58 protein-coding genes, 2 pseudogenes and 2 riboswitches are annotated in these 56,467 nt (G+C 48.0%); of the genes and pseudogenes, 47 read left to right on the top strand and 13 right to left on the bottom strand.

The features are described 5' to 3' along the window. Nucleotides 1-147: 147 nt before the first annotated feature. Nucleotides 148-363 carry a hypothetical protein gene (locus ACIFQN_RS14495; RefSeq protein ID WP_429833741.1) on the bottom strand — a complete coding sequence of 72 codons (216 nt, stop codon included), beginning with the start codon at nucleotides 361-363 and terminating at the stop codon, nucleotides 148-150. A gap of 137 nt (nucleotides 364-500) precedes the next feature. Between ACIFQN_RS14495 and ACIFQN_RS14490 the strand changes: the two genes are divergently transcribed. The 3 genes from ACIFQN_RS14490 to ACIFQN_RS14480 all read left to right on the top strand — a co-directional run bounded on the left by ACIFQN_RS14490 (nucleotide 501) and on the right by ACIFQN_RS14480 (nucleotide 2,548). Further along, on the top strand, nucleotides 501-1,085 hold the full coding sequence (locus tag ACIFQN_RS14490; protein ID WP_429833740.1) for a sigma-70 family RNA polymerase sigma factor: 585 nt from the start codon (nucleotides 501-503) through the stop codon (nucleotides 1,083-1,085). Then, nucleotides 1,075-1,923, top strand: coding sequence for a hypothetical protein (locus ACIFQN_RS14485; RefSeq protein ID WP_429833739.1), 849 nt, complete (start codon nucleotides 1,075-1,077; stop codon nucleotides 1,921-1,923). Before ACIFQN_RS14490 ends, ACIFQN_RS14485 begins: the two co-directional genes overlap by 11 nt. Before the next feature lie 139 nt (nucleotides 1,924-2,062). Then, the gene (locus ACIFQN_RS14480) at nucleotides 2,063-2,548 is read left to right on the top strand and encodes a hypothetical protein (RefSeq protein WP_429833738.1); all 486 of its coding nucleotides are present in this window, start codon (nucleotides 2,063-2,065) and stop codon (nucleotides 2,546-2,548) included. Nucleotides 2,549-2,628: 80 nt separating this feature from the next. Here ACIFQN_RS14480 and ACIFQN_RS14475 read toward each other — a convergent pair whose 3' ends face one another. Further along, nucleotides 2,629-3,291 (bottom strand): DUF2642 domain-containing protein, encoded by a 663-nt coding sequence (locus ACIFQN_RS14475; RefSeq protein WP_429833737.1) that lies wholly within the window; start codon nucleotides 3,289-3,291, stop codon nucleotides 2,629-2,631. 21 nt (nucleotides 3,292-3,312) lie between these two features. Beyond that, nucleotides 3,313-4,656, bottom strand: a complete 1,344-nt coding sequence (locus ACIFQN_RS14470) for an ArsB/NhaD family transporter (RefSeq protein WP_429833736.1) — start codon at nucleotides 4,654-4,656, stop codon at nucleotides 3,313-3,315. 420 nt (nucleotides 4,657-5,076) lie between these two features. Here ACIFQN_RS14470 and ACIFQN_RS14465 point away from each other — a divergent pair, with 420 nt between their 5' ends. Both ACIFQN_RS14465 and ACIFQN_RS14460 read left to right on the top strand, forming a co-directional pair. Continuing rightward, the gene (locus ACIFQN_RS14465; protein WP_429833735.1) at nucleotides 5,077-5,553 is read left to right on the top strand and encodes a suppressor of fused domain protein; all 477 of its coding nucleotides are present in this window, start codon (nucleotides 5,077-5,079) and stop codon (nucleotides 5,551-5,553) included. Nucleotides 5,554-5,569: 16 nt separating this feature from the next. Then, on the top strand, nucleotides 5,570-6,034 hold the full coding sequence (locus tag ACIFQN_RS14460; protein ID WP_429833734.1) for an NUDIX domain-containing protein: 465 nt from the start codon (nucleotides 5,570-5,572) through the stop codon (nucleotides 6,032-6,034). 112 nt (nucleotides 6,035-6,146) lie between these two features. Here ACIFQN_RS14460 and ACIFQN_RS14455 read toward each other — a convergent pair whose 3' ends face one another. Continuing rightward, nucleotides 6,147-7,343, bottom strand: coding sequence for a M14 family zinc carboxypeptidase (locus tag ACIFQN_RS14455; protein ID WP_429833733.1), 1,197 nt, complete (start codon nucleotides 7,341-7,343; stop codon nucleotides 6,147-6,149). Nucleotides 7,344-7,540: 197 nt separating this feature from the next. Between ACIFQN_RS14455 and ACIFQN_RS14450 the strand changes: the two genes are divergently transcribed. Together ACIFQN_RS14450 and ACIFQN_RS14445 are read left to right on the top strand one after the other, a co-directional pair. After that, nucleotides 7,541-8,590 (top strand): M14 family zinc carboxypeptidase, encoded by a 1,050-nt coding sequence (locus ACIFQN_RS14450; RefSeq protein WP_429833732.1) that lies wholly within the window; start codon nucleotides 7,541-7,543, stop codon nucleotides 8,588-8,590. Between the two features lie 17 nt (nucleotides 8,591-8,607). Next, nucleotides 8,608-9,771, top strand: coding sequence for a M14 family zinc carboxypeptidase (locus ACIFQN_RS14445; RefSeq protein ID WP_429833731.1), 1,164 nt, complete (start codon nucleotides 8,608-8,610; stop codon nucleotides 9,769-9,771). 93 nt (nucleotides 9,772-9,864) lie between these two features. On the opposite strand, the gene ACIFQN_RS14440 is transcribed toward ACIFQN_RS14445, so the two are convergent. Beyond that, complete coding sequence (locus ACIFQN_RS14440) at nucleotides 9,865-10,725, bottom strand: DMT family transporter (RefSeq protein ID WP_429834137.1); 861 nt, start codon at nucleotides 10,723-10,725, stop codon at nucleotides 9,865-9,867. 232 nt (nucleotides 10,726-10,957) lie between these two features. Here ACIFQN_RS14440 and ACIFQN_RS14435 point away from each other — a divergent pair, with 232 nt between their 5' ends. From ACIFQN_RS14435 to ACIFQN_RS14420, 4 genes are all read left to right on the top strand, one after another. Next, nucleotides 10,958-12,394 carry a PLP-dependent aminotransferase family protein gene (locus ACIFQN_RS14435; RefSeq protein ID WP_429833730.1) on the top strand — a complete coding sequence of 479 codons (1,437 nt, stop codon included), beginning with the start codon at nucleotides 10,958-10,960 and terminating at the stop codon, nucleotides 12,392-12,394. Between the two features lie 166 nt (nucleotides 12,395-12,560). Beyond that, complete coding sequence (locus ACIFQN_RS14430) at nucleotides 12,561-13,913, top strand: Nramp family divalent metal transporter (protein ID WP_429833729.1); 1,353 nt, start codon at nucleotides 12,561-12,563, stop codon at nucleotides 13,911-13,913. A 151-nt stretch (nucleotides 13,914-14,064) separates the two neighbouring features. After that, nucleotides 14,065-14,610 (top strand): NfeD family protein, encoded by a 546-nt coding sequence (locus ACIFQN_RS14425; RefSeq protein WP_429833728.1) that lies wholly within the window; start codon nucleotides 14,065-14,067, stop codon nucleotides 14,608-14,610. Then, a complete protein-coding gene (locus ACIFQN_RS14420; RefSeq protein WP_429833727.1) occupies nucleotides 14,603-16,213 on the top strand; it encodes an SPFH domain-containing protein in 1,611 nt (536 codons plus the stop codon). The genes ACIFQN_RS14425 and ACIFQN_RS14420 overlap by 8 nt, the downstream gene beginning before the upstream one ends. 260 nt (nucleotides 16,214-16,473) lie before the next feature. Here the strand turns inward: ACIFQN_RS14420 and ACIFQN_RS14415 are convergent, their stop codons facing one another. Next, a complete protein-coding gene (locus tag ACIFQN_RS14415) occupies nucleotides 16,474-17,229 on the bottom strand; it encodes a polysaccharide deacetylase family protein (protein WP_429833726.1) in 756 nt (251 codons plus the stop codon). Nucleotides 17,230-17,440: 211 nt separating this feature from the next. Between ACIFQN_RS14415 and ACIFQN_RS14410 the strand changes: the two genes are divergently transcribed. Further along, entirely contained in the window at nucleotides 17,441-18,847 is a 1,407-nt protein-coding gene (locus tag ACIFQN_RS14410; RefSeq protein WP_429833725.1) for an aspartate kinase, read from the top strand. On the opposite strand, the gene ACIFQN_RS14405 is transcribed toward ACIFQN_RS14410, so the two are convergent. Continuing rightward, a complete protein-coding gene (locus tag ACIFQN_RS14405; protein ID WP_429833724.1) occupies nucleotides 18,775-19,269 on the bottom strand; it encodes a Mov34/MPN/PAD-1 family protein in 495 nt (164 codons plus the stop codon). The genes ACIFQN_RS14410 and ACIFQN_RS14405 overlap by 73 nt on opposite strands. Nucleotides 19,270-19,319: 50 nt before the next feature. On the opposite strand from ACIFQN_RS14405, the gene ACIFQN_RS14400 reads away from it, so the two are divergent. From ACIFQN_RS14400 to ACIFQN_RS14375, 6 genes are all read left to right on the top strand, one after another. Next, entirely contained in the window at nucleotides 19,320-20,171 is an 852-nt protein-coding gene (locus tag ACIFQN_RS14400) for a DUF72 domain-containing protein (protein WP_429833723.1), read from the top strand. 44 nt (nucleotides 20,172-20,215) lie between these two features. Further along, nucleotides 20,216-21,040, top strand: a complete 825-nt coding sequence (locus tag ACIFQN_RS14395; protein WP_429833722.1) for a sulfite exporter TauE/SafE family protein — start codon at nucleotides 20,216-20,218, stop codon at nucleotides 21,038-21,040. Between the two features lie 25 nt (nucleotides 21,041-21,065). Next, nucleotides 21,066-22,505 carry a bifunctional metallophosphatase/5'-nucleotidase gene (locus ACIFQN_RS14390; RefSeq protein ID WP_429833720.1) on the top strand — a complete coding sequence of 480 codons (1,440 nt, stop codon included), beginning with the start codon at nucleotides 21,066-21,068 and terminating at the stop codon, nucleotides 22,503-22,505. A gap of 81 nt (nucleotides 22,506-22,586) precedes the next feature. After that, nucleotides 22,587-22,826: a DUF6154 family protein gene (locus ACIFQN_RS14385; RefSeq protein WP_429833719.1), complete on the top strand. Its 240-nt coding sequence runs from the start codon at nucleotides 22,587-22,589 to the stop codon at nucleotides 22,824-22,826. Nucleotides 22,827-22,907: 81 nt separating this feature from the next. Then, complete coding sequence (locus tag ACIFQN_RS14380) at nucleotides 22,908-23,210, top strand: YunC family protein (RefSeq protein ID WP_429833718.1); 303 nt, start codon at nucleotides 22,908-22,910, stop codon at nucleotides 23,208-23,210. A gap of 150 nt (nucleotides 23,211-23,360) precedes the next feature. Then, on the top strand, nucleotides 23,361-24,455 hold the full coding sequence (locus tag ACIFQN_RS14375) for an HD-GYP domain-containing protein (protein WP_429833717.1): 1,095 nt from the start codon (nucleotides 23,361-23,363) through the stop codon (nucleotides 24,453-24,455). Between the two features lie 19 nt (nucleotides 24,456-24,474). Here ACIFQN_RS14375 and corA read toward each other — a convergent pair whose 3' ends face one another. Continuing rightward, complete coding sequence (gene corA, locus ACIFQN_RS14370) at nucleotides 24,475-25,410, bottom strand: magnesium/cobalt transporter CorA (RefSeq protein ID WP_429834136.1); 936 nt, start codon at nucleotides 25,408-25,410, stop codon at nucleotides 24,475-24,477. Nucleotides 25,411-25,749: 339 nt separating this feature from the next. Between corA and ACIFQN_RS14365 the strand changes: the two genes are divergently transcribed. From ACIFQN_RS14365 to ACIFQN_RS14290, 16 genes and pseudogenes are all read left to right on the top strand, one after another. Further along, entirely contained in the window at nucleotides 25,750-26,541 is a 792-nt protein-coding gene (locus ACIFQN_RS14365; protein ID WP_429833716.1) for a hypothetical protein, read from the top strand. 201 nt (nucleotides 26,542-26,742) lie between these two features. Continuing rightward, entirely contained in the window at nucleotides 26,743-28,059 is a 1,317-nt protein-coding gene (locus tag ACIFQN_RS14360) for a globin-coupled sensor protein (protein ID WP_429833715.1), read from the top strand. Nucleotides 28,060-28,243: 184 nt separating this feature from the next. Beyond that, nucleotides 28,244-29,305 (top strand): YeeE/YedE thiosulfate transporter family protein, encoded by a 1,062-nt coding sequence (locus ACIFQN_RS14355; RefSeq protein WP_429834135.1) that lies wholly within the window; start codon nucleotides 28,244-28,246, stop codon nucleotides 29,303-29,305. A 12-nt stretch (nucleotides 29,306-29,317) separates the two neighbouring features. Beyond that, nucleotides 29,318-29,542: a sulfurtransferase TusA family protein gene (locus ACIFQN_RS14350; protein ID WP_429833714.1), complete on the top strand. Its 225-nt coding sequence runs from the start codon at nucleotides 29,318-29,320 to the stop codon at nucleotides 29,540-29,542. A 10-nt stretch (nucleotides 29,543-29,552) separates the two neighbouring features. Further along, a pseudogene (locus ACIFQN_RS14345) lies at nucleotides 29,553-29,708 on the top strand (transposase zinc-binding domain-containing protein); the annotation flags it as partial. Between the two features lie 747 nt (nucleotides 29,709-30,455). Next, nucleotides 30,456-32,114 (top strand): dihydroxy-acid dehydratase, encoded by a 1,659-nt coding sequence (gene ilvD / locus ACIFQN_RS14340; RefSeq protein WP_429833713.1) that lies wholly within the window; start codon nucleotides 30,456-30,458, stop codon nucleotides 32,112-32,114. A 97-nt stretch (nucleotides 32,115-32,211) separates the two neighbouring features. Further along, nucleotides 32,212-32,886: a haloacid dehalogenase type II gene (locus ACIFQN_RS14335; RefSeq protein WP_429833712.1), complete on the top strand. Its 675-nt coding sequence runs from the start codon at nucleotides 32,212-32,214 to the stop codon at nucleotides 32,884-32,886. Nucleotides 32,887-32,949: 63 nt separating this feature from the next. After that, nucleotides 32,950-33,618: a GntR family transcriptional regulator gene (locus ACIFQN_RS14330; protein ID WP_429833711.1), complete on the top strand. Its 669-nt coding sequence runs from the start codon at nucleotides 32,950-32,952 to the stop codon at nucleotides 33,616-33,618. A gap of 87 nt (nucleotides 33,619-33,705) precedes the next feature. Then, on the top strand, nucleotides 33,706-34,893 hold the full coding sequence (locus ACIFQN_RS14325) for an ABC transporter substrate-binding protein (protein WP_429833710.1): 1,188 nt from the start codon (nucleotides 33,706-33,708) through the stop codon (nucleotides 34,891-34,893). Nucleotides 34,894-34,916: 23 nt separating this feature from the next. Further along, nucleotides 34,917-35,801 carry a branched-chain amino acid ABC transporter permease gene (locus ACIFQN_RS14320; RefSeq protein WP_429833709.1) on the top strand — a complete coding sequence of 295 codons (885 nt, stop codon included), beginning with the start codon at nucleotides 34,917-34,919 and terminating at the stop codon, nucleotides 35,799-35,801. 4 nt (nucleotides 35,802-35,805) lie between these two features. Continuing rightward, a complete protein-coding gene (locus tag ACIFQN_RS14315) occupies nucleotides 35,806-36,801 on the top strand; it encodes a branched-chain amino acid ABC transporter permease (RefSeq protein WP_429833708.1) in 996 nt (331 codons plus the stop codon). Beyond that, entirely contained in the window at nucleotides 36,798-37,571 is a 774-nt protein-coding gene (locus ACIFQN_RS14310) for an ABC transporter ATP-binding protein (RefSeq protein ID WP_429833707.1), read from the top strand. The genes ACIFQN_RS14315 and ACIFQN_RS14310 overlap by 4 nt, the downstream gene beginning before the upstream one ends. Next, on the top strand, nucleotides 37,565-38,266 hold the full coding sequence (locus tag ACIFQN_RS14305) for an ABC transporter ATP-binding protein (protein WP_429833706.1): 702 nt from the start codon (nucleotides 37,565-37,567) through the stop codon (nucleotides 38,264-38,266). Before ACIFQN_RS14310 ends, ACIFQN_RS14305 begins: the two co-directional genes overlap by 7 nt. An 11-nt stretch (nucleotides 38,267-38,277) precedes the next feature. Continuing rightward, the gene (locus ACIFQN_RS14300) at nucleotides 38,278-39,303 is read left to right on the top strand and encodes a TRAP transporter substrate-binding protein (protein WP_429833705.1); all 1,026 of its coding nucleotides are present in this window, start codon (nucleotides 38,278-38,280) and stop codon (nucleotides 39,301-39,303) included. A 60-nt stretch (nucleotides 39,304-39,363) separates the two neighbouring features. Beyond that, the gene (locus tag ACIFQN_RS14295) at nucleotides 39,364-39,852 is read left to right on the top strand and encodes a TRAP transporter small permease (RefSeq protein ID WP_429833704.1); all 489 of its coding nucleotides are present in this window, start codon (nucleotides 39,364-39,366) and stop codon (nucleotides 39,850-39,852) included. Then, nucleotides 39,852-41,126: a TRAP transporter large permease gene (locus ACIFQN_RS14290; RefSeq protein ID WP_429833703.1), complete on the top strand. Its 1,275-nt coding sequence runs from the start codon at nucleotides 39,852-39,854 to the stop codon at nucleotides 41,124-41,126. Before ACIFQN_RS14295 ends, ACIFQN_RS14290 begins: the two co-directional genes overlap by 1 nt. A gap of 95 nt (nucleotides 41,127-41,221) precedes the next feature. Here ACIFQN_RS14290 and ACIFQN_RS14285 read toward each other — a convergent pair whose 3' ends face one another. After that, nucleotides 41,222-41,449, bottom strand: a complete 228-nt coding sequence (locus tag ACIFQN_RS14285) for a cupin domain-containing protein (RefSeq protein WP_429834134.1) — start codon at nucleotides 41,447-41,449, stop codon at nucleotides 41,222-41,224. Nucleotides 41,450-41,694: 245 nt separating this feature from the next. On the opposite strand from ACIFQN_RS14285, the gene ACIFQN_RS14280 reads away from it, so the two are divergent. The 6 genes and pseudogenes from ACIFQN_RS14280 (at nucleotide 41,695) to ACIFQN_RS14255 (ending at nucleotide 47,031) form a co-directional block, all read left to right on the top strand. After that, nucleotides 41,695-42,861: an MFS transporter gene (locus ACIFQN_RS14280; RefSeq protein WP_429833702.1), complete on the top strand. Its 1,167-nt coding sequence runs from the start codon at nucleotides 41,695-41,697 to the stop codon at nucleotides 42,859-42,861. Nucleotides 42,862-42,903: 42 nt separating this feature from the next. Beyond that, nucleotides 42,904-43,626 carry a sporulation protein YunB gene (yunB, locus tag ACIFQN_RS14275; RefSeq protein ID WP_429833701.1) on the top strand — a complete coding sequence of 241 codons (723 nt, stop codon included), beginning with the start codon at nucleotides 42,904-42,906 and terminating at the stop codon, nucleotides 43,624-43,626. A 396-nt stretch (nucleotides 43,627-44,022) separates the two neighbouring features. Beyond that, complete coding sequence (locus tag ACIFQN_RS14270) at nucleotides 44,023-45,267, top strand: Fic family protein (protein ID WP_429833700.1); 1,245 nt, start codon at nucleotides 44,023-44,025, stop codon at nucleotides 45,265-45,267. Nucleotides 45,268-45,450: 183 nt separating this feature from the next. Further along, nucleotides 45,451-45,876: pseudogene (locus ACIFQN_RS14265) on the top strand (cache domain-containing protein); the annotation flags it as partial. Between the two features lie 2 nt (nucleotides 45,877-45,878). Next, the gene (locus ACIFQN_RS14260; RefSeq protein ID WP_429833699.1) at nucleotides 45,879-46,442 is read left to right on the top strand and encodes a HAMP domain-containing protein; all 564 of its coding nucleotides are present in this window, start codon (nucleotides 45,879-45,881) and stop codon (nucleotides 46,440-46,442) included. Continuing rightward, complete coding sequence (locus tag ACIFQN_RS14255; RefSeq protein WP_429833698.1) at nucleotides 46,333-47,031, top strand: methyl-accepting chemotaxis protein; 699 nt, start codon at nucleotides 46,333-46,335, stop codon at nucleotides 47,029-47,031. The genes ACIFQN_RS14260 and ACIFQN_RS14255 overlap by 110 nt, the downstream gene beginning before the upstream one ends. A gap of 17 nt (nucleotides 47,032-47,048) precedes the next feature. On the opposite strand, the gene ACIFQN_RS14250 is transcribed toward ACIFQN_RS14255, so the two are convergent. After that, the gene (locus tag ACIFQN_RS14250) at nucleotides 47,049-47,771 is read right to left on the bottom strand and encodes a hypothetical protein (RefSeq protein ID WP_429833697.1); all 723 of its coding nucleotides are present in this window, start codon (nucleotides 47,769-47,771) and stop codon (nucleotides 47,049-47,051) included. Between the two features lie 24 nt (nucleotides 47,772-47,795). After that, nucleotides 47,796-48,479 (bottom strand): hypothetical protein, encoded by a 684-nt coding sequence (locus ACIFQN_RS14245; RefSeq protein ID WP_429833696.1) that lies wholly within the window; start codon nucleotides 48,477-48,479, stop codon nucleotides 47,796-47,798. Nucleotides 48,480-48,659: 180 nt separating this feature from the next. Here ACIFQN_RS14245 and ACIFQN_RS14240 point away from each other — a divergent pair, with 180 nt between their 5' ends. From ACIFQN_RS14240 to ACIFQN_RS14210, 7 genes are all read left to right on the top strand, one after another. Continuing rightward, nucleotides 48,660-49,319: an HAD family hydrolase gene (locus ACIFQN_RS14240; protein ID WP_429833695.1), complete on the top strand. Its 660-nt coding sequence runs from the start codon at nucleotides 48,660-48,662 to the stop codon at nucleotides 49,317-49,319. An 85-nt stretch (nucleotides 49,320-49,404) separates the two neighbouring features. Further along, nucleotides 49,405-49,552, top strand: a riboswitch (FMN riboswitch). A 172-nt stretch (nucleotides 49,553-49,724) separates the two neighbouring features. Further along, nucleotides 49,725-49,873, top strand: a riboswitch (FMN riboswitch). A 126-nt stretch (nucleotides 49,874-49,999) separates the two neighbouring features. Beyond that, nucleotides 50,000-51,100, top strand: a complete 1,101-nt coding sequence (gene ribD, locus ACIFQN_RS14235; RefSeq protein WP_429833694.1) for a bifunctional diaminohydroxyphosphoribosylaminopyrimidine deaminase/5-amino-6-(5-phosphoribosylamino)uracil reductase RibD — start codon at nucleotides 50,000-50,002, stop codon at nucleotides 51,098-51,100. Nucleotides 51,101-51,128: 28 nt separating this feature from the next. Next, the gene (locus ACIFQN_RS14230) at nucleotides 51,129-51,794 is read left to right on the top strand and encodes a riboflavin synthase (RefSeq protein WP_429833693.1); all 666 of its coding nucleotides are present in this window, start codon (nucleotides 51,129-51,131) and stop codon (nucleotides 51,792-51,794) included. Between the two features lie 17 nt (nucleotides 51,795-51,811). Beyond that, the gene (locus ACIFQN_RS14225; RefSeq protein WP_429833692.1) at nucleotides 51,812-53,011 is read left to right on the top strand and encodes a bifunctional 3,4-dihydroxy-2-butanone-4-phosphate synthase/GTP cyclohydrolase II; all 1,200 of its coding nucleotides are present in this window, start codon (nucleotides 51,812-51,814) and stop codon (nucleotides 53,009-53,011) included. Between the two features lie 13 nt (nucleotides 53,012-53,024). Next, nucleotides 53,025-53,489, top strand: coding sequence for a 6,7-dimethyl-8-ribityllumazine synthase (gene ribH, locus ACIFQN_RS14220; RefSeq protein WP_429833691.1), 465 nt, complete (start codon nucleotides 53,025-53,027; stop codon nucleotides 53,487-53,489). A gap of 395 nt (nucleotides 53,490-53,884) precedes the next feature. After that, nucleotides 53,885-53,992 carry a hypothetical protein gene (locus ACIFQN_RS14215; RefSeq protein ID WP_429833690.1) on the top strand — a complete coding sequence of 36 codons (108 nt, stop codon included), beginning with the start codon at nucleotides 53,885-53,887 and terminating at the stop codon, nucleotides 53,990-53,992. 15 nt (nucleotides 53,993-54,007) lie between these two features. Further along, nucleotides 54,008-54,172 (top strand): spore germination protein, encoded by a 165-nt coding sequence (locus tag ACIFQN_RS14210; protein WP_429833689.1) that lies wholly within the window; start codon nucleotides 54,008-54,010, stop codon nucleotides 54,170-54,172. Here ACIFQN_RS14210 and ACIFQN_RS14205 read toward each other — a convergent pair. Continuing rightward, nucleotides 54,169-55,698, bottom strand: coding sequence for an aldehyde dehydrogenase family protein (locus tag ACIFQN_RS14205; RefSeq protein WP_429833688.1), 1,530 nt, complete (start codon nucleotides 55,696-55,698; stop codon nucleotides 54,169-54,171). The genes ACIFQN_RS14210 and ACIFQN_RS14205 overlap by 4 nt on opposite strands. Continuing rightward, entirely contained in the window at nucleotides 55,698-56,348 is a 651-nt protein-coding gene (locus ACIFQN_RS14200) for a TetR/AcrR family transcriptional regulator (RefSeq protein ID WP_429833687.1), read from the bottom strand. The genes ACIFQN_RS14205 and ACIFQN_RS14200 overlap by 1 nt, the downstream gene beginning before the upstream one ends. Nucleotides 56,349-56,467: the final 119 nt, after the last annotated feature.

Genomic DNA, 56,467 nt, shown 5'->3' with positions numbered 1-56,467 from the left:
AAAAGCCTACCAGATACCCCAATCCCCCCATGTACCCCCCACAATAAAGCACTTAAAACAGCAAAAGCTGGCCGAGGAAAAAGGAGAAATAAGCGGAAGCTCTTTGGGACACCAACCGAGGTGTAGTGGAAAAAGTGAAACACGCATTTAAGCGTCCACCTCTGAGAAGCCCCCTGAAACGGCTACTTTGGACGCGGTTTCGCTTTTTCCATGGAACTGGGCAGGAATGCCCCCTAAGCCAGTGTCCCAAGAAGCTGGAGCGTTTTCTCCTTTTTCCTCCTCTCCACCACAGCCTGACCGACCACTAACCCAAAAGAAGCGGGTGAATTTCCCGCGTTTTTCATAGTTGAAGTAGTTCCTCAAAAATAAACCCCAACCCATTTGTTAATACAATCCGCCTTTCCCCGTATTAACTATCGTGAGACTCATAGAACCACAACAAATTGCGCAATTTGTTAACTCTTCATAGGTCAATAAATGAATGAAGGGAGGGGAAGTAGTTGGAGGTTGCCCAAGTGAACACAGGAATTTGCCCCAACCAAAAAAGCGATATCCAGGATGGGATCATGTCGACAGAAAGATTTGCCGAGATATACGATGCGTACTATAGGCGCGTCTACAAGTATATTTGCTATCGAATCAACAATCACTATGCAGCAGAAGAAATATGCAGCCATGTATTTGAAGTCGTGATTTCCAAATACAACAGCTTCTCGCCGAAAAAATCCAACTTTGAGGTATGGCTGTTTGCAATTGCGAGAAACGCTGTGACTGATTACTTCCGCTCACAGAAAAAAAGAGTAACCTTTTCTCTGGATTCCATATTAGATATGTTTCTGCCAAAGTCATCTCCCGAAGAAGTCGTGATCCGAGATGATAGTCACGAAGCCTTGTTCAAGGCGCTGGCAAAGCTGAGCGACAAAGAACGCAATATCATCGCGATGAAGTACGCGGCAGGGTTAAAAAACGCGGAAATCGCAGACCTTTTAGGTGTGAGCGGCTCGAATATTGGTGTTGTTCTCTACAGATGCTTGAAAAAATTGCAAAAGGAAATGGAAAAAGGAGGCTTTCAGTATGAAGGATAAGCAAGATGTAAACGAATTTCGTGACCTGACAAACTTGCTTGCAAATGTTGATCTAGATGACAAAGCCTCTAAAGAAAAAATCTATAATCGCTTGAAATTCAAAATAGAAGCAGGAACCATTCAACCCAACTATACGAAAAAGGATGAGATTGATATGAAAAAAAACAAATGGAAATCCATTACAGTTGGTGCCGTTGCTATCGTTTGCTTAACGGGTGCATTCTCGACTACTTCTTTTGCACAAGGGATGCTGGAATCCATCCTGGCACGTTTTCAAGTAGGAAATTTGCAAATTGTTCAATATGACAAGGAGCCGTCCGTTCCCGCAAAGAATGCTGCGTCCGAGCAAGCAAAGGGAGATACTCCCCGTGCGGTCGAATTGAAGGCACGTCCTGATCTGACTCTGCAAGAAGCGCGTTCTGTATTGGGGCTTAACTTCCCAGCTCCATCTTGGCTGGCGGATTATACGTACGTCAACACAGTCATTCATGGCAATAACATGGCAGAAGTACAATTCAAACAAGGCGAAAAAACCGTTAACTTCCTGATTTCCAAGGGCGGAGAAAATGGCATCGGTACCACAGAAGAAGTCAAAACAGAAGTGATTAATGGAACCACGGTTTACTTCGCGAATGGTATTGTCATATGGGAGGATAACGGATTTACCGTAGAACTGTATGCACAGGAGGACTTTGATACCGCTACATTGGGCAAAATTATAGACGGCTTCACAGTTGGTGCGCCGCTCACACAAGCCCAAATTGATAAGGCAAAAGAAAAACGGCAAAGCCCTGCTCCAACAGAAGGTGCCGGCCCTGCTCCAGCCCCAAAGAATTAATAGGGGTTACGCCAAAACGAATAATCGTCGGTGGTGTAGACAATCATTTCAGCTCTTCTAAACTATTGACCGTCCTGACAAAAGCCTCTTTCCTATGGTAGTATGTGGAAAAAATGAAGTGAGAAGAGGATGGAAAAAAATGGATGATCTGATGATCGAACCCGGAATCGGAATTGGTCCGATAAAATTAGGGATGAACAAGCTGCAGGTCGAAGAGTACGTACAAGAATATGCGCAAAAATACGAAATAGCGAATAAGAATCCAAACGATTTTTGGAGCGTGTTTAAAATTGAATTTGACCAAGACGAAAAAGTCCATTTCATCGAAATCTCTTCGTTTGTGAATGATGATTTTCGCTGCTTCTATCGCGGGATTGACATTTTTAATACAAAAGCGGAGCGACTCGTAGAACAAATCGACACGATATCGGAATATGACCGTAGCAAATGGGACCTTGGATTTTCTTATTCTTTTCCGAAGCTGGGCTTGTTTCTATGGAGGCCTACTGTTTTGAAAGAGACCGATTTGCAGCAAGAATGGTTTCAAGAAATGGATCCAGACATTCAAGAAGATGAGATGAGGAATTTATATTTCAGGACAGTAGCAATCGCGTCAATCAACTAAAACAAATCAGCCCGTCATCCATTTTGTGGAGACGGGCTTTGCCTGTTTCTGTCATCATCAGCTCAAGGTGTGCCGACTGTTCACGGTAAATGAAAGGTTTTAAGATGCTGCAGGTTCCATAAGAGAGTTTCCCCGTTTGCGGTTATGAGCTCAATCTTGTTACCATCCACTTTTTCAACTAGCCCCACTTTATCTGATTCCATTCCTAGATCAAAGACAGCAAAATGGCCTTCCAGCTTTTTACATTGCTGTTTAAACGTACGAGACAATGGAATCGTGTTTGGGATAATGGGAAAGTGTTTTTTGTCGAGAGAATAAGGTGTCAAGTTATCGGGATAGGGAATGATCCATTTCACATGATCAATAGAGACGAAAATGGTTTTGAATACAGGTGAATGGAAAACGAAGTAATCATTCATGATACTCGTTAGGTATCCGCTAAACGATTGATTCTCAGTGTAAATCTCGATAAACCGCCCTTTTGCATTATCCAAAATCTTTCGATATGAGATTTTTTCCATTTGTTCATGGGCTGTCTCCGCAATTACGTGCTCCAGATGCGGCTTTGGGATGGTGGCTTGTTTCAAATGCTGGACGTGAACCAACGGAAAATAGATAAATGTTTGTCCGTTATCAATCACGATTAAATCGAGACCGGCGTCAATCAAAACTCCTTGAAAAAAATTCTTTCCCGATATTTCGATATCAATGCTTTTGCCAAGTAACCTCTGAATAAAATCCATTTTCTACCCTCCGCTATTATTCTAAAATATCCATGAAACCCAATAGGCGAGAACGACTAATGTGAATATAACGGTGATAGGGATTACGATTGAGGTTACTTTCAAATAATCCCCCCACGTTATTTGCACTTTTCCTTTTTTCAAAATATGCATCCATAGTAAGGTAGCGAGTGTTCCCATGGGTAATAGCAGCGATCCTATATCACTACCAATCACGCTAGCCAGGTATGATATCTTCAAGGTGAGAGGGTCCAGCCCCATGTTGGTCAACGTAAGTGTTCCTACCATTAACGCAGGGTGATTGTTGAACAAATTGGAGAGGATGGATACGAGTCCTCCCATCGCCACACTGGCTTGAAGCAAGCTTCCCGATACCATTGGTTGGAAGAAGCTGATCAGCCAATTCGTTAATCCAATATTGTGCAAGCCATAAATAATCACATACATGCTAAAGGCGAACACAAAGATATGCCATGGCGTTTTCTTCAACATATCTTTTGGTGATATTTTGAGGTAGTACCAACGCCAAGCTAATAAGACGAGAGAACCGATCACAGCCATTAATGGTACCGGAAAGTGAAAGTAAGAAGCGACGAATAGACTGGCACGTACCCCTAGTACAAATAGCAGGAGATATCCCATGAATTTGGTCCGCTTTTCCCGAGGGATGGGTGATGCGTCTCCCTGTAACGGGTGACTTAGTTTATTGGACAGACTGAGATTAATCGTTCGAAGCTTACGTGGTAGAATGCGATAGAAATAGGCGTACAACAGAAAGGTAAGAAGAATTAACCCTAATGTCGCAGGAACAAACATCATCGCGGTGTGCATATACAAATCCATGTTCACAATCTTTAGGGCAATGAGATTCACGATATTGCTAACCCCAATCGGTGCGCTAGAGGCTGTAGCGATCAAAGCTCCACTTAACAGATAGGGGATTTTTTCATGATTTTTCAATCCCAGTCTGTGGAGCAATAGCAGCAAGATCGGAGTTGTGATCAAAATGCTGCCGTCATTGTTGACAAAGAGAGTCATGAGGAAGCAGAGCAGGTTCGTGTACCAAAAGAGACGGATTCCTGATCCTTTCGATTTTGCTGCCAAATTTTCCGCCGCCCAATGAAAGAAGCCAAAGCTCTCAAGTACAATGGCCATGACGATGGTGGCCATAATGGTGACTGCGGCGCCCCCGATTGTCTCGGTAATTGTTCCTAGATCGCCAAAAGATACACTTCCGCTCAGCAGAACAAAGAGTGCCCCAAAGGTTGCGGGGATCGCTTCGTTCACATGAGGGCGACAAAAAATAAAAACGATGGTGCATATAAAAGAGAGGACGGTCAATGGTATCATTAATTCAGTCATCATAGTCATCTGCTATCCAATGTTGTCTATTATTCATTGTTGTTCATACATCCCTTTCACTTGTCCAAGAATTAGTTGTAATGTATTCATACGTCACTCGGATCTTCTTTGAACTAAACTTGTACCCTATTTTTATATCTTCCACTATCATCCCATGGCACATATCCGTTCATGACAGATGGACACGAAGTGCAAATGACTAGATAACGATATCTCATCCCAAGATTTGATAGCGGCTCCGTCTATGTTAAAATCGGTTTTGAGGAAATGCCCAGTAAACCGATTGTTTAACACGCAAGGTCGCTCCACGGTGGACATGCCTCGATAGAGAGTTTTTTTATCGTGTAGGGCGGGGACGTACATATGATAGTAGTAAAGCAGATAATGGATCACTGCAGCCGCTTTTTTGGAGGCAGGGGGGAGTTGTACCAATGTGAGGCTGCGGATGTGCTGATTGCGGTCTACCCGGCTACACAAAGGCGCGGGTGGTGGACCTACGTCACGCTTGAGCTGCACCAAATGGGGGCAACTGAGTGTGTGCTTTATTCCTATAAGTTTGATAGAGGAATCATCACGCATTTGTCTCAGATAGCTCACCAAGTGATGAATCAGTGGAAGAAAGAGCGCATCCGCTTACAAACTGGAAGCGTTTTCTTATTAGAGGGCACCATTCAAGAAGCCTCTTCGCTCGGCTCTGTACTGGTCACACCTGTCTATCATGAGGAGGCAGGATTTGAATACTATACAAATGGCGAAGACGTAATCCGAATGATGATGCTGCATGCAATTGCCGAATCGGAAGCTGCATTCGTGGCACGCTATGGACTGGATGCTTTAGAGGAATTGTTTGCGCGAAGTGGTGTCGATTCCCTAAATGTAATGCGTACCCCTGCCATTTGAGAAGGGAGCGAACGGGATGAAAGCGATTAGCATCAGGGTAACCGTGGTGGTCGAGCATCAGGGTAAAATCCTTCTGATTCGGGAAAAAACGCAAGGAGAGCCGTGTTACAGCTTGCCAGGCGGCAATGTGGAATATGTGGAGACGATTCCGGAAGCAACGAGAAGGGAAGTCTGGGAGGAAACAGGGCTGCTTGTGAAAATGGAGCGCTTGCTGTGGGTCGATGATCGTATCAATCACACCGGCGAAGGAAAGCACACGATCGCTGTTGCCGTCCTGGCCAAACTAATGGGAGATGACACGGAGCCTATTCCCGGAGGACTTGATGATGAAGAAATCGAATGGGCCGGGTGGGTCTCATTGGACGAGTGGAAAACACTGCCCCTGTACCATGCTGCTTGGAGAGATCTTGTGATACAGGCTCTGTCCAGCCCTGACTACAAGGCTGACTATCTGGGCAACATGCTAGAAGGCAAGGGCTAGCGAACATTCTCGATGCAAGCTGTGTGAAGGCAGATCCGCCAAGTACACCGCCGATAAAAAAGAAGGGTAGACCTCTGATGACGAGGCTGCCCTTCTTTATTTCGTAAAGGAATTAGATGCCCGGTTCGTAGGATGTGATCGGGATATCTTCATACTCTTCCGGATCGATGTCCTCGATGCTTCCGGTAGCAATAGCATCCATGATGCCATATAAACCGGTTTCAACCGCTTTTACCAGTTGGCCTTTTTTCTTTTGTCCCATGCTTTGTGTCTGTCCCCGGACTTCGAATAGGACTGTTCCACTGCCATTAAGGGCAAATGTCCCGAGAGCCGTACCGGGAAGATCAATTTTTTGATCGTACAAAGTGATGTTGTTAAACGGCGAATTACCTATAGACTGGAGTGCATGATAAGCGGCCAGGTTGAGCTGTCTTGAGAAGTCGTAATTATACTTGTCGGCATACTCAGCGTATTTTTCACCTTTTGAACTATTAGGGTCCGCGACAAAACGACCGGAAAGGGACATGGTGACAAGATCGTCTGTTCCATCTACATAGTAATACGGACCTTGATGATGGAGGTCTATGTATACGTCTACCTGTCCGAAATCATCCTGTAGGGACTTGTACACATCGCGTACGGTTTGTGCTTCAGGGGTGATAAACCAGCCAGGAGCTGAAGATCCGCCAGGGAAATCTTCTGGTTGTGGTGTGTAGTCCAGATCGGGATTGTAATCACGGTTCACGTCAAACCCGGGTTTTTCTGCATAATCATCTCCCTGGCGCGGGGTGGTGTAGTAGTTCCAGGCTGGTTTTACATCCGCTAGCTCAGGGAATTCATCTACGACTTCATCCCATGTCATGTCATTTCCCCGCCGATCGAGGAATGCCGCATCCGGGTTCATCATAGGCATCGCCACAAGGGTGATTTCCTTTCTGATTTTCTTTGCTTCTGGTGAGTTGCTAGAGCCGAGATATTGCAGGATACTGACGAGTGCCTCTGTCCCTGTCGGCTCATTTCCGTGAATTTGGCTGGTTATAAAGATGACCTTTTTTCCAGACCCGACGGTTGCCTTGTAAATATCGCGGTCACGGTTGGACGCTCCGACTACTTCCAGGCTGACCTGCCCTTTACTGCTTCGTTCGATCTTTTTTAATTTCTCTACAAGCTGTTCATAACTCAAAAAACCTGAAATGGAGTAATGCTGTTGATCAGGTGTTCCAGGAGAAGTGTTGCCTGCGGCATATGCAGGCGAGAAGAGACTTGCGGTCAATAGAAGGGCCAATGCAATCGAGCTTGCTTTTTTCATCAATAAGACCTCCTAAACTATGGAATTTTTGACAGCTACCATATAAAGCATAGTTGATCTAGTAGGTATAAGTGAATGGTTATTAAGTATTATTTTCAGTAAATTCAAAACATTAAAAAAGTACTATAGCAAATTTTTCCTTCTCAAATCTATGATTAGGTAAGAGTCACAAGAGTAAAAGTAGAGGAGGTATTTTTATGAAGAAGAAAGTCGCGGCTTTGTCATTGGCCGGCATAATGGCCTTGGGTGGGGTGTTTGCCGTGTCGAGTCCTGCGGGGGCCACAGGAGAAGGGCCAAACTACGGTGGCAATGAGACCGTGCAGACGCAAATTCTACATACATACCAGGAGATGGCTGATTTTCTGAAAACGCAGGACAAGAAACAAAAGGCTATGCAGTTGGAAGTGATCGGCAAGACAGTAAAAGGCAGAGATATATTTCTCGTCAAATACATTACCGATGAAAACAATCCAACGGTGCTTTTCTTGACGCAACAACACGGAAATGAGCAGCTGACGACAGAGGGCGCGCTGGAATTTATCAAACATTTAGGGACCAACAAAACCAAAGGTGTGTTAGACAATGTCAATATTCTTATCATACCGATGTTAAACGCTGACGGAGCGATGGGCGATGTGGACTTTCCACTGGATGATTACATAGCCACCGGCAGACATTTAACCCGCTACAATGCTGTGGGGACCGATTTAAATCGCGACCATGTGGCCAAAGCGCAGCCGGAGACGCAAGCACTGCACGATAATGTGCTGAATAAGTACGACATTGACTACATGATCGATCTCCACCATCAAGGAACACAAAGTGAAGTGAATGGAAAATTGGTGTCTGGCTCTATTCTGTATCCGACGAACAGTGCAGTAGATCCAGAATTAGTGGATAGGTCCAAAAAGCTGGGTGCGGTGGTTTACCATGCTGTGGATTCCAAAGGCTGGGGACATGTGGGGAAATACGCCGGCGGCTCGGCACTCACTATCGCCCGAAACGGCATCGCAAAAGAATACGGAATCGCCACCCTCCTGTTTGAAATGCGCGGCATGTCCGATCACTCTTCGGAATCAGCCATTCTTGGCCAAAAGAGCAACGGCTATTTGATCAAACAAACCATTACCACCTTGGATGCGACTGTCCGGGCAATTGCTGACGGTACGATTGAGACCGTTGATGCAAGTTTTTGGGACACACTCCCAGAACAGACGAGCAGAAGTGGTGAGGAAGAAGACGAATAAAGGAGCGAATGAATATCATGAAAATCATTTCCGCATTTGCCGGAGCAACCATTTTGACCGCAGCTCTGCTGGCAGCACCCGTATTTGCTGACAGCCAAAACGTTCCCGGAGGCCCCAGCACGAATGGGGAATGGTCGATGGAAAGCATCGTCACTTATTCAGACATGATAAAGATATTGAGAGACATCGAAAGAACCAGCAAAGGAAAAGTCGAAGTGTTCACGCTGGACAATTACGGCAAAAGCGAGCAGGAGCGCAGCTTTTACGTGGCCAAGGTCGGGAGCGGTCCCCAAAAAATCTGGATTCAAGCGAGAATTCACGGGAATGAGCGTTTGACTACGGAAGCGGCACTGCAGCTGGTCAAAACACTGGGAACTGGCAAGGCTGAGAAAGAGGTTCGAAAAATACTAGAAGAACTGACTTTGTACGTCATTCCGATATACAACCCGGATGGCAGCGAGATGAACACCAGAACAACCAAGCTAATAGATGATGAGACGAAGGAGCCGGTCTTGGACAAGAACGGCAAACCGAGAGAGATCGATTTGAATCGCGACTGGAATCTGCTGGACAAGGACGAAGATGGTGAAATCGATGGGTTTGCCGCTGATGAGTCCAAGGCGTTCTACAAATATTGGACAGATCTCGATCCGGATTTCATGATTGATTTGCACCATCAAGGGTTTAAAACCGTGCCTGGAACGAATGAATCCACCTCGATGTCCTTGGGAGTTTCGCTTGCTCCTAACGGTCCGACGCTGCCAGACACCCCTTATAACGACATAACCAGACAAGCACAAGGATACGTATTCGATGCACTTGGCAAATATGGCTATACGCATATCGACCGGTATACGGTCGGTGACGGGCAATATGAGATTGATATTCGCGGCGGAGTGACCTCCGCGATGATGCTTGGTCTCGACTATGATGGGTTGAATGCGGAAGGACACACGAATCCGGCGATTTTCTTTGAGACGAAAGGCATGACCCGGGAAGGCAGCTTGGGACAAAAATCGAATGGATACCTGACGAAGCAAAATTACCTGGGGCTAAAGGCATTGCTTTACGGACTGGCTTCAGGTGAAGTGGAAAAAGTAGATCCGGAGCACTGGGAGGACATTCCGCATAACGAAATTACAGGGTACTCAACGGATTACGCGGGAACCATTATGAAGTAAACGATCAAATTGTGAAGGTTTTGTTGATAGACACATGGAACACCGCCCTGCTATCAGGACGGTGTTTTTCTGTTTGGCAAGCATGTAGCTTTCCTAAGCTTTTTGCTTGACCGACGCTTTTCTCCCCTTTGCGACAGCGAAAACAACAATGATTGCGGCCAGAACAGCTCCTAGAGGGACCGACTCGGAAAGCAATAGCCAGGCGGCCACCATGGAAAGAAAGGGCTGCAAGTACTGAGTCTGGCTCACTCTGGCAACCCCGCCAAGCGCCAGGCCGTGATACCAAGCAAAAAATCCGAGAAACTGACTGACCACACAAATGTAACCAAAGCCAACCCAGGTCGTCCACGTGGCTTGTTTTAATTCAGCAATCAATGGACCTGAGATGGGAATGACGAGAAATGGAAAGGCAAATACGAGCGACCAACTGATGACCTGCCATCCTCCCATCGTTTTGGAAAGCTGCCCGCCGACCGCGTAACCGATTGCGGCGGATAGGACTGCACCCAGCAAGGAAAGATCGGCCCATTGCAGCGCACCGAGACCAGAGCTGATGGCGTAGCCGATAATGGCCAGACAGGCTGTGACACTGGAGATCCAGTACATTCGGGTGGGGCGTTCTCCTGAAAAAAAAGCGCCTGCACCCGCTGTAGCAAGTGGGAGTAGGGCGATAATGACAGCCCCGTGACTCGCAGGGACTCGTTCCATTGCCCAGGAGGAGAAAAATGGAAAGCCTGCTACGACGCCCCCAGATACCAGCAGCAGCTGCTTTGTTTGCTGCCAGGTGGGAAAGGGGACTCGTTTTATGAGAAGTACCAATGCAGCCAGAATTGCTGCGACCAGAGCGCGCCCCAAACCAGCGGATAAAGGGGAGAGGACTGTAATGATGGCTTTGGTTGCAGGTAACGTCAGACTGAAGCTGCATACTCCCAATAAACCGTAAAGCAAGCCCATTTTTTCGTTTCGGCTGCTGCCCTTCGCAACCGGATTACTCTGCAACTGGTTCTTTTCTACTGCGATCTCTGTTCTCATCCAGATCCCTTCCTTTTTTGCGTTCATCATGTTCCCTCATCTTAGAAGTGAACGATTTCAGTGTATAGATCCAATTGGCAGCAGGATGAGTAGGCCAATTTGTCGAACAACAACAAACATCGAGAAAAAGGAGTGACCAGAGGGAGGCAGGACCATGGAGTGGAAACCGGATAAACATGGGGAATTGCCAGTTTATCAACAGATCGCCAAAAGGCTGGAGCAGCAGATCATCGAAGGAGAGCTGCCTCCAGGAAGTTCTCTGCCGGCAGAGCGAGTATTAGCCAGGCGCTACGGTGTGAACAGGGGAACGGTATCTGCTGCTTATGAAGAACTGAGGGCCATGGGGCTTTTGCAATCGTGGCAAGGAAGCGGTACATGGGTGAGCCAACATTTGTGGGGAGTCAAACAGATGCCCAATTGGTACAAGTATACGAACGGGGGAGCCTTCCTGCCCGCGTATCCCTTAGCCAAGCGAATCCAGGAAGCTTGCTTCGACCCGTCTATTATCAACCTGGCAAAAGCAGAATTAACGACGTCGATGATCCCGCCACTATCCCTTCAAAATTTGGATGATGCGAATGAGAACAGTTTCGAGCTCGGTTACGCACATCCCAAAGGGGACGTAAAGCTGCGGGAAGTGCTCGCAACACACCTGCACGAGCACTATGGGATAACAGCTTCACCTGAAGAAATTCTCGTCACCTCAGGAGCACAGCAAGCTCTTCACCTCATCTCGCTGTGCCTGCTGAGTCCAGGAGATGCCATTGCCATGGAGGGACCGTCCTACTCCTACTCATTGCCGCTATTTAGCTCAGCCGGTTTACGGCTATACCGATTGCCGATGGATAAAGAAGGAATCATCCCTGAGGCTATCAAGTCTTTGCACCTGGAGCACCGACTCCGCATGGTGTTCGCCAATCCGACCTATCACAATCCGACCTGCTGCGTCATGAGTTATGCGAGGCGACGTCAGCTGCTAGATATTTGTCAGGAGCTGCGGATTCCGCTCGTAGAGGATGATGCCTATGGCGCGCTAACGATAAAAAACGGCCAAAAGCCTCCTTTGCCGATAAAGGCAATGGATGCGAGTGGGACCGTTCTGTATGTGAACAGCACGTCCAAGACGGTTGCACCAGGGCTTCGTATCGGTTGGCTAGTAGGGCCGCGTTCGGTCATAGAGAGACTGGCAGATGCCAAGCAGCAGATGGATTTTGGTACAAGCAGTGTTTCTCAACAGCTAGCACGGCATTTTTTAGAGAGTGCGCGGTGGAAAAATCAGATGGAACGCTTATCTGGCTATTTATATTCGCAACGGCAAGTAATGCAGGCTGCCATGGAAAAGGAAATGAAAGAATACGCTACATGGAGCATCCCCGAGGGCAGTTATCATTTCTGGTGTCGACTGGTTGAGCCGATGGACGAGCAAATCCTGATCGATGCTGCGATCCGAGAGGGGGTCGTCTTTACGCCAGGCAGCGTATATGGTGCGGAGCAGGGCTGGCTCAGACTTACTTATTCTTGGGAAAAGGGGACAGCAATCGAGGAAGGGATTCGGCGTCTGGGGAAGGTGCTTGGAAACAAAACTTCATGAAGAAATTCCAAGAAACGACCGTTGCAAATGAGCCAAATCGGAGTATAATATAAAACATATTTCGCTAGGTAAACATTTTTGCAGTTGGCTAATTCCTATATTTTTTTGACTAAAAGTTGCGCGTGTGCAAAAAAAATGACTTGAGCCACAAATGGGGTGAAGATCTATGCTGACGAAATCAAAATCGAATGAAGCTGTTCAAGATCCAGGCTGGAGAAAAGTTGCTGGTCAGCCGTCCTTGCCAGAGGTGCACCGTTCTATGAAAGTCCCTCAGAAAGGTTCGTGGATTCGCAAATTTCTTGCCTTTGCAGGACCGGGATATCTCGTAGCGGTTGGTTATATGGACCCGGGAAACTGGGCTACAGATATTGCTGGGGGATCCCTTTTTGGCTATTCCTTGCTATCCGTCATCATGCTATCCAATCTGATGGCGATCCTGCTGCAAGCTCTGGCTGGAAAACTGGGCATCGCAACCGGCAGAGACTTGGCTCAGGCGTGCCGTGATCACTACAGCAAGCCTGTGGCGATGGGACTTTGGGTCTTGTGTGAGCTTGCTATTGCGGCGTGTGACCTTGCTGAAGTGATCGGTGCCGCGATAGCGCTCAATCTGTTATTTGGGATTCCGCTCGTTTACGGTGTATTGATTACAGCGCTGGACGTTATGGTCGTACTCCTTTTACAAAACAAGGGATTCCGTTATGTGGAGTCGCTGGTCATCGCGTTAATTGTTACGATCGGTGCTTGCTTCGCGTTTGAAATGTTCTGGTCCCAGCCGGATGTATCTGGTATTCTCGGCGGTTTCATCCCTACGGCTGAAATTGTGAAAAATCCAGCAATGCTCTACATCGCTATTGGGATTTTGGGGGCGACCGTCATGCCGCATAACCTGTACCTGCATTCGTCCATCGTGCAGACTAGAGACTACGAGCAGACTACACTTGGCAAACGGGAAGCAATCAAATTTGCTACCGTAGACTCGACGATCGCGCTAGTCTTTGCGATGGGAATCAATGCTGCTATCCTGATTTTGTCCTCGGCGACTTTTCACCGAGCGGGAATGACAGATGTGGCGGATATCGCTGACGCGTACCATCTGCTGGCGCCGTTATTGGGAACGACACTGGGAAGCATCTTGTTCGGTGTAGCCTTACTGGCAGCAGGTATGAATTCTACGCTGACAGGTACCCTGGCTGGTCAGATCGTGATGGAGGGGTTTTTGAATTTGCGCATTACCCCTTGGCTGCGTCGCCTGATCACCAGATTGATTGCCATTGTACCGGCAGTCATTGTCACCGCGATGTACGGGGAGAGCGGAGCGACCGATCTATTGATCTTGAGCCAGGTTATTCTTTCCCTTCAGCTGTCTTTTGCGGTAGTACCGCTGGTCAAGTTTACGAGTGATAAGACAAAGATGGGCGAGTTTGTGAACGCTCCATGGCTGAAATGGCTGGCTTGGTTCGTGGCCACCATCATTATGGGACTGAACCTGTATTTGCTGTATCAAACCTTTTTTGGATAAGTAAACCTTTATCGTGGCCGATTCAAGGAGGAGCGACTCCGAAAAATACTGCTGATCCTCCCTTTTTAGGGAGGATTTTCCTTAATTACGCAACCTTTTTCGATCTGGTTCGTATGAGAAGTAGAGGCAATTTTGGAAAGGAGTGACATTCGTGGTCATACTCGAAACCGTCTACATGGTTTGCCTTGTATGTGGCCTCATTTATACCCTGATATCGCTGATTTTTGGTGATACGATTTCTGATTGGTTGGGACAGCTCCATCTGCCCGTATTCGAACCCATTATGTTGGTAAGTGGCATTACCGCGTTTGGGGGGGCTGGTTATCTGCTATCCCGCTTTACCTCCCTCTCTTGGCTAATGGTTTTTGTTTTGGCAATAGCTATCGGAGGAGGCTTGGCGGTTCTTGCCTACTTCGTCTGGGTGAAACCGATGAGCCGAGCAGAAAATTCAACGGGTTACTCCATGAGCCAATTGGGAGGAAAACTGGGTGAGGTGAATACAACGATACCAGCAGATGGATTGGGGGAAATACTGCTTCCTCTGATTAGCGGAACGACCTATCATATGGCCGCGAGCCTGGAGGGTCAGACGATCCGGCAAGGAACTCGCGTCGTGGTGGTAGAAGTGCGTGACCACGTATTGTACGTAACCCCATTCCTCAATGAAACAGAAAAGGAGATGAAAGAGCATGTTTGATTTTGAACCAGGTATTTTGATGACGGTTGGTGTAGTCGTAGCCGTTTTTCTCGTACTGGGTATCGCCTTTTGGGCACGATACAAGACGGTCGGTGCAGATGAAGCGATGATCGTCACAGGAAGCTATCTGGGCAGCAAAAATGTACTCAGCGACGAATCCGGTCGCAAAATGAAAATTGTCCGCGGCGGCGGTGCATTTATTCTCCCGATTTTTCAGCAAGCGAATTTTCTGAGTCTTCTGTCCCATAAGCTGGACGTATCGACGCCAGAAGTATATACAGAGCAGGGCGTTCCGGTCATGGCAGATGGGGTGGCTATCATTAAAATTGGCGGTTCCATCGAAGACATCGCTACTGCAGCCGAGCAATTTATGGGCAAAAAAGATGAAGCGCTCCGCATCGAGGCCCAGGAAGTTCTGGAGGGCTATCTCAGGGCGATACTCGGTAGTATGACGGTAGAGGAAATCTACAAAAACCGGGAGCGATTCGCGCAAGAGGTGCAAGCTGTAGCGACCAAGGACTTGAAAAAAATGGGTCTCTCCGTAGTCAGCTTTACGATCAAGGATGTACGAGACAAAAACGGTTACCTGGCTGCTCTGGGTATCCCGCAGATCGCAGCAGTAAAACGCGATGCAACGATTTCTCAGGCGGACGCCGACAAAGAAGCACGGATCAAGCAGGCGCAGGCAGAGGAATCGGCTCGTAAGGCTGAGCTTCTCAAAGAGACCAACATCGCTGAAGCCGAAAAGGAAAAAGAATTGAAAATAGCAGCCTTTAAGCAGGAGCAGGACAAAGCGAAGGCAAGTGCTGACCAAGCCTACAAGCTGCAAGAAGCGGTGGCGAAGCAGCAGGTAACGGAAGAAGAGATGAAGGTCGATCTGGTTCGTAAGCAAAAGGAAATCGAACTGGAAGAAAAAGAAATTCTTCGACGCGAGAAGCAGTACGATGCGGAAGTGAAGAAAAAAGCAGACGCGGATCGCTATTCCGTAGAGCAAGCGGCAGAAGCGGAAAAAGCCAAAAAGCTCCGTGAAGCCGATGCAGTGAAATATCGGATTGAAGCAGAGGCAAAAGCGATGGCGGAACAGAAGCGTCTCGAAGGCTTGGCGATCGCCGAGGCAGAGAAGGCGCGAGGAACTGCAGAGGCAGAAGTAACTCGCCTCAAGCTGGAAGCAGAAGCGGAAGGGAAAGAAAAACTGGCGGAAGCATTCGAAAAGTTCGGTCACGCGGCAATACTCGATATCATTGCGAAAATGCTCCCAGAGCTGGCAGAGAAAATTGCCGAGCCGATGAAGGCAATCGACAAGGTAACGATTGTGGATGCTGGGGGAGGACAAGGAGACGGCGTCAACCGTTTGAGTGGAAATGTAACCAAGCTGATGGCGCAGTTGCCAGAGATGCTAAAAGACGTATCCGGCCTGGATATGAACAAGATGATTTCAGACTTTATGCAAAAGGGCGGTCAGGCACCAGCCCAGACAGCCTCCATCTCCAAACAGTCAGTGGCTGCACCAGTGACACCAGTAACAGGCTCAGCCTCTCAGGTAGGTGGCTCCGACAAAGCGACACTAGCTAAGGCAGTAGAAGAAACAGACAAAAAGAACTAACCAAAACAAAAAAAGCAGGACCCCTTCGTTAAAGTGAAGGGGTCCTGCCTTTTTTAACGTACAGGAATTTATAAGCGTGAGTAGGGGAAGAGCTCCTTAGTAAGCCCCATGTTAAGAGCGGAATATGGAGGCAAGCATTCTTAGGCAGATCTTTCTGCATCAATGAGAACCATTCATAGAAAGAGAGTCAAGGCTGGTCGAGGAAAAGGGAGAAAAAAGTGAAGCTCTTTGGGGCCACGTGGGCGCACTTCCCGCGTTTTTTAATCACCTTTTCCTACCTTTTTCGTCTTCCCATAACGCTTCATTAGCTCCGAGACCGTCACAAATTGATACCCTCGTTTTTGCAGCTGGGGCAATATTTGCTTCAGTGCCTGAATGGTCTGTTTCCGGTTCCCTCCGTAGTCGTGAAACAGGACGATATCACCATTGCGTGCATTATTTAAGACCTTGTTGACGATCTTTTTGACGCCGGGATCGCTCCAATCGCGAGTATCTTGATGCCACGACCACATGATAACCAATTCTCCGGCTTGCCGGGCGATATCCACGACTGATTCGCTGTAGTATCCCCCCGGGGGACGGAAGAGCTCGGGATTTACACCTGTGCTTTGGAATATCGCTTCTTGTGTTTTGATGATCTCTTCTTTTAGTTTAGCGGATGAAATTTTTCGCATATCGGGATGTGAGTAAGTATGATTAGCCAGTTCGTGCTGATCCTTTGAAAGCTGACGAGCGATTTCCGGAAACTTGTTTACCCGTGAGCCTACTACAAAAAAGGTTGCTTTCGCATTGTACTGTTTTAAAAGCTGGGCAATTTGAGGAGTGTACGTAGGATCAGGACCATCATCAAATGTGAGGGCAATAACCTTGCTGTCTGTCGGAACCTCCCAGACGATATCGCCCCGCGTTTCGTAGTACTCCCGATCCTTCCCTCCTTTGGCGAGGACTGTACCGTAATAGGAGGTTGTGAGTAAAATACCGCTGATGAGAAGAATAAACCAAACGTGCTTTTTCATTGCTCTCACCTCATTATTAAGCATTACTTGGATGATTTCACCAGCTTTGAAAATGCTGTGCACAGTTACTATGCCCCACTTCCAGCGAATATACTGTTGTGTCCTCCGGAAAAAGACACTTGTGCTTTTTGGGTGGATACCTTAATCTAGTATCAGATTTGTCTTTAAGAAAATGGAACGGATGAAGAGATAGACAGATGGAGGAGTAGAGATGAAGGTTGCAAAATTTGGAGGAACATCGCTGGCTAATGCGGAACAGATAAAAAAAGTAGGCGACATCATTCGAGCGGATCATCATAGACGTCTGATCGTCGTCTCCGCACCCGGGAAGCGACATAAGGATGATAACAAGGTAACCGACCTCTTGATCAGTTATGCAGAGCGTTTTTTGGAAAACAAAGAGGCAGAAAAGGAAAAACAGGCGATTTATATACGGTACCAAGAGATTGTTAATGAACTTGGACTTTCCGAAGAGGTATGGCAGCGCGTAGAAGCCGATTTGGAGGAAGTGCTTGCCAATAAACAAGGACTTTCTACAGAGAGATTCATTGATGCCGTCAAGGCTGCGGGAGAGGATACCTGCGCAAAGGTTGTGGCTCATTACTTGCGCAGCCTGGGAGAAGAGGCAGCTTATGTCAATCCGAAGGAAGCGGGTATGCTGGTTACCGATGAAGCAAGTAATGCGCATGTCCTGCCCGGCGCCTACGAAAAGCTGGCTGCACTGCGCGAGCGAAAAGGAATCACTGTATTTCCAGGCTTTTTCGGTTATTCGGCTGCGGGTGAGCTGGTGACGTTTTCCCGCGGGGGATCGGATATTACCGGTTCCATTCTTGCGGCAGCGGTCAAGGCCGATGTATACGAGAACTTTACAGATGTGGATTCCGTCTATGTGGTCAATCCCAATTTGATCCCACAGCCAAAAGAAGTAAAGGAAATCACCTACCGTGAGATGCGTGAGCTATCTTATTCGGGTTTCGGCGTATTTCACGAGGAAGCGCTGATTCCTGCCTATGAAGCAGATATTCCCGTCTGCATCAAAAACACGAATAACCCAGCGGCGCCAGGTACCATGATCGTAGCAGAACGGCCTTATGCCACCAATCGGGTATCAGGTATTGCCAGCGATAGCGGCTTTTGCAGTATTTATGTAAGCAAGTATTTGATGAACAAAGAGATCGGCTTTGGTCGCAAGCTTTTGCAGATTCTGGAGGAGGAAGGGCTATCGTACGAGCACACTCCGTCTGGCATAGACAATATCTCTGTGATTTTACGGGAGCGGGATTTGACTGCTGACAAAGAGCAGCGCATTGTGGAGCGGATTCAAAAGGAGCTGCTGGCCGAGGATATCGCGGTACAGCACAGCCTGGCGCTTGTCATGATCGTAGGCGAAGGAATGAGACAATCAGTGGGGACGACGGCACGTGCTACTACGGCCTTGGCAGCAGCCAAGATCAACCTGGAGATGATCAACCAAGGCTCCTCTGAAGTAAGCATGATGTTTGGTGTAAAGGCGGAAGAAGCAGACCGGGCCGTCATTGCCCTGTATCAAGAGTTTTTTGGTGACAGTGAGGATGCAGAAGCAAAGCCCGCCGAACAAGAATCATCGATAATGGTATAGCTTCTCTGCTCAAACGCTCCATTCGTCCACTGGTACAGCTGCCACTCGGGCTGATGGGCAGCAAGGCCAAGTATCCAGTAGCTGAGCATGGGATAATGCCAGCCGCTGTGATCACTGGTGGAGGGAAGCGGTGGAGTGTGCGGATGGGTATGCAATACACCAAGCCACTGGATGTTGGTCTGGCGAATCTTTTGTAACGCACGTAAAAAAGTAGGACCTTCCCAAGCAAATGCGTGCTTGTCATGGTTATGGGGCATGGACAGGTAGCCTGAGATGGTTGAGCCTCGTCCAGTCAGCAATGCAGAATATTCATATGGAAACGCCTCTTGGGCTTCACTCAGGAGGCGTTTCGCTACTTTTCGGGTAAGATATAATTTGTTATCCTTAGACGCAAAGGGTTCGCCCAACCAATCAGGTAACATAGTTGCCTCTTCCTTTTCCATTATCCAAATTTTTTGGAGGTTCAAAAGCGATGAGTACGATACAGGTGGGAGTCTGCGGCTGGGGAGACCATTACGATTTGTACACACAAGGCGTACGAAACCGTGACAAACTCTCCGTCTATGCCAGCCACTTTCCGATAGTGGAAGTGGACAGCTCTTTCTATGCTATTTTACCACAGCGGAATTATGAATCGTGGGTCCGGGATACACCGGACCGTTTTGGATTTATCATCAAGCCTTATCAAGCGATGACGGGCCATCTACGAGGGGACGCACCTGTCCACCGCAAGGAGCTGTTTCGTCAATTTGAAGAAAGCATCCAGCCGGTAGTCGAAGCGAATAAGCTGAAAGCATTGTTATTTCAGTTCCCACCCTGGTTTGATTGCACGAGGGAGCATGTACAGTATGTGCAGGCGTGTCGGCAGGCGATGGCCAGCTATCCGTTCGCAGTGGAGTTTCGGCATCGCAGCTGGTTTGACCCCCGCTTTAGTGAGCGTACACTCGAGTTTTTACGCAGTATCGAGGCAACCCATGTATTGTGTGATGAGCCGCAGGTGGGGGCAGGATCAGTACCGATTGTTACGGCTGTAGCTCACCCCGCATTGGCTTTGGTCAGATTTCATGGGCGCAACCATTCGGGTTGGCGTGATCCTGGAGAAGGGCAAAATTGGCGGGACGTCCGCTACTTGTATCGCTACAGTGATGAAGAGCTTTCCGAGTGGGTACCGCGAATCAGGCAGGTGGCTGATGAGGCGGATGAAGTCTGTATTTTGTTCAACAATAACTCTGGGGGAGATGCGGTCGCAAATGCCAAGCAATTTTCAAATATGCTCGGTGTGCATCCTAGCGGACTGAATCCACGCCAAATGGAGTTGTTTTGACGTGTAAGAAAGTTTACCTGCTTTACCAAGAAAGAAGGGTCTGTATGCTTGCAACAATTGCAGTGCTGTTTTTATTCATCGGAGTGGTCGCAGGTGTTATCGGCAGTATTGCCGGGCTCGGCGGGGGTGTTTTTTTTGTTCCTGCGCTTCTGTTTTTTGCCAATTTGTACATGCCAGGCTCGATGTCCTCGCAGGTCGCTACCGCAACGTCCTTATTGGTTATTGCTGTGACGGCGCTTTCGTCGTCGATTTCGTATCTGAAACAGAAAAAGGTCGATATACAAAGTTCGTTGCTTTTTTTTATCGGTAGCGCTCCTGGTGCTATCGTAGGTGTCTACCTTAATACATTACTACCAACAGAAAGTTTCACTCTTTTATTCGGAGTGTTTCAGCTCTGCATGTTTGGGGTCATGATGATCCAGGACAAAATCAAGCCACGTCGTATCGAATGGGAAGTAAAGCGTCACTTCATCGACAACGAAGGAAATGAATACGAGTATGGATATAGCAAATGGAGCGCCTTGCTGATTGCTTTTTTTGTGGGAATTACCTCCTCGTTATTTGGAGTGGGCGGTGGCGTGCTGATGGTGCCTGCGATGATGATTCTGTTTCGGTTTCCGCCGCACATCGCTACAGCAACCTCCATGCTGGTCATTTTTTTCTCGGCCGTCATCGGGTCTTTTACCAACATTCTTCACGATCATGTAAACTGGCTCTACGCAGCGATGCTGGCACCAGGGGCGTGGGCAGGAGGGAAGCTCGGAGCAATTGCTGCCAGCAAAATGAAAGGAAGGACCATCGTATTCGTCTTACGTGTCCTGATTTTGGGCATTGGAATACAGATGATCGCAGAATCCATTCTAGAATAAGGAAGTAGAGAGGGAGGGGAAAGTCGTGGCTGACACCTGTACCTTACATATGCTGCACACCAACGATTTACACAGCCATTTCAATGCGATGCCGAGAATCGCGACCTGCCTACGTATCTGTCGCGGGGAATGGGAGCGCCGCGGGGAAAATGTCCTCACCGTCGACATCGGCGATCATATGGACCGGATGGATATGAAGTCCGAAGCCACCTTTGGAAAAACAAATGTCGGTGTTATGAACCGAAGTGGATACCAGTATGTGACAATCGGCAATAACGAAGGCATTACCCTCCCCAAAGAAAAATTGGATCAGCTCTATCATGGAGCGAGCTTCACCGTCATTACAGGCAATCTGTTAGATGCAGCAAGTAGTGCAGTGCCATCATGGTCTCTCCCGTACGTCATTCACGATTTCCCGAATTTGCGAGTAGCACTGCTGGGGATGACGATACCTTTTATCCCGTCGTATCGAAGCATGGGGTGGGAGGTAATGGAGCCTCTTCCGTTGATTCGCGCGCAGGTAGCCGCCTTACGATCACAGGTCGATGTCGTTGTCCTTTTGTCTCATTTAGGCTACCAGGAGGACTGCCGGTTGGCAAAAGAAGTGGATGGATTAGACGTCATCCTAGGGGCTCATACTCACCATACTCTCCATCAAGGGGAACGAGTGGCAGGAACCTTGATCGCCCAAACGGGACGCTTTGGTCAATACGTGGGGCATGTGAGCCTCGTCTGGGATCGCACAGCCGGGAAAGTATCTGCCATGTCTGCTGAGTTGTTTGCCTCCAACGACTACCCCCCCGACGAGCAACTAACCGCATTTTTACAAGCAGAACAAGAGGCTGCAGAGAAGAGTCTGCTTCGTCCCATTGCGAATCTAGAGCACGATCTGCAGGTAGGCTGGACCAATGAGACACCATTTGGCTCCTTTCTTGCAGCCAGCATACGCAAATGGACGAGAGCTGAGGTGGGGCTTGCGAACGGTGGACTGTTGCTCGCGGACTTGCATCGAGGAAGCTTGTCTTTTGCCGATTTGCTGCAAAGTGTACCCCATCCGATCAATGCCTGTGCAGTCACTCTTTCTGGGGTACAGCTCGCACGTATTTTGGAGCAAGCGATACAGCCGGAAATTGTTCATCGAGAGCTAAGGGGATGCGGATTTCGAGGGAAAGTAGAGGGCTGGATGGGGGTCGATGGTCTGCGCATCCGTTACGTGGCGACAGAGCGCCCATATATTTTGGAAATCGAAGTAAATGGCCAGCCGCTGGTTGCAAACCGGGAGTATCGGGTAGGGACGGTGGATATGTTTATGTACAATCGGCTATTCCCCGAGCTCTTGCAGGGCAGTCACATCCAGTTCTTTTTGCCTGAAATGCTGCGCGAAGTCATCGCCACTACCGTACAGGATCAAGTGCTGCTCCAAAATGCTTTTCACCCTAGATGGGAGCAAGTATCATCGCCATGAGGAGCGTGTGTGCCCTCCCTTAAAATAAGGATGCACTGACGGGCTAACAGGGCATGCTATGGAAAAGGGAGGCGGCAGACGATGCGGTTTATTGATGAGGTGTATGAGTTTTATAAAGGTCATTTTAACGGAGACGAAGAAGATATAACTGCTATTGTCGTGGGTATCTTGGCTGAACAGTCCCGTGAAGATCTACTCGCCCTGGTGGATGATATGGATGACGAAGAGCTGTTTCAAATGATGGCCACCTACATGATCGAGGTCATGAAGCGCAAAGTAGCGATGGAGGAGGAACAATTCCCCGCGACGATCATGCATTAACCTGCCGTGTCTCACACACTTTTTCCTCCTGTGTCATAGGATGGTAACGCCAACAGACAGGAGATAAAGGAGGTATGCGTGATGGTCGAGGTATTGCCTGTCCATTTTCCAGAGGGAACAGCGATAGCCGTTACGGTGCGGCTGCCGAAAACAACATTGCTCGCTGTAACGACAGATCATGGCTATATCATGTGTGGAGCGCTTGATGTAGGGTTGTTGAATGATCGACTGGCTTCAAGAGAAATTTTGGCTGGTCGGGCTGTAGGTGTCAAGACGATTGAGGAGCTGCTTAATGCTCCCTTGGAATCAGTGACTACGACAGCAGAAAAACGAGGAATTACCGCAGGGATGACAGGTCGCGATGCGGTCATTAAAATGCTGTAATCGTTATATGTAAATGCCGCATATGAAACGCCTTTGTCCATAAAAATGGCAAAGGCGTTTTTTGGCTATGAAATCTAGAAAATTTTTCATGTAGAATCTCGTCGAGTCACGCTATAATAGGGATACCCTGAGGAAAGGCGAAGGTTTCAAATGAGACTGAAATCTATTGAAAAATGCCAGTCGGGTGATAAGCTGGCCCGGTCTATCTATACAGAAAATGGGACGGTTCTCGTTGGTGCAGGTGTAGAACTTACCGAACGGATGCTAATCCGACTTAAAAGCAAAAATATTGCTAGTCTCTACATTGAGGATAAACGTACCGACGACATCATGGTGGAGACCGTTATATCCGAATCGACCCGCAGAGAAGCTATGTCCATCATTCACGAAACATTTCGTGCTGTTCATGAGGTTCCTCAAAAGTGGCACCAGCTTTTTTCGGACAAGTCTTTTGGTCGCAATATTCGTCAGGTTATGACAGCAGTAGTAGATGAACTGAGCGGTAGTCGTGCAGCCATGAATCTGCTTGCGGATGCGTGTGCTTTCGATAATTACATATTTGCCCATAGTTTTAATGTTGCTATATATAGTACTGCTCTCGCTATGAAAACGGGATGCTCGGAAAAAGAAGTGCTGGAAATCAGTATCGGCGGAATGCTACATGATGTAGGCAAGATGCAAATCCCGGACACGATATTGAAAAAGCCTGGGCGTCTTACCACGGAAGAGTTCGAAGTCATGAAAAAGCATGCAGAATACGGTTTCGAAATGCTGCGTCGCCAAGATGAGATTCCGTTGCTCGCTGCGCATTGTGCTTTTCAACATCATGAGCGATGGGATGGTTCGGGCTATCCCCGTAAACTCAAAAAGGAAGAGATCCATCCGTTCGGCCGCTTAATGGCTGTTGCCGATGTATTTGATGCGCTGACCTCCCATCGTGTATACCGCAGAGGGATGATGCCTCATGAAGCGATGGAGGTTCTGTATTCTGGATCAGGCAGACTGTTTGATCAAAAATACGTGGAAGCCCTGCGCGATACGATTGCGCTCTATCCGCTAGGTCTGAGTGTCACACTAAGCTCGGGAGTGTCTGGGGTAGTCATCAACTCCAACAAAGGAATGCCTAGCCGTCCTGTCATCCGAATCCTCGTAGATGAAGAGGGGCAGGATCTGGTGCAGCCATACGAGTGCGATTTGTCCCAAAATCTGTCTCTGATGATCGTTGCTTGTGGCGACTTGGTCTAGAGACGAGCTAGTCGATACGTCAGAGCCATTCTTTCTTTTTGAAAATGACGTACATAGTGACCCCGATGGCAGCCATGCATCCGAGGACAATATAGTACCCATAGCGAGTGTGCAGCTCTGGCATGACATCAAAGTTCATCCCGTATATACCTGTAACGATCGTGAGCGGCATGAAAATGGTAGTCAAGGCAGTAAAGACACGCATGATGTCGTTGGCTCGTCCCGCCAGAGCGGCTTGATAGGCTTCGCGCAAGTTTCCGATGAGATCGCGAAAAGTTTCAAAGCTCTCTACGACTTTACTCGCATCGTCTACGATATCGCCAAAGTACTTCCGCAGATAAGGTTGAATCAGCGGGAGTTCTTTTTTATGTAGAGCATCAATCAGATCCCGCTGTGGCACGAGCATTTTACGCGCGTACAAGATTTCACTGCGCAATCCAATGATTTGGTCCAGGTGGGATTTTCGTGTATTCATAAGAATTTGCTCTTCCAGATCTTCAATCAGATCTTCTATTTTCTCCGTGACGTCGAAATAGCGATCTACAATTTGGTCGATCAGATAGTAGAGGAAGGCATCGGTACGGTTCACTTCTTTTTCACGAATGATGGTGTTCATCGACATGAACTCTGGAGCTTCCTGCTTGGTTACAGTAATAATGGCATGGCTGCCGAGAAAAATATTGATTTCCCGTAAAAAAATGTCCTGATCGTGAAAGGCGATGCCATTAATCACCATAAAGTAATGATCATCGTATTGCTGTAGCTTTGGTCGTTGCTCTTCCTCATCTATGCAGTCTTCTATAGCCAAATGATGCAGCCCGAAGAGAGGCTGTAAAATATCGAGATCAAACGGTGTAGCATCTATCCAATAAAAGCCGTTGCTAGGCGGGGCCGCAGCCTCTTCGATATCATCTATCGCTGTTATGATTCCGTTTTGGATCAATCTTATCTTCATCATTCATTCTCCTGCAGGTGGATTGTGGGGATGACGACAGACGCGGCAACATACGGGTGAGAATAAGCTCGTAGGCACTGCGTAGCGCGAGTCGGCTAGGCGGATTTTCCGCCACAGGTTGATCTTCGGGCGTCTTCATGCAGGCATGCCTCCTTTGGGTAGTGCTCTTGTTTGTATACGTATGACGGGCTGCTTGTCTGTTTGCGCCAAAAGCAGTCAAACTAGTGTTCCTCACTTTATGGAAATCATCTCAATCATTTTATCGCAAAAGGAAAGTTTACGTACATATTTTCGGCATACTACAAGTATCGCGATAAAAGGAAAGGTGGTTGCAAGAACATGTGGGCTAGCAAATGGGTTGGAATGATTGGCAGCATAGTTTGGGGATTCACAGGGATGACTACGGGATATGCCGTTCCACCACAAGAGTCTAGTCAGCTCGCTGTGCCTCCTGCAGTCTATGAGGAGATCCAAGTAAAACGGCCGGATGTCACAGGCGACGGTCGACCGGATGTCGTGACGCTATTGGGCAAGCGCTTTGCGGCGGACAGTCCGTATTACGATCGGCTCAAGGTAATGGTGCAGGATCCTATAGCAAAAAAGACTTCCTTTTTTACGACCACGTACGGAGGTTACCAGCCACAGATGTCCTTTTGTGACTTTACGGGAAACAAAGCGAAACAAATTCTTGTTCAGGCACCGACAGGCGGCAGTGCAGGTACCTCCGACTACTATTTGTTTAGTAACAAGGACAACAATCCGGTTATTCTCCCCATTCCCAAGTCATTGACGATTACGGGCTCTTACCAGGACAATTACAAGGTGCAGTTGGGGATCAAAGAGACGAATCAAACCACGATTCTAGACCTTAGCGATCGACGAAAAATGTATGAAGAAGCGGGCATCTACAAGGATGGGAAGCTGCAGCAGCCAACGGAAGTCATGCCAAATACGTTCAGTGTGCTTGCGCCGATTGATGAAAATGGCGACGGCATCTGTGAGTTGAAGGGGATCCAGCGAGTGAGTGGGGTAGCGAATGCAGATACAATCGCTTATGTAGAGTCGATCTGGAAATGGGACAAAAATGGGTGGAAGCTGCAAAATGCGAAAGTAAAAAAAGCGGACAGGTAAGATCTTTAGGGACTTCTATTTGGACGAACGGATGGAAGTCCTGATTCTATTCCTTTGCGGATGCGACTTAGCCTCTTGTTTGCACTTACTAATCTTCGGGTATATAATTGACAGGATGTAGTTAACTGGAAATCTATTACATTCCTATATACCTCGCGTATTTTTGTATAGAATATTCGCACAAAAAAAGGAGTCCACCCTATGAGTACATGCCCGTTTTCCAGCTTGTTCGGATTAAAAGGAAAACCGAGAAGGGAGTCGTTCTTTCAGGAAATCAAGGAAAAGGGACAAATGCATATTCAGTCCCAATCGCAGCTTTCCAGGCAGCTTTCCCTGATCGATTTGACTGAGGAAGACTTGGCAATTGCGAAAGCCCTGCAGCCCATTATCACGCAAAATATTGAAAAAATAGTGGATTATTTCTATGAAAATATAGAAAAAGAACAGTTGCTCATGAAAATCATCGAAAACAATAGCACCATCCAGCGATTAAAGCAGACATTAAACCGTCATATCAAGGAAATGTTTAGCGGCCGAATTGACAGTGCCTATATCGAACAACGCAGTCGGATTGCGGTTATGCACATGCGGATTGGTCTGGAGCCTAAATGGTATATGTGTGCGTTTCAAAATTTGCTAGTTTCCATTATAGACATCCTCGATGACCGAATTCCCGACAAAAAGGAGTTTGTCCGCGCCATTGCGGTCGTAACCAAAATTCTCAATATTGAGCAGCAGATCGTTCTCGAGGAATACGAAAAAGAGCATGAGCGGGCCCGTCAAAACGAGCAAGATAAAAAGGAAGAGCTGCGTATTGCGCTCTCCAATTCGGCGCATGAGTTGGCAGCGGTCTCGGAGGAAAATAGCGCTTCAGTCGAGCAATTGACAGAGCAGTCACGAGAAGTACTTCGATTTGCAGAAAACGGGACGGGTTTTTCGAGCACGGCACAGGCGCTCTCCAAAGAAGGGAAAGAAAAGCTGGAGAAGCAGCAGGAACAAATGGGATACATACAGGATAGTGTGAGGCAAATCGCTGAAGAAATGAACACCCTGGAAGGAAACGCTGAAAAAATCCAGGGGATTGTGGACGTAGTTACAGCCATTGCCGAGCAAACTAACCTGTTGGCGCTGAATGCTGCGATCGAGGCTGCAAGAGCTGGGGAACAAGGGCGTGGCTTTGCTGTCGTGGCTGACGAAGTACGCAAGCTTGCAGAGCAGACAAAGAAATCTGTCTTTGGCGTCCGGGAGCTCATTGAAAAATCAAATGAGCAGACCGTCGTCTTGTCATCTGTTGTGACCGAAATCCAATCATTAGTCCAATCCAGTTCGGTGATGACCAACGAAACCAATGCGTTCTTTGAAGGAATTATGAGCGCTGTGTCAGATAGTAAAGAACAGAGCACGCGGATTCAGCGAGAGCTGGAGAACTTTTTCAGGGTAATGGCGGATATGAATCAGGCTGTTGCCCAGGTTGCCATTTCCGCTGATGAGCTCTCGGATATTACTGAAAATTTGTAGATAGATCGCTTTTAAGCATACCCCGAATGATTCGGCGGTGTGTTTTTTTATTTTAATATCCTGGTTAAGCTATCGGAATTTTCGATTGACAGAAGCGATAATTGTGCTAAAATTAAAAACACTTATAATTCGTATTGTTTTACTATGAATTAAGATGATCTGGGGGAAACACATGATAGGACAAATGATTGTTACGGGGTTATTATGTGGAGCGCTGCTTGGGTTTGTGATGCAACGGGGAAGGTTTTGTTTGACCGGTGGTTTTCGTGACATGTTTCTCGCAAAAGATTATCGGATGTTCTACGCCCTGCTGATTGCGATTGTGATTCAAAGCATTGGTGTGTTTGCCCTGATTCAAATGGGATTGATTCAGTTTAAAGCGGGTGCATTTCCGTGGCTCGGTACGATTATCGGCTCCTTTGTTTTTGGGATCGGGATCGTACTTGCGGGTGGCTGCGCTACGGGTACTTGGTATCGCGCCGGGGAGGGCTTGATTGGAAGCTGGATCAGCTTGTTTGCTTATATGCTGATGAGCGCCATCATGAAGAGCGGAGTACTGGTTCCGCTGGGTGACAGCTTCAAAGCTTATACGCTTCCGACCAACTCGATCCCAGCTACATTCGGCACTTCTGTTTGGCCGTTTATCGTCATTGTTGCTCTCATCACGGTGTATTTCGTCTTCAAACATTTGCGCAAACCAAAGGTGGCGATTCCGTCTTTGCCTGCTAAAAGAAGCGGTCTTGCTCACCTGTTGTTTGAGAAGCGCTGGCATCCGTTTGCAACGGCGATTGCAGTGGGGCTCATTGCCCTCTTGGCTTGGCCGTTGAGCGAAGCAACAGGAAGAATGTCGGGTCTGGGAATTACAACACCGTCGGCGAATATTTTGCAGTATTTGGTCACCGGAAACAGTGAGAAATACATCAACTGGGGTGTGTTTCTCGTCTTGGGTATCTTGCTCGGCTCGTTTATCGCTGCCAAGGCAAGCCGTGAGTTTCGCTTTCGGGTTCCAGACGCAAAAGTAGCGGTTTCCAGTTTTTCAGGAGGAATCCTGATGGGCTTTGGCGCCAGCCTGGCAGGCGGCTGCTCGATTGGAAACGGGCTTGTCATGACTGCGATGATGACATGGCAAGGATGGATTTCCTTACTCTTTATCATATTGGGTACATGGACCGCTTCGTATTTCGTTTATGTGCGGCCGCGAATTCAAGCGAGAAAACAACAAAGCGCCAGAATCACAACTGCGTAGGAGGAATGTCAGATGCAACACAAGTTAGCTGTACGTGGCATGGTATGCCCTTTTCCACTCATAGAAGCAAAAGAAGCCATCCAATCACTGAATAGCGGTGATGAACTGGTGATTGATTTTGATTGTACGCAAGCAACTGAAAGCATCCCGCGCTGGGCCGCTGAAGAGGGTCATGCCATCACCAATTACCAGCAGATTGATGATGCCTCTTGGACGATTACCGTTAAAAAGAAATAAATAGCATGCCTCAGTCTTAAAGGAAGTAGAAGAGTTTCGTTCTTGTGGTGACCCCAGAAACGGTTTCAAATTGTTGGTTTGCGAAGAATGCCATCATGTGAGAAGAGTTCCGTTTCGTTGTAAGGGACGTTTTTGTACGACTTGTTCATGCGGTGAAACCGAGGAAATCCCTTTGGATGTTGTTCGGAGCTTTGATGCAATGGACGATGGAGATCCTACAGTGCCACCGCAATTCGGCTGCGAGTTGTGCAGAAGTCCAATGTACCCTGAGTATTACAAGGGTTTGCACGGTTATGAATACAAGCTTTCGGATATCCGCTGAAGCACAAAGAACCGTTAGGGTGGGCCCTAACGGTTCTTTGTGTAAACAATAAGGAAGACGGGGGGAAGAGTTAAAGCTGGCCTGGGAAAAGGGAGAAAAAGCGAAGCTCTTTGGGGCCCAGCCGAGGTGGAATGAAAAAAGGGAAACACGGTCTTAAGCGTCCACCTCTGAGAAGCGTCATGGATCGGCTGCTTTGGACGCGGTTTCCCTTTTTTCATGGAACTGTGCAGGGATGACCCCTCAGCAGGGGGCTGGGGAAGCTGGAGCGTTTTCTCCCTTTTCCTCTTCTCCACCACAGCCTCACCGACCACCTACCCAAAAGACGCGGGTGCACTTCACACTTCCCGCGTTTTTCTTAGTGCGCATAACAAAGTGCCTCAGCGTCTGCATCTGGCATCATATCGGTAAAACTCTCCATAAAACGCGGTCGCACCTAGGCGAACAGGCCTCGAGGTTTTTTGATGAAGCTTGGAATAAAAAATAATTAATAATTAATTATTGATTATCCTCATTATTCGTGTTATTCTCACATCATGCAATATTCAGAATAATCAATGCCGTAATGTACTTTCAATTCAAGGAGGAATTCGTATGCGTAACAGTGTTAAACAGTTTCATGGGGTGGATCGTGCTCCGCAACGCTCGTGGGCCAAAGGCGCGGGGTTTATTCACGAAGAATTGGAGCGGCCACTTATCGGTGTGGTGAACTGCTATCAGGACTTTGCTCCCGAGAATGCCCATTTGCGCATAGTGGCAGATGCGGTGAAAACAGGAATCCGGATGGCAGGAGGAACCCCGTTTGAATTCAACGCATTTCATGTTACCGATGGCGAGGCAGAAGCTGGAGACAGCATGCGGTATGTGCTGCCAAGCCGTGAAATTGTCGCAGACCTGGTTGAACTGATGGCGAAAGGACACGGCATGGATGCTCTGGTGATGCTCCCGTGCGGGGATAAAGTCGTACCTGGAATGGTGATGGCCGCTTTTCGCTTGGACCTTCCCACCATCGTTCTGTACGGTGGTCCTACCTTGCCCGGTGTCTATCGCGGCAAAAAGCTGTACTTTGAAGACGTATTCGAAGGAGTGGGGCAAGTCAAGCGAGGACTGATCACGGAGGAGGATCTAAGGCAGTATGAGGACATGCTGTTTCCTTGGCCAGGGGCAGTTTCAACGGCTTCCACCGGAAATACGATGGGAATGATCACTGAGGCACTCGGATTATCCCTTCCACACACTTCCACAATTCCTGGTGCGAGCAATATGCAGCTGCGGGCAGCCAAGTATTCAGGCATGCGGATCTTAGAGCTACTCAATGAGCAGATTACACCCTCCAAGCTGGTGAACGAGGCTTCGTTTGAAAATGCAATCCGGGTATCGATGGCGGTTTCCGGATCGTTAAACCAGGTTCTCCACGTTCAGGCGATGGCGAAGGAGGCGGGTGTCGAAGTGAATTTAGATACATTTGATCGTTTGAGCCGAAATACGCCGACCCTGGCTGCCATCTCTCCCTCCGGACCGTGGGGAGTCACCGACCTTCATTTTGCAGGAGGAGTCCCAGCTGTGATGAGAGAACTTGGTGATCTGATTGATTTGGATCTTCCGACTGTCTCCGGTCAAACAGTAGGGGAAATTGTTTCTGGGGCCGAGGTGTTGAATCCAGAGGTAATCAAGCCACGCTCGAATCCTGTACAATCAGAAGGAGCAGTCTTTGTTCTGCGCGGTTCGCTTGCACCAGACGGTTGTGTAGTGAAAAGTTCGGCAGTGAACGCCAAAATGTGGAGGTTTACTGGTCCGGCCAGAGTTTTTGAAAATGAAGAAGATGCCATCGAGGCCATTTACGGGGAAAAGGTACAGCCGGGTGAGGCTGTGGTTATTCGCAATGAAGGACCAAAGGGAGGACCAGGTATGCGAGAAATGCTCGGGGCTACCGCAGCCTTGGTCGGTATGGGTCTGGACGATTCAGTGATGTTGGTCACCGATGGACGCTTTTCTGGCGCTTCCCGCGGCCCGGCAGTCGGCTATATCTCCCCGGAAGCTGCCCAAGGCGGTCCGATCGGGTTGGTACGGGAAGGTGACCAGATTCATATTGACCTGCACGAGAGAGTCATCAATCTGGAAGTGTCGGAGGAAGAACTGGAGAACCGTCGGGTACAAATGGTGCCGCAACCGAGCAAAGTGACTCGCGGTTACCTAAAGTTCTACGCAGAGCATGTAAGTTCAGCGGCTACCGGAGCCACGCTGCCCCGTTAAAGGATTCTGCCGCAGCAAACTGGACCGTTGTTCTCATAGAGGGGTTCTCTTTATGAGAACAACGGTAGTGTAAAAAACGGACGAGGAGGGACAAACTATGAGCCAATTTGTAAGACCCAGCGTACTTACTTTTGATTGTTACGGTACCCTCGTTGACTGGGAAACGGGTCAACGTCGGGTGTTCATGGAGATTTTGTCCAAAAAACAGGCAAATGTCACGTTAGAGGAGTTTACCCGAACGTTTTCTACGTGCCAGTTTCACCTGACCAAGGGAGCCTATCAACCGTATCGCAACATCCTCAAATCAAGTCTGGCGCAGACTCTGGCTCATTTCGACATTGCCTATGATCCTGCGGACGGCGAAGCGCTGGTCGCTTCCATGCCGGAATGGGAGCCGTTCCCGGAGGTTCCCGCTGCTTTAGAGCGGCTGAAAGAACGGTACAAACTTTGCATCATTTCAAACACGGACAACGAGATTATGGCAGAGACGCTAAAACGAATCGGAGTCAGATTTGATGAAGTGGTTACCGCGATGGACTCCAAGGCGTACAAACCCGATTTTCGCCCCTTTCAACTGGCTCAGCACCGAGTAGAAGCAGACGGTTCGAAAATCATGCACATCTGTTGTGACCTTGAGTACGATGTAGCTGTGGCCAAACAGCTTGGATGGCAGACCGTTTTGGTAGACCGTGGCCAGGCGCTGAGCGGTTCGGCAAGACCGGATTACTCCTTTGGCAATTTTCACGAAGTCTTGAAGCTGTTAGATTATTGATTATGAACGCAATATAGTGTACGATCGTGGGAAAATTCTGAGTTTACAGGAGGACCCTCATATATGCGAAAAGGTCTGGATGATAAAGCGGCCGACATGTTACGGAAGGAGATCTTGACCGGTGAAGTGGAGCCTGGATCAAGGCTTGTAGAGGCCCGTCTAGCTGAAAAATTAGACGTCAGCCAGGGCACTATCCGAGCAGCTTTAAAGCTGCTGGCGCGTGAAGGACTTGTGGTTCACGACCCATTTCGAGGTACCTCCGTCAAAGCATTGACACCTGAAGATGCCTGGGAAATCTATACGCTTCGCAACACGCTGGAGGCGATGGGGGCAAAATTGGCGGCAGAACGGATAACACCTGACAAGGCGAGAATGCTAAAGGAAGCATTTGTGCAGTTGGTTACCGCCGTGGACGAAAGCGACTGGCAAGTGGTAATGGAGGCTGATTACAATCTCCACCGGGTTATTTTTGAAATGTCTGCCCACAAGCGTCTTCAGGAGATGTATGCGATCATCGAAACACAAACGAGGCTGTATATAAATGCTACCGGCGGATTGTGTACCGACCTAGCAAAAATACCAGCGCTCCATGAAAGATTGGTAGAAGCGGTCATGAACGGTGATGCTGACCGCGCTCAGGAAATTGCCGCTGATCACAACACAGAGGACGGGGAGACGCTGGTCAAAATGCTTAGGCAGATGGAGCAAAATCATAGCAGTACGGGCGGCTAGTAAACCGTTTATTCGGGCTGCCCCCAGCCTTTATGAAAAATAGTCAAAATATTCAGATTATAAATTCCGAGTAGGAGGGCTTGAAGGATGAATCAGCGAAGATGGTTTACGCCTTTGGTAGTTGCCTTACTCGTTTTAACTTTGGCAGCTTGCGGCTCATTACCTGCAGGGACAGACAATGCCAAAGGGACTAGTGATACCGCGGCGCCCGTGGGGAGTGCTACCAACGGGCAGACTGCCAAGGTCGGTCTGATTGCGTATTTGACAGGCAATGGAGCTGCTTACGGAGAAGCGATCATGAGCGGTATAAAGTTGGCCCAGGAAGAGTTGAACGAGAAGAACAAGGGGGCATTGCAAATCGAACTCGCGGTGGAGGACTCCGTCGGCAAACGTGATCAAGCATTAAATGCGGCACAAAAACTGATCAATTCCGAGAAGGTGGTGGCTATTATCGGACCGACTACCAGTTCAGAGATGTTTGTCGTGGGTCCTGTAGCCAACCGCTCCGGAGTACCGATTTTGGGGACTTCTACAGTGGCAGAAGGCATCCCGGAGATCGGAGAGTATGTGTTCCGCAATGCACTACCTGAATCGTTAGCGGTCCCCGCCGCAATTAAAAAGGCGGTAGAAAAAATTCCAATCAAAAAAGTAGCGATTATCTACGCTTATGATGATGATTTTACCAAATCAGGCTTTGAGACGATGAAAGCTACCGCAGAGGAGCTGGGCCTGGAGATCGTCAGGGTGGAAAAGTATGCCTCGGGAGACAGTGATTTTAGTGCGCAGCTGACCAATATACAAGCTGCTAAGCCTGACGCGATTTTCGCTTCGTGTTTTTACAAAGAGGGCGGCTTGATTCTCGACCAGGCACGCAAGTTGGGTCTGAATCTGCCCGTCGTGGGCGGAGACGGGTTTAACTCTCCGCAAATCATCGCGCAAGCCGGAAAAGCGTCGGAAGGGGTCATTGTTGCCAGTCCGTGGTTTCCCGAATTGGATGAGCCCATGGTGCAAGCGTTTGTCCAAAATTTCGAAACCAGATACGGCAAGAAACCGGACCAGTTTGCCGCCTCAGCGTATGACGGTTTGTATATCTTGTCCCAAGCCTTATTGAATTCGGGGGCTGCAGATGACCGCGCCAAAATGCGCGATGCGCTGGCTGCAATCAAAGATTTTAACGGTGTTACCGGAAAGCTCTCCTTCGACGAAGTTGGTAACCCGATTATGAATCCGGTTGTGCTCACGATCAGGGACGGAAAGTTCGTCGAGTTGAAATAGCAAAGAGAAGGAGGCGGGCAGTGATGCTTTGGCAGCAGGTGAGCAACGGGTTGACGCTAGGTGGCATATACAGCATTGTCGCGCTGGGTTATACGATTGTATTTGGCGTTTTGCAGATTCTCAACATGGCCCATGGGGAAATCTTCATGTTTAGTGCTTTCATCGGGCTTCTTTTGGTAACTCATTTTCAGGCTCCGCTTGTCATCGCGCTATTCGCTGCTGCGGCGACTGGGGCAGTGCTTGGATTTTTGCTTGATCGATTTGCCCTGCGGCCTTTGCGCCGAAAAGCAGGGGCCTCCCATCTCGCCCCTCTAATCAGTACCATTGGCGCTTCTATCATTCTGGAAAACCTGGCACTTAACCTATTTGGTCCTGAAACGAGGCCATTTCCGGTAGCACTGGCGGACATTCACTTTCAGGTAGGAGCGGTTACGATCTATCTGACGCAACTGCTCATCTTTTTCATTTCCCTCGTATTGATGATCGGACTTTCCCTCTGGTTGGGCCGAACAAAAGCAGGTACGGCTCTGCGAGCTACTGCGGAAAGCATGGAAACGGCCAGTCTGATGGGGGTAAACACACAAAAAATGATTTCACTCACTCTCGTTATCGCGTCGGCGATGGGAGGGGTTGCTGGCGTACTGGTCGGAATGGCGTTTAACGCGGTATCACCGCAGATGGGATTGGCGATGGGGTTGAAGGGATTGGCTATCATCATTTTAGGGGGCATGGGCAGTTTGAGAGGGGCGATCGCTGGTGGTTTCATTCTCGGGTTAACAGAGGTGATGAGTGTTGCCTATGGTGCTTCCGGATACCGTGACGCCATTGCCTTTTTAATGATCATCGTCATTCTTCTCGCTAGACCCCAAGGCATATTCGGGCAATCCGTTGCTTCGGAAAGGCGGTGATCTCATGATCGATATGCTGTTGAACCCTTACTACTTGCAAATTGCTTCTTTCATAGTAATCAATGCCGTTTTGGGTATCAGTATCTACGTGACGATGTCCACCGGACAGCTGTCACTGGGCAACGCAGGCTTTATGAGTGTTGGAGCGTACGTTTCTGCCATTGCGACTATGCAGGCGGGTCTTCCCCTCCCGATCAGCATTTTGCTGGGAGCTTTGGCAGCGGGAGTAACTGGCTTCTTTGTTGTCATTCCTGCGCTTAGGCTGAACGGGGTCTATCTGGCAATCGCCACACTTGGCTTTGGCGAGGTGATTCGTGTGTGCTTTAACAACCTGGAAATCACCAACGGAGCCATGGGCATTCCTGCCATTCCCAACTTGGACAGTTTGGTTGCAGGTTTGGTCAACGCAATTGGCGACTATGTCGGCGAACTGGGTGTACGACCCAACCAACTGGCAGCCCTGCTAACGTTTTTACTATTGTTTGTCATAGTCCTGATGTTGGTTTGGTTTTTTGTCAGGCAAAACCACTCTCGTGTCGGCCGGGCCTTTGCAGCGATCAAAGCAGATGAGCAGGCAGCGGAAGCAATGGGAATCAATACGACATACTACAAGATTCTGGCATTTTTCCAAGGAGCGCTGATATCAGGTCTCGCCGGTGCCTTATATGCCCACACCACCTCGTTTATCATCCCGGCGGACTTTTCGTATCATCGTGCGGTAGAAATTTTAATATTTGCCGTTTTCGGTGGAAGTGAACTGATTTGGGGCCCGATTTTCGGAGCTGTTTTCCTCACCTTGCTTCCTGAAGTGTTGAGGGGGGCTGAGAATTACCGTCTGATGATTTACGGAATGATTTTAATCGGGATGATGGTTTTCCGCCCGCAGGGGATCATCGACCGGTATTTGATAAAACGGTTGAAGCGCTTATGGAGTCGCGGCGCACGGAATGAGGACCAATTCTCCCGCTCAAAGATGGTTTGGAAAGGAGAAGGGAAATGACTCTGTCATTAGACCAAGTAGGGAAATCGTTTGGCGGTTTAGTTGCGCTAAAAGATGTGTCGTTTACCGTGAAGCAAGGTGAAGTATTCGGAGTGATCGGCCCCAATGGCGCTGGAAAAACCACATTGTTCAACCTGATTACGTCCATGTTTTCGATCGGCACGGGTACGATTCGATTCAATGGACAACAGATTAGCGGGTTGAAGCCGCATCAAATTGCCAAGGCAGGAATTTCCCGTACCTTTCAAAACATTCGCCTGTTTTCTCAGATTTCGGCACGAGAAAACGTAATGGTCGGAGCGCATGGGCAAAGCAGTGCTGGAGTGTGGAGCAGCGTATTGCGCACGACAAAACAGCGTGAAGAAGAACGGCGAGTCACTGAAACAGCCGATCAACTGCTGGAGTTGGTCGGATTGGAAAGAGAAGCGGAGACTGTCGCTTCCGCATTGGCTTATGGCCAACAGCGTCGCCTGGAGATTGCCCGTGCTCTGGCCAGTTCGCCGAAGCTCATTTTATTGGACGAACCAGCGGCGGGGATGAATGAAACAGAGACGGAAGAGCTGTTCCAACTGGTCAAACAGATCCAGAAGCTGGGTGTGACCGTATTGTTGATCGAGCATGACATGAATCTTGTCATGCGTATCTGCGACCGTCTTGCCGTCCTAAATTTCGGGGAGAAGATCGCCGAAGGAAAGCCGAAGGAAGTGAGAGAAAACCCTGCGGTGATCGAAGCTTACCTCGGAGGGGGGGAGGATGGGGAAATATGCTGAAGGCCACAGGGATTCAATCGTTTTACGGCAATATTCAGGCGCTCAAAGGCATTGATCTCACCGTTGCTGCAAAAAGCATAGTTACAATAATCGGGGCAAACGGGGCAGGAAAGACCACGTTGATGAAGGCAATAGGCGGTTTATTAAAACCAAGAGGGGGACAAATCCTGTTTGCCGAGGAGGACATTACCGCGCTTCGCTCCGATCAGAGGGTAACGCGCGGGATTGCTCTCGTACCTGAAGGGAGAGCCATCTTTGCCGGTATGACCGTGTGGGAAAATCTGAAGATGGGCGCATACCTTCGTAGTGATAATGAGGTAGGGCACGATTTGGAGAAGGTTTTGGAACGTTTTCCGATACTGGGTGAACGCAAGAATCAATTGGGCGGCACCTTGTCCGGTGGGCAGCAGCAGATGTTGGCGATTGCCCGTGCGATGATGTCCCGACCGAAGCTGCTCTTGCTTGACGAACCATCCATGGGATTGGCTCCACTGGTTGTCGCCGACATCTTTCGCATCATTCGCGAAATTAATCAGGAAGGCACAACGGTTCTATTAGTAGAGCAAAACGTGAAGCAGGCGCTCAAAATTTCTCACTATGGGTACGTGTTGGAGACGGGAAAAGTGGTAATGGAAGGGAATGCTGCCGATTTACTCGGCGATTTACGCGTACAAGAGGCTTATTTAGGGGGATAGGGGGAGGTTCGATGAAAAAAGCATGGCTTCAGATTCTCGCCGCGGTGTTCCTGATTGCAGGTGCTACGGGGTGTGCAGGAATAGCACAGGACAGCCCAACCACTCAGAATAGCAACAGGGAAAAGATCACAATCGCGCTTGGCCATGATACGTCTGCTACCGAAGACTCCCACTTTCAACAGTTTGCGAAAAAGTTTAAGGAACTGTTGGAGCTGGAGACGAACGGACAGGTTTTGGTCGATATTCATGCCAACGGTGTCTTGGGCGGAGAGCGGGAGATGACCGAGTCCGTACAAGTGGGAACGCTGGATATGGTCCTTACCTCAACAGGGCCAATCGGAAATTTCGTACCGATCGTCAATGCACTGGACTTTCCCTTCCTCTTTAGAGACAGAGAGCATGCCAACAAGGTGTTGGATGGGGAGATTGGCGAGGAAATGTCCCATCAGCTGGAACAGGTCGGGTTTAAGACGCTCGTGTGGGGGGAAAACGGATTTCGCCATATAACCAACAGCAAACGGCCTATCGTCAGACCGGAAGATATGAAGGGAATTAAAATTCGCACGATGGAAAACAAGATTCATCTTGATTCATTTCATGCTTTTGGTGCCGACCCGACTCCGATGTCTTTTACGGAGGTGTTTACTTCCCTGCAGCAGGGGGTCATCGATGGGCAAGAAAATCCGCTTTCCGTGATTGTTCCTGCAAAATTGTACGATGTGCAAAAGTATTTGACCCTCTCCGGCCATTTCTACAGCGCCGCACTACTCTTGATGAACAAGGATAAATATGAGAGCTACCCCGCACAAGTGCAGCAGGCTCTGCTCAAGTCGGCAGCAGCAGCACGCGATTACGAGCGGCAATTCATCGCCAAAAAGGAAGAAGAGTATTTGCGAATTTTAAAAGATGCAGGGGTACAGGTTGTTAGCCAAAGCGAGTATGACCATGAAGCCTTCCGTGCCGCTGCAAAGCCAGTATACGACCAATATTGGAAGGAATATGGTGAACTTCTCGAAAAAATCTCAGCACTCAAGTAAGACGAGAACGGGGAGCTCTCTTTTCGGGGGATGGGTGGAATGGGAAAGAGGTGGTATGACATGCTGAAGGTATTGCGTCTCATTGATAAGCTGAATCATTATCTGAAAATTCTCGTCGGAATTTTGTTGGCCATCATGTCCGTAATCGTCATCATTCAGGTATTTTCCCGATTTATGCTCAGTCTCCCCTTATCCTGGTCAGAAGAACTAGCCCGGTACTTGATGGTTTATACTGTGTTTTTGGGTGTGGCCCTGGCTCTTCGCGAGCAAAAGCTGATTGGTGTAGAGGCGGTCGCAGAAAGGTTGTCCAAGCGGCAGAGGAGACGGCTAAAAACTACGGTAAATCTAGTCTCCATTGCCTTTTTCCTCTTATTGTTCATCCAAGGAATCAAGATGCTGCTGAAAGTACATGTACAGATTTCTGCTTCGCTGGGAATTCCCATGTCCATCCCTTATGCAGCGATCCCCATTGGATCTTGTTTGCTGATCATGAATAGTATCGCAGTGATCATTGAACTGTTTGTCGGGGCCGGGGAGGGAGAAGCGTAATGGGAATTCTCTTGATGGTCTCCATGCTTGTTTTTTTGCTTGTAAGTGTTCCCATTGCGATTTCGCTGGGATTGGCTTCCGCCCTTGTCGTTTGGTGGCAAGGAGAGCTTCCCCTATTACTACTGGCTCAACGCGAATTTGCTTCCGTGGATTCCGTTCCTCTCATGGCGATCCCGTTTTTTATTCTGGCGGGGCTGCTGATGGAGGAGGGGGGGATTTCAAAAAGGCTGGTAAATATGGCAAGCGCCTTGATCGGACATCTGACCGGGGGGCTAGGAATGGTTTCGGTGGTTACGGCCATGTTCTTTGCGACTGTATCCGGTTCAAGCGCGGCAACCACCGCCGCAATCGGCGCGATTTTGATACCCGCGATGATAAACCAGGGCTATCGGCGCGATTTTTCTGCTGCGGTACAGGCTGTTTCGGGTGAATTAGGGGTGATTATTCCACCGAGCATTCCGTTGATTCTATATGGAGTGGCGACGCAAACATCGATTACCCACTTGTTTATCGCTGGCGTAATCCCCGGTATCTTTGTGGGGATATCCCTGATGGCTACCGTATATGTCTTATCACGAAAACGAGGCTTTTCGAAAGAGAACCGTGCTACTTGGTCGGAACGTTACCGGACATTTCGCGAAGCTTTCTGGGCGCTGTTGATGCCATTTATCATTCTTGGTGGAATTTACGGCGGGGTGTTTACTCCGACCGAAGCAGCGGCAATCGCGATTGTGTACGCATTGATCATCGGCCTGTTTGTATACAGGGAGATTCGCTGGCGAAGGTTGCTTTCCCTGTTGGGGGATGCGGTGATCACCACTTCGGCGGTCATGTTTATTATTGCCAATACCGGCTTGTTCAGCTGGATTTTGAGCCGTGCAAACGTTGCGGCGAAAGTCGGTGCTTTTTTTGTTGACCTTTCATCATCTCCGGTTGTCTTTTTGTTGATTGTCAATTTACTTCTGTTTATCGTTGGGATGTTTTTTGAAACCTCTCCGGCAATTATCATTTTGGCACCACTTCTCACTCCCGTCGCCGTTCACATGGGGATCGATCCGATTCATTTTGGTATCATCATGATCGTGAATCTGGCCATGGGGATGTGTACGCCTCCGCTTGGCATCAATTTGTTCATCTCCTGTGATATTGCCAATATTGGCCTGGAACAAATCACCAGAGCAGTTTTACCGTTTATCGTTGTCCTGATTGCGGATGTTCTGATACTCAGCTATTTGCCGTTTCTATCGTTATGGCTTCCGGGAGTGTTCAGGTAAATGCCGCCTACCCCTCCCCAAAAATAATGAAGGGGAAACAGCGAAAGGCTGCTTCCCCGCTTATGAACGGTTTTTGTCCGTCTCGTTCCCGCTGGTTAGAATAGACATGCCATTTGGTACTTTCTGCAATTGCGAAGCGGCGGTGTATAAACATTGAGGGAAATCACCGGGGTGTCACCGTTATTTCGGATCGAGTGAATTTCTCCAGATGCTATATAGCAGGAGTCTCCGGCTTGGACAATGGTCGTTTGCAACCTCCCAAACTCAACTTCTTGCTGTAAGATATGAATTTTAGTTGAAGAGCGGTGAGAATGAAGACATATTTGTTCATTTTGAGAAGAAGTTTGGTGACAATCATTTCAGATTGGCGCTATCATGGAGGTACGGCAATTTAGGCCGCTCAGGTCGATTTGGGGAAGCGCCCCCTTGATAAGTTTGAGGTAGATCAAAGAAGTAGACTTACGAGTATGAGGAGGCATGCGCATGTCAACTGCCATAATCAGTGTACGCACCCGCTAAATGGGGGCGTGCGATCTAAACCGCCTGTAGTAATCAGGAGGTTTGGACAATGAAGAATCTACAAACATATTTGTATGTCAATGCGCTGTCTTCGCTAGGATCGCGGATGGATTTGATTGCCTGCAGCGCGTTGATCTTCACATTTGAACATAGCGCCTATTGGTTAACGGCTTTTTTTGTGGCGCGTCAGGTCGGGGGCATGTTGTTTAGTCCATTTGCAGGAATGCTGGCTGACAGACTGGATAGAAGACAGGCGATGATTGCAAGTGATCTGGGAGCAGGTCTTGCTATCTTGGCGATTCTCTTCTTTCCAAATCCGTATGTTGTGATAACGGCAGCTTTTCTCAAAGGGATGCTCTACACCTTATTCCACATTAGCTTCCAGTCTTCTTTGCCACAGATGTTTGGCTCTGAACAATTGGTCAAGATCAATGGGCTCACTGTGCGTCTGGAATCGGCTGTCGGCATCATTGGTTTCGCCCTCGGCGGGTTTTTGACCGACCATTTTGGCTATTTGTTTGTCATCGCATGTGATGCGGCCAGCTTTCTTTTCTCGGCGTTGATGCTGACGCGTTTTCGCTGGGAGAATCGTGCAGACCTGCCAGCCGACCCAACTGATGGGCAGGCAGGCAAGACGACGGGACTAGGGTACACGCTGCTATATTTGCGGAAGCATCCCGTTTTGTTTGCCATCAGTCTGTTGGCCTTGTTTGAGTCCATCAGTACGGCTTCGCATAATTATGGGCTGCCCTTTTTGGCTGATCGGCTATCCGCAGGGGATGCTACCTTGCACGGGTTTATGTGGTCTGCGATGAGTGTCGGTGCACTTGGTGGCTCCTTTCTCGCTTCTCGTTTACGAGTCCAGCTCGTGACAGGTATGTTTGCAGCTTCCTTTTTGACGGCTGTGGCAGTTACTCTAGCTTTTGCTTTTGACGATACGTGGAGTGTACTGTTGCTTTTGACTGGCGCTGGATTATTTGCGGGAGGGGCTCAAGTATACAAAAGCACGATTCTTCAACAGGCAGATAACCAAATTCGCGGCCGGGTGATGGGGATACAGGGTCTGCTCAGCCGAACGGGGTTTTTTGTCGGATTTTTGGTTGCACCTCCGCTTGCCGTTTCGCTCACGTTGTTCGGAATGATTTTCCTCGCGCAGGCTTTATTTGTTTTCGGTCTAATCAGTCTGGGCAGCTACTTGAAGCACGGCAAGCGGTAGTCTTTTTTTCACTCTCCCACCATAGGATGTACCAATTGGGAGGTGACGGGCGTGGCCATATTTCGACCCCGTCGGCGTTGGAGGAACCCGCTTTCCCCGACGAAAGCGATTTTAATCGCGCTGGTGATTTTTTTGGTGATGTCGATTCAATTTCTGGTGTTCCTGCAAAATCGACTGGAACCGACGCTCTTGATTTTGGCATCGCAAAAGGCAGAACAATTGGCGAAAGAAGCGATTACGGACGCTGTGACCAAGCGGATATCCCAACAAGGAGTCGACTTCAACCAGATCGTCAAGATTGAAAAGAACAATGAGGGGCAGATTCAGGCGTATCAGTTTAACTTCAAGGAATACGCGAGAATTGTGGGCGAAACCACCTCGAGAGTTCAGAACAAGCTTCAGGAATTTGAGACAGATAAAGTTGACCGCACGATTCCGCTCGGACTTGCGACAGGGAACAGCTTTTTGGCGCAGATGGGGCCCAATTTGCCGGTAACATTTGTACCAATCGGATCGGTGAAGACCAAGCTGGAGACTGAATTAAAGGAAGCTGGCATCAATATGGTGCTGGCGACTGTCTACATTTTTGTGGAAGTGGATTTGCGGATTGTCATCCCGTTTGCTACAGAGGAGCAGACGATCACGACAAAGATTCCGATTACGCATTCGCTGATCATCGGCGATGTACCGCAGTATCTATACAACAGTCCCGAAGGCAAGCCGGATGTGCCGCGTGCAGAGTCTGATGGGTATGATAGTCCATAGTGGAGGGCGACAGCATGGGGCTGTCGCTTTTTTGTCATGGAGAGTGTGCATGTTCGTTTACAGTGAAGAGTTGCTAAGAGTAGATAGTAGCAATTATTACTAATCTCAGCATACTACAGGAGTGTGTTCCTATAATTCCTAAAGAGCAGTGTAGCGATATATAGTGAAACATGCTTCTCCACAACACCTTAGCTACTAGGTTTTAATAAAGATGTGTTACTTCGACTAAAGAGGGCGTAAAAAGAAGATAATGAAAGATGCCTTTTCCTACAATACGTGACATTTTTCCCCTTGTCTATTTGTAGTCTAGCAATTATTATTAGGAACAAATTAGTAGAAGATTAGTAATAAAAAAGGTGTGGAATGTGTATAATATATGCAGGGGAGGTGAGTTTGATGTCCATAGATTTTATTAAAAAGTTTTCTCATGAACGATATCTTCAAAAAAGAGAAATTGCGTTTAGATTAGATCCAGGAAACAAGGTTGAGGATGTTTGGGATTTTATACTTGATCAACGGTTGAAAATGGCAAGAGAAATACCTTTAAAAGACCAGCAAGGTAAAAAATTTTGGTTTACTTCACCCCCTTTTTTACAAAAGATATTGAACCAAATTGATGTTACATCTCGTAGTGAGCTTGAAAAATTAGTAGGTTCAAATATCAAGAAAGAAGTTATTCTAGATACTATCTTTGATGAAGCGTATTATTCATGTGTTATTGAAGGAGCATTTTCAACAAAAAAAAGGGCTAAAGAAGTAGTTAAGGCTAACGATCCCAAAAACAAAAGCGAAAGAATGATAATTAACAACTTTCAAACGTTAATCTTTATTCTTGAAAATATTGATAGAGAGTTAAATGAGGATCTATTTTTAAGTGTCCATAAACAGATAACAGAAAATACGTTGGAGCCTGAAGAACAAACTGAGAAATATAGAGATGATTATGTTTATGTTTTTTCACAAAAGGATGAAACTGTTCCGGTGTATACTGCCCCCCATGAAAAAGATGTCCAATGGATGATGGATGATTTATTTACGTTTATTAATTCAGACGAAGCAGGGGAATTTATACACCCAATAATAAAGGCATGGATCATTCATTTTTACATTGTCTATGTGCATCCTTTTTTTGATGGAAATGGACGGGTAGCGAGAGCGTTCTCTTATATGTATTTATTAAAAAAAGGATATTCTTTTTTTAAGTTTTTCTCAGTGTCTTCAATTATTGAAAAACATCGGAATAAATACTACAAGGCAATCAAAGATAGTGAAGATTATGAGAGTGATTTGACATATTTCTTAGTTGCAAATGCAGAAATGACCTATGAATCAATAATGGAGGTTATTTATCGCTTTAGGAAAGCATTAAGCAAGGATATCCTGAAAGAAAAGCTTGCCGAAGAGGGGATATATCTTTCAGTTAGACAAAACAAATTTATTGATTACATAAATAAAAAAGATAACAATATTGCGGTAATAGAGGATTACAAAAAAAGATACAAGGTTTCTTATGAAACTGCACGTCGTGAATTAACGGAACTGTCCGAGCTGGGAATTCTTAAGAAAATAAGAAAAGGAAAAAAATTTATCTTTACTTACTTGGGTCTTGAGGGTTTTACCAAGGATAAACCTTATGGATAATGTTTTTTCTTTGTATGAAGAGAAGGTAAAAAGCGACAATATTGGGTTGTCGCTTTTTACTTACTAGACAGAGGGCGGAGCGGGAGTTTATGGCTCGAACGATGGTCTTCCTAGGATAAAGGATCCACTTAAACTGAGCGATACGCAGGGGATTGGGAGGTTCGAGGGAGCCAACTATATAAGGGCGAAAATGTCACGAATGAAAATTTTTCAATCGTCGATGAAATCGGAACGTTAACCGGTGATACGGTAACCATTTTTCTCGGGAATACGCGTATTGCTACGAATGTAATAAAGGATGACGGCACAAGGGCGATCGGGACAACGGTAGCCCCTGAAGTTGAGCAAGCCGTATTGAAGGAAGGACGCACCTATGTTGGTGAGGCGGAAGTAGTCGGTGTTTTGAACCAGACCGCGTATGAACCAATCAAAAACAGTGCGGGAGAAATAATCGGGATCTGGTATGTTGGTGTCCTTAATACCCCGTATGAACTACTGGTCAAGTCGATGCAAAACAAGCTGATCCTATTTCTGGGCATCGAATTGCTGGTTACGAGTCTGGTGATCTGGTATGTGACCGCCGGAAAATCAAGTCTTTGCTTGAGGTAACCGTGGCGACCAATCGCATCTCGAATGGGGAGCTGGGGATTGCAGAACTGAAAATTCGTTCAACCGATGAAATCGGTCAGCTAAGCGGTTCGGTCAATTCAATGGTCAAGCAGTTGAGGGAGGTCATTCTCAAAATCAGCAAGGCATCGGAAGTAATGGCGGCATCCTCTCAGGAGCTGTCGGTAAACATGGAGCAAAGCGTCCGCACTACTGAGCAGATTGCGCATTCGCCCCAGAGAGTGGCTGCTGGTGCCGAAGAACAGGTAAACCATATGGATGAAGTAACGGTTGCCGTTCACCAAGCAGCGGCTGGGGTAAAGCGAATCGTTGAAAATAGGGCAGAAATGACGGATATGATGGAGACAACGTTAACCTTATCGGAGAATGGGTCGACGATGGTGAATCAAGTCAGGGGCAAAATGAGCGATATTCAGCAAGCGGCTGAACGGACGAAAGTTGATAGTCAACATTCTGGGAGAACGATCGCAGGAAATCGGCGACATTGTCCAGATCATTTCACAGATTTCCAATCAGACCAACCTGCTAGCTTTGAATGCCGCGATTGAGGCGGCGCGTGCGGGAGAGATGGGGCGCGGTTTCTCAATAGTAGCTGAAGAGGTACGCAAATTGGCGGAGCAGTCCGAGAATGCGGCGGTCCAGGTAACCTCATTGATTACGATCGTTCTAAAGGATATTGAAGAAGCGTGTACCTCTTTGAAAGTTGGAGAAGAAAAAGTGGAAGAGGGACTGAAGCAGGTAGAGCAGGTTCACGGAGCCTTTTATGAAATCAAGCAGGCAGTCTCTCGGGTGACGGGAAAAGTGCAGGAAATTAGCACGTCTATCAAACACATCTCAGGCGGAACCATCCAGATTGAGTCGGCAATGGAGACAATCAGTCAAGCAGCCGAAGAAATCGCGAGTGCAATTGAGCAAAACTCTACAGCCAATGAAGAGCAAGCAGCAGGGATGAATGAGATCGTGACTTTTACCCAGGCGCTTGCAGAGCTGGCTGAGGAAATGCAAATGCTAGTAAATCGATTAAGGTGTAAGGTTACATGTGTCTCTTACATAGTTTTTGTTAAGGGTTTGGGTGCAAAATCGACAGTCATTGGGCTGTCGCTTTCCATATCCCCGATTTTCTTTCTCGAAAAGTGATGCAGATGATTAGATGATTAGTCGCTAGATTCCAATTCCACCTGCAGCGCTCTTTCAGCACCGTTTCCTTTCTTCCACGTAACGAGAGCGTCGTAGGAAGAGTCGTTCAACTGGGGAACGGTCACCTCTAACGTTTTGTTATCAAGCCATTGTATTAGATGAATCGGCCAAATAAAGGAATCTACTTCAACGAGTTGATTGACAACATCACTTGAACATGCCACTTTTGCCGCTTCTAGTCTTTTTATATCTACGACAAATAAGTTATTTCTTACAAGCTCAGTACCTTCATTTCTGCCTAAAACAATACCCAGCATTTTTTCATCAGGTGAAAACAATGCTTTCTGAAAAATACTAGATGAACCGAATGGAAGCGTCTTGATCTCGTCGTTTTTGATTTGGATGAGCACGTGATTACATAACTTCACGCCACAAGAATAGCTGATATCGGCAAATAAACCTACTGTCTCAGATGCAAAGGATCTAATGACAATACGCTCCAATTCTTCTTGTCGCTGCGCTGCATCATATTGAATGAGATATTCACGTAGGGATGGAATCTGGTCTACGGATACTTTTATTTGTTTGGAATCAAAGGAGATTGTTAGTTCCTCTATTGCTTCTACGATGGGAGCATCTGGTGGGGGAACAGATTCGTTCTGATCGGTTTGATTCATACAGCCAGATAAATCAAGGAGAAGCATGGGGACGAATAAAAAAAGCTTGAACCATTTGTTCATGAAAGATCACCTGTAGTTTTGCACTTAGTTAATCAGAGACTCGAAAATTGTGCCGTTAAAGGTAAAGGTAGATGATGCTTGCTTAAAAAAAGAGGGAGTCTTTGTGTCATCGACAGAGCGCTTGTACGTGGTAGTGAAATAGTGAAGATTCTCTTCGAAAATATGATAGGAACCTAGCTGGGCATAGTATTCATCTTGAAAAGTGGAGGTTTCTTTGAGCGTACCTGACCAGGCTTCTACTAACTGGCCTTTATCCATAAACCACAGTACAGCAATTTCTACTGAAACACCGGTTCCGCCAGTACGATGCACGGTTTGATATAGTTTCTTACCATGTAAGTAAGTGATAGGTTGTTCTAAGTCGAGTTTCTCAATTTTCCAGGGCTGCTCTGTCAGTAGTTGATACTGACCATTCTCTTGCTTGTCAAAAAGAAAGAAAGATCCGATATGCACACCGCCTGTCAAGGTTGCTACCACTTCTAATGCATCGTCATCGTCGAGATTGGTTGTTTGAAAAGTAAGGTGTTCAAAATAATGATCTTTCTTTTTGCTTTGTTGCTGGATCCATTGCTTAATTTGATCCTTACCGATTGTGGTGGGGTCCTGGATTTTCAGCATTTCTGATGAAAAGGTTTTTGGGGATGAGAAAGCAGTAAGACCAATTACAATTCCAAAAATGATGGCAAAAGAACCTATTATTCTTAGCAAGAGCTTTCACCTCTGCGATCTTTAACGATAATTTCCTATCCTACATGAAAAGACGTGCAAGTAGGAGAATATGTCACCAGTAGGAATTATTTGTAGCAAGACGGACTGTACCCCAGGCACAATTACCGTTAGGATAGGAATAATCAATTTTGTCGCAATTAACCATATAGGAGGTACCAGATGAATCGACCATTTCGCAAAGCCATCATTTTTGATATGGATAATACCCTTTTGCAATCAAAAATCGACTTTCTGGCGATGAAGCGGGCCATTTTTCAACTATGGGTGGAAAACGGCATATGCGACCCGGCGCTTTCGTGGGAGAACCATACCGCATCGCAATTGATTGAGATCGGGAGACGGTCGGAAAAAATGACGGCGGAGCTGGAGGCGCACATGTGGGAGGCCGTGACTGCCATCGAAAAAGCAGGGATGCACCAAGCTGTATTGGAAGCAAATGCTGCGGAAATACTAGAGCAATTGCATCAAAACTATTACCTCTTTATATTGACTAATAATGCTTATGCGGCAGCCCAAGAGGCGTTGAAAGAAACAGAGATTATCCATTATTTCGACGAGGTCGTGGCGCGCGAGCAGATGACTACGCTAAAGCCATCGCCAGCGGGGATAACCTATATTCTGGGGCGATACCCTGACTTGCCTGCTTCTGCCTGGACGATGATCGGCGATTCCTGGATTGATGGCAAAGCGGCACAGGATGGCCGCGTACGATTTATCGCCTATAACGGAAATCCGCTGGATATGGAGCGTCAAGGTGTGGCGCCGCAAGCGTTTATTTCGGATTTGCGCGAGCTGCTGACTTTGGATTTAGGGGAATAGGCAGCAGTTATTTCCATATAAATTTCCATCACAAACAAAACTGTTAGTTCTGATTAAAAGTGTGGTATACTTTGCATAACTGAATACCAGCCTTCAGGGTAGGGTGCAATTCCCGACCGGCGGTAATGACGAACGCACGTCTGAGCCCGCGACTCGCTATTGGTAAAATGGATAGCGACTGACTTGGTGCAAATCCAAGGCCGACGGTAAAGTCCGGATGGGAGAAGGTATTTGGAATGGTCTTTTAGATGTTTTTTAAAAACATCCTAGCTGTTTTTTGCAAAAAACGGTTAAAAAAGGCTTTTTTCGAGGTGCCCTGAGGAGATATTATCCTCGGGCATTTTTCATTTTCGGCGGACGAGGCCACGGAAAAGAAGGCAGACAGCTCAACGTAACTTCATACGATACGATCTTCAGGGCAAGGTGTAATTCCTGACCGGCGGTGACGACGCTAACCGCGTCGCAAGCCCGCGACTCGCTGACCATGCTGGAAAAGCGACTGATCTGGTGCAATTCCAGAGCCGACGGTATAGTCCGGATGGAAGAAGATAAAGTGTGCTTTCTTCATTTGTTTTTTCGAAAAACGAGTGAAGCAAGGCTTCTTTCCTCATGCCCTGAAACGATTGAAGTTTCCAGGGCTTTTTGCTTTGGCTGGAATCAAGCGAGGAAAGGAGAGCAAGATGGAGCAAGACAACAAGTATATGGCGTGGGCACTGGACCTGGCACGGTCAGTAGCGGGACAAACATCTCCAAACCCGTTGGTCGGAGCCGTTGTGGTCAAAGATGGTGCTGTAGTCGGAATGGGTGCACATCTGAAGGCCGGAGAGCCTCACGCAGAGGTACACGCGCTGCGAATGGCAGGGGAGCGGGCAGATGGTGCTACCTTGTATGTCACGTTGGAGCCTTGCAGTCATCACGGTAAGACACCGCCGTGCGCTGACGCAGTTGTGGCTGCAGGGATTAGCCGAGTCGTAGTCGCGACATTGGATCCCAACCCACTAGTGGCGGGAACCGGGGTACAGAAGCTGCGCTCTGCCGGCTTGGACGTGACGATCGGGACCTTGGAAAAGGAAGCGAAGCAGCTCAATGAAGTCTTTTTCCATTACATCACGACAAAGCGTCCGTTTGTTACCGTCAAGACAGCGAGTACATTGGATGGAAAAATCGCCTCAGTAACGGGTCACAGTCGGTGGATTACAGGAAGTGAAGCTCGAGCCCAGGTACATGAGCTGCGCAGACAATACGATGCGATATTGGTTGGGGTCGGGACTGTTTTGGCTGATGATCCGGAATTGACTTCCAGACGAGAGGGAAAGCTTTATGGTCGACAGCCGATACGCGTTATTTTGGACAGTCATTTACGCACACCTATGACAGCAAGGGTGGTCCAAGACACAGAGAAAGTACTGACCTGGATTTTCACAACAGTATCAGCGTCAACGGAAAAACGCGAAGCGCTCCTAAAAAAAGGCATATCCGTGATCACTGTCGCTGAACCGATGATGGTGGAGGCTGTGCTGGAGGAGCTGGGAGAACGGGGGATTACCTCATTGCTGGTGGAAGGGGGAGCAGAAGTCAACGGCTCCTTTTTACAAGCGAGGGCAGTCCAAAAGGTCGTCAGCTATGTCTCACTCAAACTGATCGGCGGCAGCGACGCTCCATCGCCATTTGGAGGAAAAGGCTTTTCGACCATGGATGAAGCAGTGGCGCTTTCAGAGATACAGATTGAACAAATAGGAGAGCAAGACATTCGAATCGTTGGTTACCCGAAGTGGAGTTGATTCGGATAAAACAGAGAGGAGGTTTTGTATGTTTACCGGACTGGTAGAAGAGATTGGTGTGTTGGAGGCAATTACGGGTAACGAACAAGATAGTCGACTCGTCATTCGTGCCGAACGTGTTCTGAAAGGGGTGCAGATAGGCGATAGCATCGCAGTCAATGGCATTTGTCTGACAGTCACTTCGCACACATCACGTCACTTCAGTGTGGATGTGATGCCTGAGACGATGAACAGAACGAGCTTGCGCCTGGCAAGGCCTGGACAACGGGTAAATCTGGAGCGAGCGATGCGATTAGGTGATCGGTTTGGTGGGCATATCGTCTCTGGTCATATCGACGGTACAGGGACAATTCTCGCGCGCGAGCCGCATGCAAATGCTGTGTTGTTTCGCATCGGAGCGACCTCGGACCTCTTGAAATACATCATCGGGCAAGGTTCTATTTGCATAGATGGAATCAGCTTGACAGTCGTTGCTGTCGATGAATCCAGCTTTTCGGTCTCAATTATTCCGCATACGCTGGCAGAGACCAGCTTGCAAGATAGACGTATAGGAGATCGGGTAAATTTGGAAGCGGACGTCATCGGAAAATACGTGGAGCGTCTGTTAGGGTATCAGCGATCGCCCGCGCCAGACCAACGGGACAAAACACCGAGACTCAGCCTGGCTTTCTTGCAGGAGAATGGATTCGTTTAATTTAAGGAGGGAGAAGCATGTTTCATCTAATAGAAGAGGCGCTGGAAGATTTGCGCCAAGGCAAGGCGGTTATTGTCGTAGACGATGAAGATCGGGAAAACGAAGGTGATTTTATTTGCCTCGCAGAAGCAGCCACGCCAGAAATGATCAATTTCATGGTCACCCATGGAAGGGGGCTGGTCTGCGTTCCGGTAACACAGGAACATGCAGATCGCCTGCAACTCAAACCGATGGTCGAGGCCAATACGGATAAGCAAGGAACCGCTTTTACGGTTTCTATTGATGAAATGAGTACGCACACAGGAATCTCGGCGCAAGAGCGATCCCTCACGGTGCAAGCAATGCTGGATGAAACCAAGGGAGCGGACGATTTTCGCAGGCCTGGCCATATTTTTCCTCTCATCGCCAAGCCGGGCGGTGTGCTGCGCAGGGCTGGCCACACGGAGGCAGCGGTCGATCTTGCTACATTAGCGGGAGGATTTCCAGCGGGGGTCATTTGCGAAATCATGAATGAGGATGGCACCATGGCCAGACTGCCTCAGCTAGAAGAAATCTCCAAGCGTTTTGGTCTCAAGCTGATTACGATTGCAGACTTGATTCGTTTTCGCACGAGAACAGAATCGCTTGTAAAGCGGGAGATCGAAGTCAATTTGCCTACGATGTACGGAGATTTTCGGATCGCTGCTTATACGAATGAGCTGGACGGAAAAGAGCATGTAGCATTGATCAAAGGAGAGATTTCCCCTGATGAACAAATTCTCGTCCGCGTGCATTCCGAATGCTTGACCGGGGATGTCTTTGGCTCTCATCGCTGCGATTGTGGTCCTCAGTTGCATGCTGCACTTGAGCAGATAGAAGCGGAGGGACGGGGTGTCCTTTTGTATATGCGGCAAGAAGGCCGCGGGATCGGCTTGATCAACAAGCTCCGCGCCTATCAGTTGCAAGAAGAGGGCCTCGATACGGTTGAGGCGAATGTAAAGCTGGGCTTTGCTGCCGACCTGCGTGACTACGGAGTAGGGGCACAAATCTTGCGGGATTTGGGTGTGCACCGGATGCGTCTGTTAACCAATAATCCGCGCAAAATCCGTGGATTGGACGGCTATGGACTAAAGGTAGAAGAGAGAGTGCCGATCCAGATGCCAACACATCCGCACAACAAACGCTATCTTTCTACCAAACAAGATAAATTGGGTCACTTGCTGCACATACAATCATAAGGAGTGTTACGACATGAAAACATTCGAAGGGCATTTAGTAGGCACAGGATTGCGCGTAGGAATTGTAGCTGGACGCTTTAATGAATTGATTGTGAGTAGGCTTGTCGGGGGTGCCTTGGACGCCTTGAAGCGTCATGGAGTGGAAGAAGAAAATGTCGATGTAGCATGGGTGCCGGGCGCATTCGAAATCCCGTTAATCGCCAAAAAAATGGCCGAGTCTGGACGCTACGATGCTGTGATAACACTGGGCGCAGTCATTCGCGGTTCGACTCCTCACTTTGATTACGTTTGCAATGAAACGGCCAAAGGAGTGGCTTCTCTCTCCCTGAGTACCGGGATTCCTGTTATTTTCGGTGTGCTGACAACAGATAGTATCGAACAAGCTATCGAGCGGGCTGGCACAAAAGCAGGAAACAAAGGGTGGGAAGCAGCGGCGTCAGCCATCGAGATGGCAAACCTGTCCAAGCAATTTGCATAATAAGGGTTGCTTCATCCCTGTGATAGAGAAGGTAGATGCCATGGCATCTGCCTTTTCCTTTTGGATAAAATTGCCATCGGATGGTCACAGATAGAAGGATTTTCCTGTAGAGCTTTGGGGGTCGCCAAAAGAGTGGTGGAGAAAACAAGTAAGGAAGCTGACCTCAGCATATCATCTGATGGCAGAGATCCGCTGGAAGTGTTACCGTTCGCAAAAGCTCTTGCCTCACATGATTTTGATAGTGCGATGAACCGTATATTACGAGGGCATACACTTTTGCTCTTTCCCATGCTGAATCTTTTTTTGGAAGTCAATACGTTTCAAGTCGAGCACCGGGCCATTACACAATCGGAAACGAAGCAACGGTCCTGGGTCCGCAAGATTCGTTTATCGAGATGCTGCAAATCAATATTTCGCTGCTTCGGCGCAGATTGGTCACGCCTTCTTTGAAAAGATGTACGCGATTGGTACGGAAGCACACAATTTTCCGCAATTCGGGCTAACCAATAGACCGGATAATGCGACGGCCGCACTGCTGGACGGGCGGATTCTGCTGCCGCCTGCCCTCCTCACGATCCTTTTTTGAATCTCGCAGCAAAGTTCCATTTCCTCCTGTTCTAGAGGTTTTGTTCATGGAATTGGTCATTGAAATCCTGCGGGAGGCGGGAATACGAAATTGCTAGAACAATCGCTTTACCTCCCGCCAGATTGCTCCAAGCGTCTGCCGATTCCACTTGCGCCATTTACCGAACAATAGGGTAGTCAAAGTGACAAACATGATCTCTTGATCTTTCGTATAAGGATACCAGTTGACCTCGCGTTTTCGCGTACCGGGATCGTGAATGACAGAGATGATATGGGTAAAGGCATGCAGACCAGAAGGACCACGATATCTGCCGATGCCACTTTGCTTAACGCCACCGAATGGAAGGTGAGGATTGGCATAACTGATGATGACGTCATTGATGCAGACGTTGCCACTCTCCAGTTGCTCTGCTACACGCTGTGCTTTTTCCTTGTTTTGGGACCAGAGGGAAGCGTTCAGGCCATAAGGGGTGGCATTCGCTAATCGGATAGCCTCCTCTTCCGTTGAAAAGGTCATGATCGGCAGGATGGGCCCGAAGGTTTCCTCTTTCATGATTTTCATTTCTGGGGTGACCTGAGTGAGGATAGTTGGCGTGATAAACATGCTATCAGAAGAAAAGTGACCGCCAGTAACGGCTGTTGCTCCAGCGGCAATGGCTTCTTCCACATGCTCGCGAACAATCCCGATTTGTTGGGGAGAGGTCATTGAGCCAACCTCTGCCTGGTCTGGGAAGCCTTGGCGCAGCGCGATCGCCTTTTCTGTAACCCGCTTTAAAAACTCAGGATAGACATGCTCATGGACGTACAGACGCTCGACGGACATACAGACCTGCCCCGAGTTGGTAAAGGCTCCCCAAACCGCGGCATTGGCTGCCCGTTCCAGGTGAGCGTCTTCAAAAACGATCATGGAATCCTTGCCGCCCAGCTCCAGCTCTACAGGAATCAGGTTCTCGGCTGCGGCAGCCATGATCTTTTTCCCGGTGGCAACTGAGCCTGTGAAAAAGATTTTAGCAGGACGCTCCGCTACTACTGCTTGCCCTACCTCGCGTCCCCCATGCAAGACGGATACGACGTTATCCGGCAAAGGGACGGCGCGAAACAACTCCTCGATCAAAAGCCCTGTCGATGGAGTGATTTCCGATGGCTTCAAGATGACAGTATTGCCTGCGACAAGTGCTGACAACACAGGAATGACGGCTAGCTGGAATGGGTAGTTCCACGGAGAGATGACAGCAACGACGCCCATCGGCTTGTAGTGGATGTACGATTTTTTGGGCCAAAGGGCCAAGGAAGTAGGTACTCTTTGAGCAGACAGCATATTGACGGCGTTTTTCTCATAAAAGCGAATCGTATCAACCGTTACAAAAATTTCGGTCATATATGCTTCCAATGAGACCTTGCCTGTCGCTTGACTGATTTTTTGCGCCAGCTCTTCGCCATGCTCGACCAAATAATGGCGCAGCCGGGCCAGATAGTCGAGCCGTTCAGAAAGAGGAGTAGTCGCCCAGGAAGCAAAGGCGAGCCGGGCGCGCTTCATCGTTTGTTGCACCTGTTCGGGGGTCGCTTGTGTCAAGGTGCCTAATTGCTCGCCAGTAGCGGGATTTTGCAGGGAGAGGACAGTCATTATGCTTCACCTCTTTTGATTGGAGTAGGAGATACGCCTGCTGGCAGGAAGAACGAATGTATAACATGAGGAAAAGTATTCTCAAAGCGAGCGATTACATCATTGGGTTCAGATGATTCGGAGAGCAATGATTGCAAGAAAAGACCGTCAATCAGGGAATAAAGCAAGGCTACCGCAGCATCTATTTCAGGAATGAGCGAAATACCGTGCTCCTCTGTTAACCGATCAAGCATTTGGGCAATGAGGCTATGCAGTCGTGCGCGAATCTCGGTTACCTGTTCACGGAAAGCGGGTACGTACATCGCTTGTACCTGCAAGTCATACCAGAGCCGATGCATGGCGTGGTCTTCGGTCAGACTGCAGCGCAGTACGTCCAAAAGGGAATGCATCCAGCCAGTGAGTGGTGCCTCTATCACCTTACTCTCCAGCACTCGGATAAATCCTTCCTTGTAACTCGCGATGACAGCCAGCAGCAAATCCTCTTTGCTGGCAAAATAATAATGTAAGATCCCAAGGGAAACGCCCGACTCTTTGGCGATGTCCCGAAGAGAAACATGCGCGTACCCTTTTTGCGCCAAACATAGTGTGGCCTTTTCAATTATAAAGGCTCGCTTTGCCTCTGCTTTCTGGGAAAGGGAAGAACGTGACAAACGAACACCTCGTTTTTGGACGATCGTCCAGTTTTGTGATTTTAATGTATTTGTCTTTCTTCTCTTTTGTCAAATAAGAAAAACGCGGGAAGTTGAATGAACTGCGCCCGCGTCCTTAG

It is taken from the genome of Brevibacillus sp. NRS-1366 (genome assembly GCF_050467985.1).
Note: the sequence above shows the minus strand (reverse complement) of the source record. Positions and strands in the feature narration are given on the sequence as shown.

Coding starts and splice junctions, on each gene's coding strand:
- ACIFQN_RS14395 (WP_429833722.1), top strand. CDS start 20,216: ATGCTTGCAACAATTGCAGTGCTGTTTTTATTCATCGGAGTGGTCGCA.
- ilvD (WP_429833713.1), top strand. CDS start 30,456: ATGCGTAACAGTGTTAAACAGTTTCATGGGGTGGATCGTGCTCCGCAA.
- ACIFQN_RS14365 (WP_429833716.1), top strand. CDS start 25,750: ATGTGGGCTAGCAAATGGGTTGGAATGATTGGCAGCATAGTTTGGGGA.
- ACIFQN_RS14240 (WP_429833695.1), top strand. CDS start 48,660: ATGAATCGACCATTTCGCAAAGCCATCATTTTTGATATGGATAATACC.
- ACIFQN_RS14305 (WP_429833706.1), top strand. CDS start 37,565: ATGCTGAAGGCCACAGGGATTCAATCGTTTTACGGCAATATTCAGGCG.
- ACIFQN_RS14335 (WP_429833712.1), top strand. CDS start 32,212: ATGAGCCAATTTGTAAGACCCAGCGTACTTACTTTTGATTGTTACGGT.
- ACIFQN_RS14385 (WP_429833719.1), top strand. CDS start 22,587: ATGCGGTTTATTGATGAGGTGTATGAGTTTTATAAAGGTCATTTTAAC.
- ACIFQN_RS14300 (WP_429833705.1), top strand. CDS start 38,278: ATGAAAAAAGCATGGCTTCAGATTCTCGCCGCGGTGTTCCTGATTGCA.
- ACIFQN_RS14280 (WP_429833702.1), top strand. CDS start 41,695: ATGAAGAATCTACAAACATATTTGTATGTCAATGCGCTGTCTTCGCTA.
- ACIFQN_RS14480 (WP_429833738.1), top strand. CDS start 2,063: ATGGATGATCTGATGATCGAACCCGGAATCGGAATTGGTCCGATAAAA.
- ACIFQN_RS14375 (WP_429833717.1), top strand. CDS start 23,361: ATGAGACTGAAATCTATTGAAAAATGCCAGTCGGGTGATAAGCTGGCC.
- ribD (WP_429833694.1), top strand. CDS start 50,000: ATGGAGCAAGACAACAAGTATATGGCGTGGGCACTGGACCTGGCACGG.
- ACIFQN_RS14315 (WP_429833708.1), top strand. CDS start 35,806: ATGATCGATATGCTGTTGAACCCTTACTACTTGCAAATTGCTTCTTTC.
- ACIFQN_RS14355 (WP_429834135.1), top strand. CDS start 28,244: ATGATTGTTACGGGGTTATTATGTGGAGCGCTGCTTGGGTTTGTGATG.
- ACIFQN_RS14290 (WP_429833703.1), top strand. CDS start 39,852: ATGGGAATTCTCTTGATGGTCTCCATGCTTGTTTTTTTGCTTGTAAGT.
- ribH (WP_429833691.1), top strand. CDS start 53,025: ATGAAAACATTCGAAGGGCATTTAGTAGGCACAGGATTGCGCGTAGGA.
- ACIFQN_RS14405 (WP_429833724.1), bottom strand. CDS start 19,269: ATGTTACCTGATTGGTTGGGCGAACCCTTTGCGTCTAAGGATAACAAA.
- ACIFQN_RS14250 (WP_429833697.1), bottom strand. CDS start 47,771: ATGAACAAATGGTTCAAGCTTTTTTTATTCGTCCCCATGCTTCTCCTT.
- ACIFQN_RS14450 (WP_429833732.1), top strand. CDS start 7,541: ATGAAGAAGAAAGTCGCGGCTTTGTCATTGGCCGGCATAATGGCCTTG.
- ACIFQN_RS14270 (WP_429833700.1), top strand. CDS start 44,023: ATGTCCATAGATTTTATTAAAAAGTTTTCTCATGAACGATATCTTCAA.
- ACIFQN_RS14420 (WP_429833727.1), top strand. CDS start 14,603: ATGTTTGATTTTGAACCAGGTATTTTGATGACGGTTGGTGTAGTCGTA.
- ACIFQN_RS14410 (WP_429833725.1), top strand. CDS start 17,441: ATGAAGGTTGCAAAATTTGGAGGAACATCGCTGGCTAATGCGGAACAG.
- ACIFQN_RS14330 (WP_429833711.1), top strand. CDS start 32,950: ATGCGAAAAGGTCTGGATGATAAAGCGGCCGACATGTTACGGAAGGAG.
- ACIFQN_RS14400 (WP_429833723.1), top strand. CDS start 19,320: ATGAGTACGATACAGGTGGGAGTCTGCGGCTGGGGAGACCATTACGAT.
- ACIFQN_RS14380 (WP_429833718.1), top strand. CDS start 22,908: ATGGTCGAGGTATTGCCTGTCCATTTTCCAGAGGGAACAGCGATAGCC.
- ACIFQN_RS14295 (WP_429833704.1), top strand. CDS start 39,364: ATGCTGAAGGTATTGCGTCTCATTGATAAGCTGAATCATTATCTGAAA.
- ACIFQN_RS14455 (WP_429833733.1), bottom strand. CDS start 7,343: ATGAAAAAAGCAAGCTCGATTGCATTGGCCCTTCTATTGACCGCAAGT.
- ACIFQN_RS14320 (WP_429833709.1), top strand. CDS start 34,917: ATGCTTTGGCAGCAGGTGAGCAACGGGTTGACGCTAGGTGGCATATAC.
- ACIFQN_RS14460 (WP_429833734.1), top strand. CDS start 5,570: ATGAAAGCGATTAGCATCAGGGTAACCGTGGTGGTCGAGCATCAGGGT.
- ACIFQN_RS14350 (WP_429833714.1), top strand. CDS start 29,318: ATGCAACACAAGTTAGCTGTACGTGGCATGGTATGCCCTTTTCCACTC.
- ACIFQN_RS14430 (WP_429833729.1), top strand. CDS start 12,561: ATGCTGACGAAATCAAAATCGAATGAAGCTGTTCAAGATCCAGGCTGG.
- ACIFQN_RS14470 (WP_429833736.1), bottom strand. CDS start 4,656: ATGATGACTGAATTAATGATACCATTGACCGTCCTCTCTTTTATATGC.
- ACIFQN_RS14210 (WP_429833689.1), top strand. CDS start 54,008: ATGCGACGGCCGCACTGCTGGACGGGCGGATTCTGCTGCCGCCTGCCC.
- ACIFQN_RS14415 (WP_429833726.1), bottom strand. CDS start 17,229: ATGAAAAAGCACGTTTGGTTTATTCTTCTCATCAGCGGTATTTTACTC.
- ACIFQN_RS14475 (WP_429833737.1), bottom strand. CDS start 3,291: ATGGATTTTATTCAGAGGTTACTTGGCAAAAGCATTGATATCGAAATA.
- ACIFQN_RS14445 (WP_429833731.1), top strand. CDS start 8,608: ATGAAAATCATTTCCGCATTTGCCGGAGCAACCATTTTGACCGCAGCT.
- ACIFQN_RS14215 (WP_429833690.1), top strand. CDS start 53,885: ATGCTGCAAATCAATATTTCGCTGCTTCGGCGCAGATTGGTCACGCCT.
- ACIFQN_RS14440 (WP_429834137.1), bottom strand. CDS start 10,725: ATGGGCTTGCTTTACGGTTTATTGGGAGTATGCAGCTTCAGTCTGACG.
- ACIFQN_RS14325 (WP_429833710.1), top strand. CDS start 33,706: ATGAATCAGCGAAGATGGTTTACGCCTTTGGTAGTTGCCTTACTCGTT.
- ACIFQN_RS14360 (WP_429833715.1), top strand. CDS start 26,743: ATGAGTACATGCCCGTTTTCCAGCTTGTTCGGATTAAAAGGAAAACCG.
- corA (WP_429834136.1), bottom strand. CDS start 25,410: ATGAAGATAAGATTGATCCAAAACGGAATCATAACAGCGATAGATGAT.
- ACIFQN_RS14435 (WP_429833730.1), top strand. CDS start 10,958: ATGGAGTGGAAACCGGATAAACATGGGGAATTGCCAGTTTATCAACAG.
- ACIFQN_RS14230 (WP_429833693.1), top strand. CDS start 51,129: ATGTTTACCGGACTGGTAGAAGAGATTGGTGTGTTGGAGGCAATTACG.
- ACIFQN_RS14225 (WP_429833692.1), top strand. CDS start 51,812: ATGTTTCATCTAATAGAAGAGGCGCTGGAAGATTTGCGCCAAGGCAAG.
- ACIFQN_RS14310 (WP_429833707.1), top strand. CDS start 36,798: ATGACTCTGTCATTAGACCAAGTAGGGAAATCGTTTGGCGGTTTAGTT.
- ACIFQN_RS14485 (WP_429833739.1), top strand. CDS start 1,075: ATGAAGGATAAGCAAGATGTAAACGAATTTCGTGACCTGACAAACTTG.
- ACIFQN_RS14205 (WP_429833688.1), bottom strand. CDS start 55,698: ATGACTGTCCTCTCCCTGCAAAATCCCGCTACTGGCGAGCAATTAGGC.